Annotated in this window: 56 protein-coding genes and 1 tRNA gene (2 of these 57 cut by a window edge); 23 read left to right on the forward strand and 34 right to left on the reverse strand. The window is 69.0% G+C overall.

The window, feature by feature from the left end; all coding sequences use genetic code 11:
- The 6 genes from addB to regB form a co-directional block, all read right to left on the reverse strand.
- Positions 1-702 carry the 5' end (the start) of a double-strand break repair protein AddB gene (gene addB / locus T8T21_RS11405; protein WP_322335676.1) on the reverse strand. It extends 2,250 nt beyond the left edge of the window, so 702 of the gene's 2,952 nt are visible here — the first part of the coding sequence; its start codon is at positions 700-702; its stop codon lies beyond the left edge, outside the window.
- Positions 692-1,390, reverse strand: a complete 699-nt coding sequence (locus T8T21_RS11410) for a nucleotidyltransferase family protein (protein WP_322335677.1) — start codon at positions 1,388-1,390, stop codon at positions 692-694. Before T8T21_RS11410 ends, addB begins: the two co-directional genes overlap by 11 nt.
- The gene (locus T8T21_RS11415; protein WP_322335678.1) at positions 1,387-2,334 is read right to left on the reverse strand and encodes an aminoglycoside phosphotransferase family protein; all 948 of its coding nucleotides are present in this window, start codon (positions 2,332-2,334) and stop codon (positions 1,387-1,389) included. The genes T8T21_RS11410 and T8T21_RS11415 overlap by 4 nt, the downstream gene beginning before the upstream one ends.
- On the reverse strand, positions 2,327-2,794 hold the full coding sequence (gene tsaE / locus T8T21_RS11420) for a tRNA (adenosine(37)-N6)-threonylcarbamoyltransferase complex ATPase subunit type 1 TsaE (protein ID WP_322335679.1): 468 nt from the start codon (positions 2,792-2,794) through the stop codon (positions 2,327-2,329). The genes T8T21_RS11415 and tsaE overlap by 8 nt, the downstream gene beginning before the upstream one ends.
- A gap of 47 nt (positions 2,795-2,841) precedes the next feature.
- The gene (locus T8T21_RS11425; protein ID WP_322335680.1) at positions 2,842-4,491 is read right to left on the reverse strand and encodes a PAS-domain containing protein; all 1,650 of its coding nucleotides are present in this window, start codon (positions 4,489-4,491) and stop codon (positions 2,842-2,844) included.
- A gap of 76 nt (positions 4,492-4,567) precedes the next feature.
- Complete coding sequence (gene regB / locus T8T21_RS11430; protein ID WP_322335681.1) at positions 4,568-5,941, reverse strand: sensor histidine kinase RegB; 1,374 nt, start codon at positions 5,939-5,941, stop codon at positions 4,568-4,570.
- A 91-nt stretch (positions 5,942-6,032) separates the two neighbouring features.
- On the opposite strand from regB, the gene T8T21_RS11435 reads away from it, so the two are divergent.
- Both T8T21_RS11435 and T8T21_RS11440 read left to right on the forward strand, forming a co-directional pair.
- Positions 6,033-6,659 carry an SCO family protein gene (locus T8T21_RS11435; RefSeq protein WP_322335682.1) on the forward strand — a complete coding sequence of 209 codons (627 nt, stop codon included), beginning with the start codon at positions 6,033-6,035 and terminating at the stop codon, positions 6,657-6,659.
- 52 nt (positions 6,660-6,711) lie between these two features.
- Positions 6,712-7,263, forward strand: coding sequence for an ActR/PrrA/RegA family redox response regulator transcription factor (locus T8T21_RS11440; RefSeq protein ID WP_183470213.1), 552 nt, complete (start codon positions 6,712-6,714; stop codon positions 7,261-7,263).
- Positions 7,264-7,374: 111 nt separating this feature from the next.
- On the opposite strand, the gene T8T21_RS11445 is transcribed toward T8T21_RS11440, so the two are convergent.
- Positions 7,375-8,271 carry a DUF6692 family protein gene (locus T8T21_RS11445; RefSeq protein ID WP_322335683.1) on the reverse strand — a complete coding sequence of 299 codons (897 nt, stop codon included), beginning with the start codon at positions 8,269-8,271 and terminating at the stop codon, positions 7,375-7,377.
- A gap of 208 nt (positions 8,272-8,479) precedes the next feature.
- On the opposite strand from T8T21_RS11445, the gene T8T21_RS11450 reads away from it, so the two are divergent.
- Both T8T21_RS11450 and T8T21_RS11455 read left to right on the forward strand, forming a co-directional pair.
- A complete protein-coding gene (locus T8T21_RS11450; RefSeq protein WP_322335684.1) occupies positions 8,480-8,758 on the forward strand; it encodes a metal-sensitive transcriptional regulator in 279 nt (92 codons plus the stop codon).
- A gap of 47 nt (positions 8,759-8,805) precedes the next feature.
- Positions 8,806-9,420 (forward strand): L,D-transpeptidase, encoded by a 615-nt coding sequence (locus T8T21_RS11455; RefSeq protein ID WP_322335685.1) that lies wholly within the window; start codon positions 8,806-8,808, stop codon positions 9,418-9,420.
- 54 nt (positions 9,421-9,474) lie between these two features.
- Here the strand turns inward: T8T21_RS11455 and T8T21_RS11460 are convergent, their stop codons facing one another.
- The 4 genes from T8T21_RS11460 to T8T21_RS11475 form a co-directional block, all read right to left on the reverse strand.
- Positions 9,475-9,906, reverse strand: coding sequence for a DUF411 domain-containing protein (locus T8T21_RS11460; protein ID WP_322335686.1), 432 nt, complete (start codon positions 9,904-9,906; stop codon positions 9,475-9,477).
- A 177-nt stretch (positions 9,907-10,083) separates the two neighbouring features.
- Positions 10,084-10,404, reverse strand: coding sequence for a hypothetical protein (locus tag T8T21_RS11465; RefSeq protein WP_322335687.1), 321 nt, complete (start codon positions 10,402-10,404; stop codon positions 10,084-10,086).
- A gap of 117 nt (positions 10,405-10,521) precedes the next feature.
- Entirely contained in the window at positions 10,522-13,650 is a 3,129-nt protein-coding gene (locus tag T8T21_RS11470) for an efflux RND transporter permease subunit (RefSeq protein ID WP_322335688.1), read from the reverse strand.
- A complete protein-coding gene (locus T8T21_RS11475) occupies positions 13,647-14,840 on the reverse strand; it encodes an efflux RND transporter periplasmic adaptor subunit (protein WP_322335689.1) in 1,194 nt (397 codons plus the stop codon). The genes T8T21_RS11470 and T8T21_RS11475 overlap by 4 nt, the downstream gene beginning before the upstream one ends.
- A 190-nt stretch (positions 14,841-15,030) precedes the next feature.
- Here T8T21_RS11475 and T8T21_RS11480 point away from each other — a divergent pair, with 190 nt between their 5' ends.
- The 4 genes from T8T21_RS11480 to T8T21_RS11495 all read left to right on the forward strand — a co-directional run bounded on the left by T8T21_RS11480 (position 15,031) and on the right by T8T21_RS11495 (position 17,756).
- A complete protein-coding gene (locus T8T21_RS11480; protein ID WP_322335690.1) occupies positions 15,031-15,528 on the forward strand; it encodes a GbsR/MarR family transcriptional regulator in 498 nt (165 codons plus the stop codon).
- Between the two features lie 117 nt (positions 15,529-15,645).
- Positions 15,646-16,722: a PAS domain-containing protein gene (locus T8T21_RS11485; protein ID WP_322335691.1), complete on the forward strand. Its 1,077-nt coding sequence runs from the start codon at positions 15,646-15,648 to the stop codon at positions 16,720-16,722.
- A gap of 8 nt (positions 16,723-16,730) precedes the next feature.
- A complete protein-coding gene (locus T8T21_RS11490; protein WP_322335692.1) occupies positions 16,731-17,153 on the forward strand; it encodes a response regulator in 423 nt (140 codons plus the stop codon).
- A gap of 333 nt (positions 17,154-17,486) precedes the next feature.
- Complete coding sequence (locus T8T21_RS11495) at positions 17,487-17,756, forward strand: hypothetical protein (RefSeq protein WP_183470195.1); 270 nt, start codon at positions 17,487-17,489, stop codon at positions 17,754-17,756.
- Positions 17,757-17,894: 138 nt separating this feature from the next.
- On the opposite strand, the gene T8T21_RS11500 is transcribed toward T8T21_RS11495, so the two are convergent.
- The 8 genes from T8T21_RS11500 to leuC form a co-directional block, all read right to left on the reverse strand.
- Positions 17,895-18,917: an aspartate-semialdehyde dehydrogenase gene (locus T8T21_RS11500; RefSeq protein ID WP_085895142.1), complete on the reverse strand. Its 1,023-nt coding sequence runs from the start codon at positions 18,915-18,917 to the stop codon at positions 17,895-17,897.
- 98 nt (positions 18,918-19,015) lie between these two features.
- Positions 19,016-19,092: transfer RNA gene (locus T8T21_RS11505), tRNA-Pro, on the reverse strand.
- 53 nt (positions 19,093-19,145) lie between these two features.
- On the reverse strand, positions 19,146-20,111 hold the full coding sequence (locus tag T8T21_RS11510) for a DMT family transporter (RefSeq protein ID WP_183470193.1): 966 nt from the start codon (positions 20,109-20,111) through the stop codon (positions 19,146-19,148).
- Positions 20,112-20,225: 114 nt separating this feature from the next.
- A complete protein-coding gene (gene leuB / locus T8T21_RS11515) occupies positions 20,226-21,332 on the reverse strand; it encodes a 3-isopropylmalate dehydrogenase (RefSeq protein WP_322335693.1) in 1,107 nt (368 codons plus the stop codon).
- 87 nt (positions 21,333-21,419) lie between these two features.
- Positions 21,420-22,505 carry an endonuclease/exonuclease/phosphatase family protein gene (locus T8T21_RS11520; RefSeq protein ID WP_322335694.1) on the reverse strand — a complete coding sequence of 362 codons (1,086 nt, stop codon included), beginning with the start codon at positions 22,503-22,505 and terminating at the stop codon, positions 21,420-21,422.
- Entirely contained in the window at positions 22,505-23,338 is an 834-nt protein-coding gene (locus T8T21_RS11525; RefSeq protein WP_322335695.1) for a hypothetical protein, read from the reverse strand. The genes T8T21_RS11520 and T8T21_RS11525 overlap by 1 nt, the downstream gene beginning before the upstream one ends.
- Positions 23,339-23,741: 403 nt before the next feature.
- On the reverse strand, positions 23,742-24,347 hold the full coding sequence (gene leuD, locus T8T21_RS11530) for a 3-isopropylmalate dehydratase small subunit (RefSeq protein WP_322335696.1): 606 nt from the start codon (positions 24,345-24,347) through the stop codon (positions 23,742-23,744).
- Entirely contained in the window at positions 24,347-25,750 is a 1,404-nt protein-coding gene (leuC, locus tag T8T21_RS11535; RefSeq protein WP_322335697.1) for a 3-isopropylmalate dehydratase large subunit, read from the reverse strand. The genes leuD and leuC overlap by 1 nt, the downstream gene beginning before the upstream one ends.
- A gap of 279 nt (positions 25,751-26,029) precedes the next feature.
- On the opposite strand from leuC, the gene T8T21_RS11540 reads away from it, so the two are divergent.
- The 9 genes from T8T21_RS11540 (at position 26,030) to T8T21_RS11580 (ending at position 34,073) form a co-directional block, all read left to right on the forward strand.
- Positions 26,030-27,454, forward strand: a complete 1,425-nt coding sequence (locus T8T21_RS11540; protein ID WP_322335698.1) for a mechanosensitive ion channel family protein — start codon at positions 26,030-26,032, stop codon at positions 27,452-27,454.
- Between the two features lie 86 nt (positions 27,455-27,540).
- Positions 27,541-27,978, forward strand: coding sequence for a ribosome silencing factor (gene rsfS, locus T8T21_RS11545; RefSeq protein ID WP_407660050.1), 438 nt, complete (start codon positions 27,541-27,543; stop codon positions 27,976-27,978).
- On the forward strand, positions 27,978-28,448 hold the full coding sequence (gene rlmH / locus T8T21_RS11550; protein WP_322335699.1) for a 23S rRNA (pseudouridine(1915)-N(3))-methyltransferase RlmH: 471 nt from the start codon (positions 27,978-27,980) through the stop codon (positions 28,446-28,448). The genes rsfS and rlmH overlap by 1 nt, the downstream gene beginning before the upstream one ends.
- A gap of 72 nt (positions 28,449-28,520) precedes the next feature.
- A complete protein-coding gene (gene gpmI / locus T8T21_RS11555; protein ID WP_322335700.1) occupies positions 28,521-30,035 on the forward strand; it encodes a 2,3-bisphosphoglycerate-independent phosphoglycerate mutase in 1,515 nt (504 codons plus the stop codon).
- Entirely contained in the window at positions 30,032-31,150 is a 1,119-nt protein-coding gene (locus tag T8T21_RS11560) for a murein hydrolase activator EnvC family protein (protein ID WP_322335701.1), read from the forward strand. Before gpmI ends, T8T21_RS11560 begins: the two co-directional genes overlap by 4 nt.
- Before the next feature lie 58 nt (positions 31,151-31,208).
- Positions 31,209-32,600 (forward strand): S41 family peptidase, encoded by a 1,392-nt coding sequence (locus T8T21_RS11565; RefSeq protein ID WP_183470173.1) that lies wholly within the window; start codon positions 31,209-31,211, stop codon positions 32,598-32,600.
- Positions 32,597-33,079 (forward strand): RNA pyrophosphohydrolase, encoded by a 483-nt coding sequence (locus T8T21_RS11570; RefSeq protein WP_322335702.1) that lies wholly within the window; start codon positions 32,597-32,599, stop codon positions 33,077-33,079. The genes T8T21_RS11565 and T8T21_RS11570 overlap by 4 nt, the downstream gene beginning before the upstream one ends.
- 17 nt (positions 33,080-33,096) lie before the next feature.
- Positions 33,097-33,546 carry a hypothetical protein gene (locus tag T8T21_RS11575; protein WP_322335703.1) on the forward strand — a complete coding sequence of 150 codons (450 nt, stop codon included), beginning with the start codon at positions 33,097-33,099 and terminating at the stop codon, positions 33,544-33,546.
- Entirely contained in the window at positions 33,543-34,073 is a 531-nt protein-coding gene (locus tag T8T21_RS11580) for a GNAT family N-acetyltransferase (protein ID WP_322335704.1), read from the forward strand. The genes T8T21_RS11575 and T8T21_RS11580 overlap by 4 nt, the downstream gene beginning before the upstream one ends.
- A gap of 16 nt (positions 34,074-34,089) precedes the next feature.
- Here T8T21_RS11580 and T8T21_RS11585 read toward each other — a convergent pair whose 3' ends face one another.
- From T8T21_RS11585 to dapD, 9 genes are all read right to left on the reverse strand, one after another.
- On the reverse strand, positions 34,090-35,346 hold the full coding sequence (locus T8T21_RS11585) for a lytic murein transglycosylase (protein WP_407660134.1): 1,257 nt from the start codon (positions 35,344-35,346) through the stop codon (positions 34,090-34,092).
- Between the two features lie 94 nt (positions 35,347-35,440).
- Positions 35,441-36,955 (reverse strand): FAD-dependent oxidoreductase, encoded by a 1,515-nt coding sequence (locus T8T21_RS11590; RefSeq protein ID WP_322335705.1) that lies wholly within the window; start codon positions 36,953-36,955, stop codon positions 35,441-35,443.
- A 55-nt stretch (positions 36,956-37,010) separates the two neighbouring features.
- The gene (rnr, locus tag T8T21_RS11595) at positions 37,011-39,275 is read right to left on the reverse strand and encodes a ribonuclease R (RefSeq protein WP_322335706.1); all 2,265 of its coding nucleotides are present in this window, start codon (positions 39,273-39,275) and stop codon (positions 37,011-37,013) included.
- Positions 39,276-39,329: 54 nt separating this feature from the next.
- The gene (locus T8T21_RS11600) at positions 39,330-39,758 is read right to left on the reverse strand and encodes a GNAT family N-acetyltransferase (protein WP_183470160.1); all 429 of its coding nucleotides are present in this window, start codon (positions 39,756-39,758) and stop codon (positions 39,330-39,332) included.
- Complete coding sequence (dapE, locus tag T8T21_RS11605; protein WP_322335707.1) at positions 39,755-40,903, reverse strand: succinyl-diaminopimelate desuccinylase; 1,149 nt, start codon at positions 40,901-40,903, stop codon at positions 39,755-39,757. Before dapE ends, T8T21_RS11600 begins: the two co-directional genes overlap by 4 nt.
- A gap of 73 nt (positions 40,904-40,976) precedes the next feature.
- A complete protein-coding gene (locus T8T21_RS11610; protein WP_183470156.1) occupies positions 40,977-41,342 on the reverse strand; it encodes a hypothetical protein in 366 nt (121 codons plus the stop codon).
- Between the two features lie 104 nt (positions 41,343-41,446).
- A complete protein-coding gene (locus T8T21_RS11615) occupies positions 41,447-41,704 on the reverse strand; it encodes a GlsB/YeaQ/YmgE family stress response membrane protein (protein ID WP_322337488.1) in 258 nt (85 codons plus the stop codon).
- A gap of 79 nt (positions 41,705-41,783) precedes the next feature.
- Positions 41,784-42,815 (reverse strand): sodium:calcium antiporter, encoded by a 1,032-nt coding sequence (locus tag T8T21_RS11620; RefSeq protein ID WP_322335708.1) that lies wholly within the window; start codon positions 42,813-42,815, stop codon positions 41,784-41,786.
- A 126-nt stretch (positions 42,816-42,941) separates the two neighbouring features.
- Entirely contained in the window at positions 42,942-43,775 is an 834-nt protein-coding gene (dapD, locus tag T8T21_RS11625; RefSeq protein WP_322335709.1) for a 2,3,4,5-tetrahydropyridine-2,6-dicarboxylate N-succinyltransferase, read from the reverse strand.
- A gap of 90 nt (positions 43,776-43,865) precedes the next feature.
- Between dapD and T8T21_RS11630 the strand changes: the two genes are divergently transcribed.
- Positions 43,866-44,717, forward strand: coding sequence for an LOG family protein (locus tag T8T21_RS11630; RefSeq protein WP_322335710.1), 852 nt, complete (start codon positions 43,866-43,868; stop codon positions 44,715-44,717).
- Between the two features lie 106 nt (positions 44,718-44,823).
- Here T8T21_RS11630 and T8T21_RS11635 read toward each other — a convergent pair whose 3' ends face one another.
- From T8T21_RS11635 to serB, 6 genes are all read right to left on the reverse strand, one after another.
- On the reverse strand, positions 44,824-45,036 hold the full coding sequence (locus tag T8T21_RS11635; RefSeq protein ID WP_322335711.1) for a hypervirulence associated TUDOR domain-containing protein: 213 nt from the start codon (positions 45,034-45,036) through the stop codon (positions 44,824-44,826).
- A gap of 56 nt (positions 45,037-45,092) precedes the next feature.
- Positions 45,093-45,890 (reverse strand): hypothetical protein, encoded by a 798-nt coding sequence (locus tag T8T21_RS11640; protein ID WP_322335712.1) that lies wholly within the window; start codon positions 45,888-45,890, stop codon positions 45,093-45,095.
- A gap of 39 nt (positions 45,891-45,929) precedes the next feature.
- Positions 45,930-47,117 carry a 23S rRNA (adenine(2503)-C(2))-methyltransferase RlmN gene (rlmN, locus tag T8T21_RS11645; protein ID WP_183470145.1) on the reverse strand — a complete coding sequence of 396 codons (1,188 nt, stop codon included), beginning with the start codon at positions 47,115-47,117 and terminating at the stop codon, positions 45,930-45,932.
- A 112-nt stretch (positions 47,118-47,229) separates the two neighbouring features.
- Positions 47,230-47,769, reverse strand: a complete 540-nt coding sequence (locus tag T8T21_RS11650; RefSeq protein ID WP_322335713.1) for an invasion associated locus B family protein — start codon at positions 47,767-47,769, stop codon at positions 47,230-47,232.
- 213 nt (positions 47,770-47,982) lie between these two features.
- Entirely contained in the window at positions 47,983-48,306 is a 324-nt protein-coding gene (locus T8T21_RS11655) for a YciI family protein (RefSeq protein WP_322335714.1), read from the reverse strand.
- A gap of 73 nt (positions 48,307-48,379) precedes the next feature.
- Positions 48,380-49,252, reverse strand: coding sequence for a phosphoserine phosphatase SerB (gene serB, locus T8T21_RS11660; RefSeq protein ID WP_322335715.1), 873 nt, complete (start codon positions 49,250-49,252; stop codon positions 48,380-48,382).
- Positions 49,253-49,411: 159 nt separating this feature from the next.
- Here serB and T8T21_RS11665 point away from each other — a divergent pair, with 159 nt between their 5' ends.
- The 5 genes from T8T21_RS11665 to pncB all read left to right on the forward strand — a co-directional run.
- Positions 49,412-50,566 (forward strand): phosphoserine transaminase, encoded by a 1,155-nt coding sequence (locus T8T21_RS11665; RefSeq protein ID WP_322335716.1) that lies wholly within the window; start codon positions 49,412-49,414, stop codon positions 50,564-50,566.
- Positions 50,567-50,651: 85 nt separating this feature from the next.
- Positions 50,652-52,247 (forward strand): phosphoglycerate dehydrogenase, encoded by a 1,596-nt coding sequence (gene serA / locus T8T21_RS11670; RefSeq protein ID WP_183470135.1) that lies wholly within the window; start codon positions 50,652-50,654, stop codon positions 52,245-52,247.
- Positions 52,248-52,453: 206 nt separating this feature from the next.
- Positions 52,454-53,506 (forward strand): tRNA 2-selenouridine(34) synthase MnmH, encoded by a 1,053-nt coding sequence (mnmH, locus tag T8T21_RS11675; RefSeq protein WP_183470134.1) that lies wholly within the window; start codon positions 52,454-52,456, stop codon positions 53,504-53,506.
- A gap of 51 nt (positions 53,507-53,557) precedes the next feature.
- Positions 53,558-54,160, forward strand: a complete 603-nt coding sequence (gene pncA / locus T8T21_RS11680) for a bifunctional nicotinamidase/pyrazinamidase (protein WP_322335717.1) — start codon at positions 53,558-53,560, stop codon at positions 54,158-54,160.
- Positions 54,157-55,099, forward strand: partial view of a nicotinate phosphoribosyltransferase gene (gene pncB, locus T8T21_RS11685; RefSeq protein WP_322337489.1) — the 5' portion only. 347 nt of this gene lie beyond the right edge of the window; 943 of the gene's 1,290 nt are visible here — the first part of the coding sequence; it begins with the start codon at positions 54,157-54,159; its stop codon lies off the right edge, out of view. The genes pncA and pncB overlap by 4 nt, the downstream gene beginning before the upstream one ends.

Here is a 55,099-nt window from a genome sequence, read left to right on the forward strand (position 1 = left end):
GGGCAGCACCACCGCCCCCTTGTCCTGACGCGCCACCGCCTGCAGCAGGAGCGCCGTCGCGCCGCGCGACCCGGTGGATCCGGCGACGATCACCGGGTCGGTCGGGGGAGTGGCCTCCCAGCCCTCGATCAGCCGCTCCACCGAGATCCGCTGGCGGGCCTCGCGGTCGGGGGCGGCATCCGGCCCGAACCAATGGGTGACGATGTGCAGGAATTGCAACGATCGGGCCCAGTGGCCAGAGAGGTCGCTGACGTCGAGGGCCGACAGATCGTCGGGGGTCACGCCCTCGCCCTGCATCTCGTCCATCAGCCCGGCGAGGCTGTCGGCGAGATCGTAGACCGCCGCGCGCGGGGCAAGGTCGGGCTGCGCTTCGACCAGCCTCGAGACCAGCTGCGTCAACTCCAGCCGGCGGCGAAGTGGCGCCACGGGCAGCGGCAGGTCAGGCCCGAGCGGGTCGAGCGCCAGCTCGGTGATCAGCCGCAGCCGGGGCAGCAGCGTGGCGGGACCGGTGTCGAACACCTCGCGCACCCTGCGCCGCATCCGGTTGGTGCCCAGATAGACCGTCACCCGGGCCATCGCCTCGGGTCCCTGCGCCCCGAACCGGGCCCGCAGACCGGCGACAAGCCCTTCGGCAAAATCGACGCCGCAGGGCAGGGCGTAGAGATGCGCCGCCCCCGCGTCGGGGAAGGTCTCAGACGGCATGGGCGTCCTGCAGCATGGATTCGGCGATCTCGATGCAGTCGGGGCGACCGACATCGCACCAGCGCCCGTCATGCACCACGCCGTAGAGCCGGCCCCGGGCCGCGATCTCGTTCCACAGCAGGTTGAGCGAGAAGGCCTCCTCGGGGATCGCGTCGAGCCCGTCCGGCACGATGATCTGCGCCCCGGAATAGACATGGCCGGGCCCGCGCGAGAGCCGCCCCTCGGCATCGATCAGGAAATCGCCGGCGCCGGAATGGGCCATCGCGTTCTCGCGCGGGAGCAGCAGCAGCAGCGCCTCCATCCGGGACGGATCCCAGGCCTTGCGCAGCGCCAGAAGCGGGTTCGGCCCGGCCCAGATCGCGTCGGAATTGAGCGTGTAGACCGGGCCGGGGCCGAGCAGCGGCCGCGCCTTGCGGAGACCGCCGCCGGTCTCGAGGAGCTTCTCCGTCTCGTCCGAGAGGATCACGTCGCGATCCGCGAGATGCTCGCGCAGCACCTCGCCCCGGTGATGCAGGTTGACGACCCGCCGAAGCGGCATCAGCGGCGCGGTGAGTTCGAGCGCGTGGTCGATCAGCGGCCGGCCCGCCACCTCGACCATCGGCTTGGGGCGCTGGGCCGTGAGCGGGCCCATGCGACGGCCGAGACCGGCGGCGAAGATCATGATGGCGCCGGGCGCTTGGGTGGTCATGCGGCGGTCTCCTCGGGGGCGGGGATGGCGGCGGCGAGAGGGGCGAGCCCGGCCAGCGCCGGATGGTCGAGATCGGCGCGGATCTGGCGCCAGACGCGCGGCATCAGCGCCAGATAGCGGGTCTTGCCGTCGCGCCGCGCGAGCCGGGCAAAGATGCCGAGGATGCGCAAATTGCGCTGCACGCCCAGCGCGGCGCAGGCGGCGGCCACCGCCTCCGGGTCGCGCCCGGTCGCAGCGGCGAAGCGCTGCATCATGGCATGGCGCAGATCCTCGGAGACGTCGCGCCGCGCATCGCGCAGCAGCGAGACCAGATCGTATTCGGGCGGGGCCAGCAGCGCGTCCTGGAAATCCAGCAGACCGATCCGGTCGGTCCCGCTACGTTCGGGCCGCCAGATCAGGTTCTCGGCATGGTAGTCCCTGAGCGCCAGCACCGAGGCGGATGGCGCGTACCGCTCAAGCGTGTCATGCAGTGCCGATTGCAGCGCCCCGAGGTCGAGGCCGGGCGCGTACCATTCGCCCAAGGGGGCGATCATCTCCGCCCCCACCGACGGGGTCAGCGCGGCAAGCCCGGGAGGCGGGGCCGCCGCCTGCAGCCGGGCCAGCGCGTCGATCGCGGTCGCGTAGGGGGTGATGTCACGGGGATGCGCCTCGGCCCAGCCCGCCACCTGGATCTCGCCCAGATCCTCGATAACCGCGAGACCGGCCTCGCGGTCGAGCGCGTGCAGGCGCGGCGCGCAAAGGCCGATCCCCGTCAGGTGCACGGCGATGGCCACGAAGGCGTCGAGCGCGGCGCGGCCTTCCGGCGGACAGATCATCAGGATCAGGCTGTCGCCACCGGGCACGGCCAGCCGCTCGTAGCGGCGCGCCGAGGCGTCACCGGCCAACGGCAGGCGGGCATGGCTGCCGGAGCCGTGCCGGGCGAGGAAGGCGTCGATGTCAGCCAAGGAGCGGCTCCAGTCGCTCTCGCCAGGGAGCGGGCCCCGAAACGGTCAGCAGATGCCCCTCGGGGCGCGCCTCGAAGGCCAGCGACAGCGCGTCTGCCGGGGCCATGTCGCCCATTCGGTCGGGCCATTCGATCAGGCAGATGGCCCGGCCCATCGCCTCTTCGAGGCCAAGCTCGACAAGCTCGAACGGGTCGGAGAGGCGGTAGAGGTCGCAATGCCAGATTTCGGCCCCGGGGGCCTCGTAGCTTTGCACCAGCGTGAAGGTGGGCGAGGGCACTTCCTCGTCGGGGTTGCCGGTGCGGGCACGGATCAGCGCGCGCGCGAAGAAGCTCTTGCCGGCGCCGATCTGGCCGGAGAGCAGCAGCGTGTCGCCCGGACGCAGCAATGGCGCCAGCCGCGCGGCGAGGGCGTGGCTGTGCGATTCGTCGGGCAGGGGGATCGGACCGGCCTGGAACGTCATGGCCGCAACCTAGGCGCTGGGCCGTGTGCTGCAAGCCGAAACGGCCCTCAGCGGCCCCTTGCGCGGACCGGCGCTTCCGGATCGTGCTGGCCGGGCGCCCCGGTCTCGGCGGTGGCAATGCGGGGGCCTTCGGCGGCATCCTCGGCAAAGCCGATCAGCATGGCGCCGCCCGGCAGCGGCAGGTGACGACAGGTGAGCCCGCGCCCATCGGCCCGGCGCAGCCGTTCCGTTCCGGCGCTGCGCTCGCCAAAGCCGCCGACGAGGTCGCGCAGACGGCCCGGCGCCGGGCTCGGCGCGAGGCCCTGCTGCCAGCGTGCGACTTCCTCGGTGATGCCGGTCTCGGCCAGACCGGGGTCGGGCGCGCCCCAAAGGGCCTCGTATGCCTCGTTGTGCAGCAGCCGGGTGCCGCCCGCCGAGAAGACCGCGATCGCCTCCGGCAGTGTGTCGAGCACGGCGCGGGCGGTGTCGATCTCGGCCCGGAAGTGCCGGGTCAGGGAAATCTCGGCGCTGATGTCCTCGAACAGGAAGGCGACGGCGCCGTCGGGATGCGGCCTGCCGGTGACGCGGTAGGTCTGGCCGCCGGGCAGGGACCACGTCTCGCAATAGGTGCCGCGCGTGGCCTGCGCCTCGAGCGCTGCGACCTGCTCGCGCCAGCTGGCGTAATCCTTGGGCTCGGGCAGCATGCTGCGGTCGCGCAGCCGGTCGAGCACGGTCTGCACCTGCGGGCGCGAGCTGAGAAAGGCGATCGGCAGACCGGTCAGGTCGTGGAAGGCGGGGTTGAACATCACCAGCTTGCGGTCGCGGTCGAAGATGGCGAGGCCGATGGCGAGCTGCGCGAAGGTCTTGGTCAGGGTCTGCACGAACTTGCGGCGGGCCTGCTCGGCCTCGACGACCTTGGTCACGTCGAGCGCGAAATGCACCGTTTCGGTGCCGCGATGCAGCCGGGTGACCTCGAACCAGCGGCGGGCGGGCCGTCCGGGCTGCGACAGGCTGACCCGGCAGCTCTCGCCCTCGGCCCCGGCAGGCTTGAACTCGCCCAATTCGAAGAGCCGGTCGGGTGGCCAGCCGCACCCGTGCTCGGCCCTCTCAATAGGTGCCTGTCCCGCGTCCCCAGCGGCCCGCATCGCTTCGGCCTGCGCCTCGGCGAGCCGCAGATAGGCGCGGTTGGCCCAGCTCAGCCGACCCTCGCCGTCGATCTTCCAGATCAGCTGGGGCGCGTCCTCGCCGATGCAGCGCAGGGTCTCCAGCTCGTCCTGGAGCGCTGCGAAGGCGATCGCGTCGATCGGGGTCTGATCGGGGGCGGAGGGCCCGCCCGGGCAGAGGCTGAGCCGCAGCAACCCGTCCCAATGCTCCAGCTCGAGCCAGCCGATGCCGCCGCGCGCCTCGATCCGCCGCCGCCCGTCCCCCTCGAGCGTCGCGAGCCGCCGCGCGAGACCGGGAAAGCGGTGATCGAGCAACGATACCAGCAGGTCGCGCTCGGTGCCCGGCCCCTCGAGCCGGTCGAGCAGCCGCCGCGCCGGGGCGGTGGCGTCGATCAGGCAGTCGCCGTCGAACAGAAAGACCGACCGCAGCTCCGCCGGGGCGGGGCGGGACCGGCCGCCGGGGGCCAGCCGCGCCAGCAGCGTCACGATCGCCGCCGCCGCGAGGGTCGAGACGCAGATAACGATCAGCAGGGGCAGGAGCGGGGTCAAGGTCATGGAGCATGCAACCAGAGCGAAATCGCGCCTAGATTGTGTGCGAAGTCTTAACCGTGTGTTAACCAGCCGCGCCGGCTCAGGGCAGGAAATGCGGGTTCGGCGCGGTCCCGGCGTCGGTCGCCTCGATGATCTCGCGCGGCCAAGCGATCATCACGATGGCGCCCCCCGCCGCGTCGCCGCTGGCGCGCAGCCGGTCGCCGCCATTGGCGAAGCTGAGCCGGGCACCCGACCTTTCGAGCAATGTCTTGGCGATGAACAGCCCCAGCCCCATCCCTTCATAGCCGGGCCTGCGGCGCGAGCGCATGAAGGGGTCTCCGATCCGGCCGATCAGCCCCGGCGGGAAGCCCGGCCCGTCATCCTCGATCGTCACCATCACCGCCTCGGGGGTCCAGGACAGGTCGATCTCGACCCGGCCGCGGGCGAAATCGACCGCGTTCTGGATCAGGTTGCGCAGCCCGTGGACGATCTCGGGGCGGCGGTGGATCAGCGGCTGCAGCTCGGCCTCGGCGCCGCTGCCGGGCTCGGCGCCGACCGCGAAGACGACGTCCCGGCCGCGCGCCAGATGCGGCTCCGCTGCCTCGCGCACCACCGCTTCGAGCGGCGCCTGCCGCAGGTGGGTGTCCTCCTTGCCGGCCCGGCCCATGGAGCGCAGGATGTCGCGGCAGCGGATCGCCTGCGCCCGGATCAGCGCCGCGTCCTCGGCCGCATCGGGTCGATCGGCCAGATCGTCGACCAGCTCGCTGGCGGTGAGGGTGATGGTGGCCAATGGCGTGCCCAGCTCATGCGCCGCCGCCGCCACCACGCCGCCCAGATCGGTGAGCTTCTGCTCGCGCGCGAGCGCCAGCTGGGTCGCGGCCAGCGCGTCGCCCATCGCCTGCATCTCGAGCGTCACCCGTCGCACGTAGAGGGCGATGAACAGGATGCCGATCGCCAGCGCCAGCCAGAAGCCGAAGCGCAGGAGCTCGGGCAGCGACAGCGCCACCATCTGCGGCGACAGTACCGGTCGGCTCCACAGCCACAGCACCGTCACCGATACCAACGCCAGCCCGCTGACCAGCAGCACGCCGGGCAGCCGCAGCATGGTGGCGGAGATCGTGACAGGCGCCAGCATCAGCAGCGCGAAGGGATTGTCGAGCCCGCCGGTGAGCCACAGGAGCACCGAGAGCTGCGCTACGTCGAAGACCAGCATCGCCGCCGCCTCGCCCTCGCTCAGCCGGCGCGTCGCCGGCAGCAGGAAGGCGGCGAGCAGGTTGGCCAGCACCGCCGCGCCGATGGTGATCGCCACGAGCCCGCTGGGAAAAACGAGGCCATAGACCGTCGCCGCCACCAGCGCCGCCGCGGTCTGCCCGGCGACCGCGATCCAGCGCAGCAGGATCTGTGTCTTGAGCCGGACGCGGTTGCGGCGGCCCAGATCGCGCAGCATCGCGAGCTCGGTATCGGCTGGGGGCAAGGCGCGGCTCCGGCTCGTGCGTCAATCTCGCCCATTGATAGGGCGGGGGCGGACAGGCATCAATGCGGCGCCCCGTCCCACAGGAGATACGATGCAACGCCCTGTCGCCCTCGCCGCCGCCGGCATTCTCGTCACCCTCGCCGGGGGGGCGCTGATCGCCACGACGATACTCGCCCCGGCGGACCGGATGGCGGCCTGCCGGGCCAGCAACGTGGCGGGTGGGTTCGACCGGTTGGGCGGGCCGTTCACACTGCTCGACGGGGCCGGGCGCGAGGTCACCGACGCGGATGTCATTACCGAGCCGAGCCTGATCTATTTCGGCTACACCTCCTGCCCGGATGTCTGCCCGGTCGACAACGCCCGCAACGCCGCCGCGGTCGACATCCTCGCCGAGGATCACGGCATCGACGCGCAGCCGGTCTTCATCACGGTCGATCCGGCCCGCGACACGCCCGAGGTGATGGCCGACTATGCCGCCAACATGCATCCCGAGATGGTCGGACTGTCGGGCAGCGAGTCGCAGATCGCCGCGGCGGCCAAGGCCTATTCCACCTATTACGCCAAGGCGGACGAGGACCCGGACTATTACCTGATGAACCACCAGACCATGACTTATCTGGCGCTGCCGGGGCTGGGCACGGTCGAGTTCTTCAACCGCGATGACGGGCCAGAGGAAGTGGCGGAGCGCACGGCCTGCCTCGTCGAGGCCGCGGATTGACCGGGCCGCGCCTGCGCCTAGTTTCGCAACACGATACCAAGGAGATCCGGCCATGAACGCGGAGGCGATCGATCTCGGCCCCGATCCGAGCCTGCTCCTCGTCGATGACGACGAGGCTTTTCTCAAGCGGCTCGGCAAGGCGATGGAGAAGCGCGGCTTCGCGGTGACCATGGCCGGCACGGTCGAGGAAGGGCGGCGCATCGCCACCCAGCAGCCCCCGGCCTACGCGGTGGTCGACCTGCGGCTCGAGGATGGCAACGGGCTCGACGTGGTCGAGGCACTGCGGGAGGCGCGGCCCGAGGCGCGGATCGTGGTGCTCACCGGTTACGGCGCCATCGCCACCGCCGTGGCCGCCGTGAAGATCGGCGCGACCGACTACCTGTCGAAGCCCGCCGATGCGACCGAGGTGACCAACGCGCTCTTGGCGCGGGGCGACGCGCTGCCGCCGCCGCCCGAGAACCCGATGAGCGCCGACCGCGTGCGCTGGGAGCATATCCAGCGGGTCTACGAGCTGTGCGACCGCAATGTCAGCGAGACCGCCCGCCGTCTGGGCATGCATCGCCGGACGCTGCAGCGCATCCTCGCCAAGCGCAGCCCGCGATAGGCCCGGCATCGGAACGGGACCTGCGGAACCGGGCCGAAACCGCGTATTCGGCACCGAAACGACGACGGCCGCCCCGGTGGGGCGGCCGTTTGCATGTTAAGTGTCCGGGGATCAGGCGGCGCAGTCGAGGAAGCCGCGATAGCCGACGGTCAGGCCCTTCTCGAGATGGAACACCATGTCGGCCTCGGCGCGGCGCAGGCTGTCGTCGGTGTCGGTCCAATCGGCCTCGGGGTCGGGCATGATCGTGATCTCGGTCCCCGGCGCGGTGAGCCGCGCGCCATCCTCCAGCGTCTCGACCGCGACGGGGGCGTCGGCGGCGAGCTGGATCAGCGTGCCCGACAGCTTGATCGCACCGCTCTCACCTGCCATCGCCAGCACCGGCTCGCCGGCATTGGTGCGGCGGAACTCGCAGGCGGCCCCGGACGACAGAACGGTCTCGATCTCCTCGGGCTTGAGACCGGCGGGATCGATCCCTGCCAGCTCGGCCGCGCCCAGCGCCTCATCGACGCTGCCTTCCTCGGCGGGGGCTTCCGGTTCGCCCAGGGCCGGGTCGGTGGCGATGCCGTTCTGCTCGATATCCTCGATCAGGTAGCGCATCTCGCCGATCTCCTTGCGCTGGGCGGCGATGATCTCGTCGGCGAGCTTGCGCACGCGCGGGTCCTCGATCTGCGCCCGTTCGGAGGTCATGATGGCGATCGAATGGTGCGGGATCATCGCCGCCATGTAGCTGGTATCGTCCACCGTCTCCTGGCTGCGGATCAGCCAGAGCGTCACGCCGAAGACCACGACCGCGCCGGCATAGATCGCGATGTTGATCGCCTTGTTCGCATACATCGACAGCATGAAGCTGAGCATGATCACCGCCATCACCGCGCCCATCAGGAGCGCCATGTAGGTCCGGGTTTCGCTGAAGAAGACATGCTCGAAGGCGTAGGTGTTGATGTACATCAGCCCGAACATCACCACCGTCGAGGTCGCGATCATCGCGGCGAAACGCCAGTAGGACATGGGAACTCCTTTCGACTGCGGGGATCGTCCCCGGAAAACTCGTGACCGCCCTGCCGTCTCGGAACGGCCTTGGCCCGGAGAGAGACGACCGCCTGGCGCCTCGGATGGCTCCGGTCTCGCCACCATGGGCAGCCTTTGTGCATACCCTCGCCGGGTATAGCGGGAACCCTTCGCCTCCCCTATGGTTCCATCAACGGAGGCACCGGGAATGCAGGAAAAAAAGAACAAGGCCGCCATTCTGAAACGACTGGCTCGGCTCGAAGGGCAGCTTCGCGGCATCACCAAGATGGTGGAGACGGATCGCTACTGCGTCGATGTGCTGATGCAGACGGCGGCGGTGCGTTCCGCGCTCCGGGCAGTGGAGCGGCTGATCATCGCGGATCACGCCGATCACTGCATGGAGAAGGCCATCCTATCGGGCGATCCGGACGAGCAGCGCGCCAAGTTCGGTGAGCTGGTCGCGCTTCTGGAACGGGCCCGCGATTGAGGCCGACCCTGCTACGACCGGACAGCCATGCAAGCGAAAGGACCATCATGGACAGACGGCATATCCTCAAAGGCGCGATCGGGCTGGGCGCGCTCGCCTTGCCGGGGCTGCTACGGGCACACGGGGCCGAGGCGCTGCCCGAGCGCTTCTTGCCGCGCGAGGTGGATGTCGCCGCCGGGCTGACTCCGGGCGAGATCCACGTCATGCCCGACGAGTTCGCGCTGTACTGGACCCTGCCAGGAAGCCGGGCGATCCGCTACAGCGTGGGCATCGGCCGCAACGATCTCTACCATGCCGGCAGCTATGTCGTCGGCGCCAAGAAGGAATGGCCGAGCTGGAAGCCGACGCCCGCGATGATCAAGCGTGAGCCCGAGAAATACGAGAAATACGCCGAAGAAGGCATGCCCGGCGGCATCGACAACCCGCTCGGCGCGCGAGCACTCTACCTGTTCGTCAACGGCCGCGACACCTATCTGCGGATCCACGGCACCAACGCGCCCTCGACCATCGGTCGGGCGGTCTCGAACGGCTGTGCGCGCCTGATCAACGAGCACATGATCGAGCTCTACGAGAAGGTGCCGGTGGGCACCAAGGTGTTCCTCTACCCCAAGGCGGGCAATCCCTACCGCCCCGACGCACATGGCATGGACCACCACGGCTGAGTGCAAGCCGACAGGGCGGGGCCCGGCGTATGAGGGCGCCGGGCCCCGTTTTCGTTAATCGGCCGGCCAAGGCGTGACGGTGCCGTCGGTGCCGATCATCACGACGTCGAGCTCGGCCTCGGGGTCGTCGCCCATGCCGGGCGCCCCCATCGGCATGCCGGGCAGGCTGAGGCCCACCGCTTCTGGCTTTTCCTCGAGAAAGCGCGACAGAATGTCGGCGGGGACGTGACCGCTCACCGCGTAGCCGTCGATCAGGGCGGTGTGGCAGCCCTGCTGGCCGAGCGGCACGCCCGCTTCCTTGTTGACGGTGACGAGGTCGTAGGTCTCGACGATCTCCACCTCGAAGCCGTTCTCACGCAGATACTCGGCATGGGCGGCGCAGCAGCCGCAATTGGGATCCTTGTAGAGGGTCATGGTCTCGGCCAGCACCGGCAGGGCGGTGAGGCTGAACAGGGTCGCGGTGGTGAGGGTCCTGAGGGTCTTCATCAGTGTCTCCTTGGAGGGATCAATTTGCGACGCGGGCCAGCGCCGCTCCACCCGGCGCCGAAGCGCCGGCGCGTAAGCCGCGTCGGGTGAAACCCGCTGGTGCATGTGGATGGTCCTTGGTCGCATAGGGGCCGCGCAGGGCGGCATTCGCCCGGGACCCTGCGGGTCCGGACGGCGTCAGGACGGGTGACGTGGCGGTCGCGGGATCGGGGCAGGGCGGAGGCCGGCCAAGGTCACGGCGTCCGAAAAGCGCGGCAGGGCGCGGGCACGCGGCGCAAAGGCTGTCTCGGGCCCGCGGGCCGTGGTGATTGCCGTAGGCGCAAGGCACATGCCCGCGGCGCCGCAGCCCATGCGGTCCAGCGGTGCGCCGGTCTCGCATTCGGCGCAGTCGGTCATGCCCATCTCGCCATGCCCGGCTTGTGCTGCCTCCGAGCCGGTCGGCGCGAGCGGCAACAGCAGGCCCAAAATCAGCAGGCAGATGGCGAGAATCCGTGTCACGCGGCGACTATGGCCGGGCCGCCCCCGGCTTCGCAAGGGGCGGCCGATCACGGCAGGGTGGGCGCGATGTCGCGGTCCTTCCCGGAGCGGTCCGGGGGCAGGATCGTTTGTGGCAGGTCAGGCCGAGGCGGGCTCGGGGGGTGCGGCGGCCGCGCGGATGGCCCGACCCTGTCCCAGCATCAGCATGGCGGGGGTCACCACCAGCGTCAGCACCGTCGCCACGATCAGCCCGCCGGCGATCGCGCTCGACAGCTCGGTCCACCACTGGGTCGAGGGCGCGCCGAGCACGATCTCGCGGGTGAAGAAGTTGAGGTTCGCGCCGATCACCATCGGCATCAGCCCCAGCGCCGTGGTCACCGAGGTAAGCAGCACCGGTCGCAGACGCTGCGCGCCGCTGCGCAGCGCCGCCTCGCGCGGGCTCATTCCGGACCGGCGCAGGTCGTTGAAGGTGTCGATCAGCACGATGTTGTTGTTCACCACGATGCCCGCCAGCGCGATCACCCCGATGCCGCCCATCACGACGCCAAAGGGGCGGCCGGTGACGATCAGGCCGAACAGGACCCCTGCGACCGAGAAGACGATCGCCGACATCACCACGAGGCTCTGCCAGACGCTGTTGAACTGGGTCAGCAGGATCGTGAACATCAGTAGGATCGCCGAGACGAAGGCGCCGAGGAGGAAGATCATCGCCTCGGCCTGGTCCTGCGCCTCGCCGCCGAAGGACCACTCCACGCTGTCGGGCAGTTCGGCCGAGGCCAGTGCTCCGCGCAGCGCGGTGATCCGCTCGTCGACCAGCTCTCCCGGCGCGACATTGGCCTCGATCGACAGCACCCGGCGCTGATCAATGCGGCGGATGATGCCGGTGCGCGGGCTGGGTTCGAAAGTCACGAAGTTCGAGATCGGCACCAGCCCGGCATTGGTCGGCACGCGCAGCGACTGCAGCTCCTCGAGCGTGCGCGCGTCGGAGGGAAAGCGCACGCGGATGTCGACCGAGCCCTCGGCATCGGCGGGGCGGTAGTCGGCCACGGTGATGCCCTGGGTCAGAAGCTGCACCGCCTGGCCGAGGAGCGAGACGTCGGCGCCGAAGCGGGCCGCTTCCGAGCGATTGACGCGGATGCTCCATTCGACGCCGGGCAGGGGGCGGGTGTCGGTGACATCGGTGAAGCCGCCGAGCCGCTCCATCTCCTCGCGGATCGTGGCCACCGCCGCGGTCTGCGCCTCCGGGTCGGAGCCGCGCAGTTCGAGCCGCACCGGCTTGCCGGCGGAGGGGCCGTTCGAGGCGGTCTGCACCTGCACCTCGATCCCGGCGATATCGGCCATCTCCTCGCGGATTTCGGCGCCGATCGTCTCGGCGGTGCGGCGGCTGTCCCATTCGGTCAGCTCGAGTTGGATCGTGCCGATCACCTCTTCGTCGCCCAGGCCCGAGGCCGAGCTCGAGCGGGCATAGACCGAGGCGATCTCGGGATCGTCGAGCAGCCGCTCCTCGACCCGGCGCACCAGCGCGTCGCGCTCGAAGACCGAGAAGTTGTCGCGGGCGCGCAGCTGCACCTGCATGAAATCCGGCTCGACCGAGGGGAAGAAGCTGACGCCGTTGCCCAGCTGGCCATAGGTGCCGAAGGCGGCGAGCAGGAAGGCCACGGCGAAGAGCAGGGTCGCGCCGGGGCGCAGGATCGCTCTCTCCAAGAGCCGCACATAGGCACCGGTGAAGCCCGGCAGGCGGCGCGGGTCGCCGCGCTCGGCGGCATGCAGCACCGCCTTGTCGATGGCCGATTGCGGCGGCCTGCGGCCGATCAGCCCGCCCAGCACCGGGATGAAGACCAGCGCCATGAACAGCGAGGCGGTCAGCGTCAGCAGCACGGTGATCGGCAGGAACTTCATGAACTCGCCGACCGTGCCGCTCCAGAACAGCAGCGGGAAGAACACCGACAGGGTGGTGGCGGTCGAGGCGATCACTGGCCAAGCCATGCGCTTGGCCGCGTCGGCATAGGCCTGCTTCGGGCTCGCCCCCTCCTGCAGCCGCCGGTCGGCCAGCTCGGTGGTGACGATGGCGCCGTCGACCAGCATGCCGACCACCAGGATCAGCGAGAACAGCACCACGAGGTTCATTGTGTAGCCCATCGCCCATAGCATCGCGACGCCGGCGAGGAAGGCGCCCGGGATCGACAGCCCGACCAGCAGCGCGGAGCGGATGCCGAGCGCCCAGACGATGACGATCATCACCAGGATGACGGCGGCGATGACGTTGGCCTCGAGATCCGAGAGCATGGTCTTCACCTGCTCGCTCTCGTCCTGCATGTAGTTGATGTCGACGCTGTCGGGCCAGTCGGCCTGGGCCTCGGCCACCACCGCCTTGACCGCCTCGACCGTGTCGATGACGTTGGCGCCGATCCGCTTCTTGATCTCGAGCGCCAGCGCCGGCTGGCCGTCGATGCGGGCGAAACCGGAGGGGTCGGCAAAGCTGCGGCGGATCGTGGCGACGTCGCCGAAGGTGACGACCGTGTCGCCGCGTACCTTGACCGGCAGCGCCATCACGTCCTCGACGTTCTCGATCAGCCCCGGCACCTTGAGCACGATGCGCCCGGCGCCGGTCTCGATCGCGCCGGCGGCGATCAGCCGATTGTTGCGGCTGATCTGGCCGATCAGCTCCTCGAAGGAGATGTTGTAGGTCTCAAAGACGGTGGGGTCGATCAGCACCTCGAGCAGCTCGTCGCGGGCGCCGGCGAGGTCGACCTCGAGCACGCCGCCCAGCCCCTCGATCCGGTCCTGCAGATCCTCGGCGAGGCCGTTGAGCGTGCGCTCGGGCACCGGGCCCGACAGGATCGCGGTCAGGATCGGAAACAGCGCGGTGTTGGTCTCGGTCACCACCGGCTCGGCCGCGTCCTCGGGCAGCTCGTTCGCGGCGCGATCGGCCGCCTCGCGCACCGAGTCGAGCGCCTGATCGGCGTCGAAGCCGGGCTCGAACTCCAGCATCACCGCGCCGTGGCCCTCGCGCGCCGTGCCTTCCATCTTGCGCAGCCCGGTGAGCGACGCAAATTCGGTCTCCATCGGCTCGACCAGCAGCCGTTCCGCGTCCTGCGGGGCGATGCCCTCGAGCGTGGTGAAGACATGGACCAGCGGGATCGGGATCTCGGGCGAGCTTTCCTTGGGGATCGCCATGTAGGAGACGGCGCCGACCCCGAGGATCGCGATCAGTGCCAGCATCACCGTCCGGGTGCGCCCGAAGGCGGCGTCGATCAGACGGTTCATCGGGCCGCCTCGACCAGCACGCGCGGCGCCGCGTCGTCCTGCGCGGCGGCGGCGCCCTCGGCCGAGTCCGTGTCGGCGGCCGGGTCGCGCGGGTCGACCAGCTCGCCGTCATTCACGAAGCCCTGGCCCACGGTGATGATCCGCGCCTCGTCGGGCAGCCCGGCAAGCCAGACGCCGTCGGTCTGGGCACGGATGATCTGGACGGGTTGGAACACCACCCGCGCCGCGTCGTCCACCGTCTTGACCCCGAGCGTGCCGTCGGTGTCGAGCGACAGGATCGCCGGCGAGACGAAATGCCCGGTCCGTTCGCCGGTGGCGATGCGGACCTGGGCGCTGACCCCGGCCGGAATCGCGCCCTCGGGGTTGGCGACCTCGATCTCGGCGGTGAAGGTGCGGGTCTGGGGATCGGCGCTGCGGCTGACGAAGCGGACCTCGCCGGGGGCGGTGTCGCCGGTGATGAAGACCACCTCCGCCTCCAGTCCGGAGGTGATCTGGGAAAGCTGCTGCTGCGGGACTTGGATCTCGATCCTGAGCGGGGTGGCGTCGACCACGCGGGCGATCGCGGCGCCGGCGGTGACGAATTCGCCCGCCTCGACCTCGAGATCCTCGATCCGGCCGTCGAAGGGCGCGCGCACCACGGTTTCGTCCATCGCCTCCTGCGCGGCGGCGAGGGCGGCCTCGGCGGCGGCCAGATCGGCGCGGGCCTCGGTGACGCGGTCCTGCGTGGCGCTGCCCCGCTCGAGCAGGGTGCGGGCATTCTCAAGCTCGCGCGCGGCGCGTGTGCGCTCTTCCTCCGCCCGGGTCAGATCGGCCGCGCTGCGGGTGGTCTCGAACCGGGCGATGACGTCGCCCGCCACAACGCTGTCGCCGCGTCGCACAGGCACCTCGGCGATCTGGCCACGGGTCTCGGCGAGCACTTGGGTGTCGCGCTCGGGCAGGGCCTGGCCTTCGGCGGCGAAGACCTGCGCCACGGCGCGGGCGCGGGAGGGCTGGACCTCGACCGCGACGCGGCGCGGGACGGGATCGGGGGCCGCTGCCTCGGGGGCGGGTTCCGACGGCAGCACGAGGCCGCTGCCCATCCAGCCGACCAGCGCCAGCACGAGCCCGCCCGCGACGTATTTCGCCCGCCCGCTGCCGGCATCGTCGTCGAAGCGCAGCGGCGCGGGGGCGGTCTCGGTCTCGATGGTCATGGAGGCTCTCCTGCAGCCGCGCCGAAGGGCGGCCCTTGCGCGCGTCGAGGCCGCATATAGGTAGCGGGCAGGTATCCGTCCAGTGATTTCAGTATTGACTGAACGATCTGTAAATACGATGTGCGGCACCCGGCGCTATATGGACCCTCGCGGGCCTTGCGACTAATTTCAAGGCCTAGGAGGGCCCGTGATGAGCGACACCGACACCGCGAAGACGGGCGACGATCTCGCGGCGATCCGCAGCGAGTTCATCGAGAAGGTCGGCCTGATCGCGCAGTCCAAGGGTCTGCCGCGCATCGCGGGGCGGGTCTTCGCGCTGCTGGTCTTCGACGGCGAAACCGTCTCCTTCGCCGATCTCGCCACCCGGCTCGGCGTCAGCCGCGGCAGCGTCAGCTCGGCCACCCGGCTGCTCGAGGATCGGGGCATGATCAAGCGGGTCGGCAAGCCCGGCCAGCGGCAGGACTTCTTTCGCCTCGCCGACGATCCCTATGAGAGCATGCTGGCGGCCGAGGCCGCGAGCCTCGAGCGGGCCCGGGCCGAGATCGGCGCGACCCTCGAACAGTTGCCCGATGGCTGCGCCGGGATATGGCAGCGGGTCGAGGGCTATGCGCGCTTCTACGAGCGGATGGTCGAGGCGCTGGGCGGCGCGGAACCGTCGGATCATTCGTCGCGACGTCAGCAGGGCTGACCCAGGGTCACGACGTAACGGCCGCGTGGGGGAGGCTGGACTGCCGCCAGCGTTGTCTTATCTTCTGCCCTCGTATGACGAGCCGGGCCGCGATCCGGCGAGACGCATGGGTTTGACATGAGCGACCAAGCACATCGCAGCACGCGGGACGAGCACGGCAAGGAATTCGACCGGGCGCGCAACCAGGCGCAGCGGATGCCGATCCACTCCGAGTCCGGGGTGCTGTTCGAGCAGGCGATGGCCCAGACCCGCATGGCGATCTGTCTCGCCGATCCGAACCTGCCCGACCAGCCGCTCGTCTTCGTCAATCGCGCCTTCCGCGACCTGACCGGCTATGAGGAAGAGGAGATCATCGGCCGGAACTGCCGCTTCCTGCAGGGGCCGGGGACCGATCCCGAGCAGGTGCGCAAGCTGCGCCAGGCGATCGCCAACGAAGACGTGGTGGTGGTCGAGCTGCTCAACTACCGCAAGGACGGCTCGGCCTTCTGGAACGCGCTGCATCTGGGGCCGATCTACAACGAGGACGGCTCGGTGCGGTATCTGTTCGGGTCGCAATGGGACGTGACCGACGTCCATGCCGCCCGTGCCGACGAGAAACATGCGCGGATGATGGAGCGCGAGATCAGCCACCGCATGAAGAACATGTTCGCGGTGATCTCGTCGGTCGTCACCATGACCGGCAAGCTCGACGACGCCGAGGAGCTGGCCGAGAAGATCAATGCCCGGATCCGGTCGCTGGGGCGCGCGCACGAGGCGATGCTGGAGGTGTCCTTCACCGAGGGCCCGACCGATCCCCACCCGCTGTTCCGCGACCTGCTGCTGCCCTATGCGCCGAGCGGCGAGGCGGGTTTGACGCTGGAGGGTGGGGCGGTCCCGCTCGACAGCAACATCGTCTCGGTGCTGGCGCTGACACTGCACGAGCTGGCGATCAACGCGGTCAAGCACGGCGCCTATTCGGTGCCGGAGGGCCATGTCCGGCTCGCCTGGGCGCGCGAGACCGATGCCGAGGGCGAGGAGCGATTGCGGCTCGACTGGCGCGAGAGCGGCGGGCCTGCACCCGAGGGGCCGCCCGAGCGCCGAGGGGTCGGCACCACCATCATCCGCCGCATGCTCGCCATGGGCGACGGCGAGATCAGCCATGACTGGCGCCCTGAAGGGTTGCGGGTCGAGATCAGTTTTCCGACCAGCCTGTGAGGGACGTCATGACCGAGATCAACAGGCCGGGGTCCGGCCACCGCCCGCTCGCAGGCCTGACCGTCCTGGTGGTCGAGGACGAGGTGCTGATCGCCATGGACATCAACGAGACGCTGGAGGAGGCGGGGGCCGAGGTGGTCTATGGCCGCAACCTGCGCCAGGGGATGCAGCGGCTGGAGCAGGATCTCGACGTGGCGCTGCTCGACGTGACCCTCGGCCGCTCGGAAACCTGCCTGCCGATCGTCGAGGCGCTGCGGGCGCGCGGCGTGCCCTTCGTCCTGCATTCGGGCGATCTGCAGCGGCTGGGCGAGACCATCTCCAATATCGGCGCGCCGGTGCTGGAGAAGCCCTGCGACATGGGGATGATCATCGAGGCGCTGCAGGAAGCGGTCGGCAGCGCGCAGCCGGGCGCGATTCGCAGCCGCGGGTAGATTAGTCTCTCCACCGCTGCATTCACCGGGTGAAAACTTCGCCCGGTGCGAGTGGTGCACACGTCGATCTTCGAACTCTGCGGGCGCGGGAAATGCCGTCCGATTGCATCGGCTTGCCCGTTGCACATCCCTGTCCCATCGGCGATCCGCACCGCCACCGGATCGTGGTGCGATTGCATCGAAGGGCCCGCACTGGCACGATGACGATGCGTGTTACCCTGCGTCACTTCTCTCGGGGGCGCGTCATCCGAAGTCCATGAACGGCGTCATGACGACCGTGCCCCATGCCGTGGTGCAGGGCCGGGGCGCTCTTGCTTGATGATTGGAAATTTTATGAGAATCGCAATTCTCGCGACGGGCCTCGGGCTCGCCGTGCTGGTGCAGCCATGGGCCGCGGCGGCGCAGGATGCGGCCGTGCCGGGCTATCTGGAGGGAGTCGCCTCGCAGTTGCAGGAGAACGGCTACCGCCATGTGCGGCTGGTCGACACCGACGCCCGCAGGATCGTCGCCTTCGACCGAAACGGCAGCGAGGTCGCCCTGACCATCCACCCACGCAACGGCAGCATTTCGTCGTTGGATTATGTCCGTTCCCACGATCGTTGAGATCGGAAGGGAAGGAGAACGCCTCCGCGACGTGGTTTCGCCTCTGACCGTTCAGTGCGTGTGATGGGCGGCCCCATGCGTCTGCATGGGGCCGTTCGGCGCTGACGAGGCTCCGGCGGAGCCTCATCGGGGCGCGCCTTACCCCTTCTTGAGGGCCTTCTGGCCGAGCACTTCGGCGATCTGCACCGCGTTGAGCGCCGCGCCCTTGCGCAGGTTGTCGGAGACGCACCACAGGTTCAGGCCGTTCTCGATGGTCGAGTCCTGGCGGATCCGGCTGATGAAGGTGGCGAAGTCGCCCACGCATTCGACCGGGGTCACGTAGCCACCGGGCTCGCGCTTGTCGATCACCATGACGCCCGGCGCCTCGCGCAGGATGTCGCGGGCCTCGTCCTCGTCGAGGAATTCCTCGAACTCGATGTTGATCGCCTCGGAGTGACCGACGAAGACCGGCACCCGCACGCAGGTCGCGGTGAGCTTGATCGACGGGTCGAGGATCTTCTTGGTCTCGACCATCATCTTCCACTCTTCCTTGGTCCCGCCGTCTTCCATGAAGACGTCGATATGCGGGATCACGTTGAAGGCGATCTGGCGCGGATAGACCGAAGGCGCGACCTCCTGGCCGGGCACGTACATGCCCTTGGTCTGGTTCCACAGCTCGTCGATCGCGTCCTTGCCGGTGCCGGAGACCGACTGGTAGGTCGAGACGACGACCCGCTTGATCTTCGCGCGGTCATGCAGCGGCTTGAGCGCCACCACCATCTGCGCGGTCGAGCAGTTCGGGTTCGCGATGATGTTCTTCTTGGTGTAGCCCAGCACGGCGTCGGCGTTGACCTCGGGCACCACCAGCGGGACGTCGGGGTCCATCCGGTAGAGCGAGGAGTTGTCGATCACCACGCAGCCCTGCGAGGCGGCCTTGGGGGCGTATTCCTTGGTGGCCTCGGAGCCCACGGCGAAGAGCGCGATGTCCCAGCCGGTGAAGTCGAAGGCGGCGAGGTCCTGGGTTTTCAAAGTTCGGTCGCCAAAGCTCACCTCGGTGCCGAGCGAGCGGCGGCTGGCGAGAACGGCGATTTCCTCGATCGGAAACGCGCGCTCGTCCAGGATGTTGAGCATTTCGCGACCCACGTTGCCCGTGGCGCCGACGACGACGACCTTGTAGCCCATGTTCTGGAGCCTCCTGAAAGTTCGAGCGGTCCCTACACGTTTCGCGACGGAAGGGAAAGCGCCCGGCTGCGCATCGAAGCTGTCATGTGGGGAAAAACTGGTCGGAGTGAGAGGATTCGAACCTCCGACCCCCTGCTCCCGAAGCAGGTGCGCTACCAGGCTGCGCTACACTCCGACCGTGGCGCCGACCTAACGCCTTGTTTGCCGCTTTGCAAGAGGGGCTGGCGATCATTCCTGGCGGAACCGTCCGGGCCGCAGGAACCGCTTGAGCACGCTGGCGCGCGGCGCGCTGCCGGTCTCCCAGCGCAGCCGGGTCTGCGAGACGGGGCGGTGCGCCGACCTGCCGCCGCGGCCCTCGCGCAGCACGATGTAGATGCCGGAGGCGATGATGATTCCGGTGCCGAGGATGGTCGCCCCGTCGGGCAGCTCGTCGAAGAACAGCGCGCCATAGGCGGTGGCCCAGATGATCTGGCTGTACTGCATCGGCGCGACCACGACCGCTTCGCCGGTGGAATAGGCCGCGACCATGATCCGCCCGCCGATCCAGCCCAACACGGCGATCAGCGCCATCAGCCCGAAATCCGAGATCGGCATCGGCTTGTAGACGAAGGCCAGCGCCGCGCCCATCAGCACGAAGTTTGCGATCATCGGGTAGAGCAGCAGCACGACGGGGCGCTCGTCATGGCCGATCTTGCGCACCACGATCGACGCGGTGGAGCCGCCGATCGCCACGCCGAGCGCCGCGAGATGGCCCAGCGACAGCTCGGTCTGGCCGGGCCTGAGCACCACCAGCACCCCCGCGAGACCCACCAGGACCGCCGCCCAGCGGTGGATGCCGACGGTTTCACCCAGCACGGGGATGGCCAGCACGGTGATCAGCAGCGGCGTCGCGAAGATCAGCGCGTAGACCTGCGCCAATGGCAGCTGCGAGAAGGCGTAGAAGGCGGATGTCGCGGTCAGGAAACCGGCGGCGGTCCGCAGCGCGACCCACCAGGGGTGGCGCGGACGCAGGGTGCCGGGTTCGGGATCGCCGATGATCATCACCAGCGCCAGAGGGAAGGCGAGCGTTACCGAGAAGAAGATCAGCTGCACCGGCGAGTAGCCGCTGCCCAGCACCTTGATGACCACGTCATGCGTGGCAAAGACGCCGAAGGAAGCAAGCGCCAGCAGCGCGCCTCTCGCATTGTCACCCATGCGCGTTCTCCCGGTCGAAATGGCGATGATAGCGCCACCATTGTCCGAGCCCCACGCGCGATGCAAGCCGGGGAGGGTGGATGCGGGCAGGTTTCCCCGCCCGCATGTCCAGTGTCAGATCGAGGCGTCGAGCGCGGCGATGATGGCGTCGCCCATCTCGGCCGTGGAGATCGGCGTGCCGCCCTCGGGGCCGAGCAGGTCGGCGGTGCGCTTGCCATCGGCCAGCACCTTCTCGACGGCCTGCTCGAGGCGGGTCGCCTCGTCGCCATTGTCGAAGCTGTAGCGCAGCGCCATGGCGAACGACAGGATGCAGGCGATCGGGTTGGCCTTGCCCTGACCCGCGATGTCGGGAGCCGAGCCGTGCACCGGCTCGTAGAGCGCCTTGGGGCGGCCATTGGCCATCGGCGCACCCAGGGACGCGGAGGGCAGCATGCCCAGGCTACCGGTCAGCATCGCCGCGGCGTCCGAGAGCAGGTCGCCGAACAGGTTGTCGGTGACGATCACGTCGAACTGCTTGGGCCAGCGGCAGAGCTGCATGGCGCCGGCATCGGCATACATGTGGCTCAGTTCCACATCCGGGTACTCGGCCTCGTGGATCTCGGTCACCACCTGGCGCCAGAGCACGCCCGATTCCATGACGTTGGCCTTCTCCATCGAGCAGACCTTGTTGTTCCGGCGGCGGGCCAGCTCGAAGGCGGAGCGCGCGACGCGGGCGATCTCGCTCTCGGTGTAGCGCTGGGTGTTGATGCCGACGCGCTCGTTGCCTTCCTTGTGGATGCCGCGCGGCTCGCCGAAATAGACGCCCGAGGTCAGCTCGCGCACGATCATGATGTCGAGGCCGGCAACCACGTCGCGCTTGAGCGAGGAGAAATCGGCCAGCGCATCGAAGCACTGCGCCGGGCGCAGGTTCGAGAACAGGTCCATTTCCTTGCGCAGGCGCAGCAGGCCGCGCTCGGGCTTCACGGAGAAGTCGAGCGTGTCGTATTTCGGGCCGCCCACGGCGCCGAGCAGCACGGCGTCGGCGTTCTGGGCACGCTCCATGGTGGCATCGGTGAGCGGGGTGCCATGCGCGTCATAGGCCGCGCCGCCGACGAGGTCCTCCTCGACGTCGAAGGCGAGATCGCGCTTCTCGCCGTACCAGCCGATGATCTTCTTCACCTCGTTCATGACTTCGGGACCGATGCCGTCGCCGGCGAGGATCAGAAGGGAAGGATTGGACACTTTGGCGCTCCGGGTTGAAACGAATGGAATGGCGATGCGGTAGCCCGTGGTCGCCCTCGGGTCAAGTTCGCGCCCGGCCGCACGCGCTCACTCCAGTTCGAGATCGACCCAGACCAGCCGATGCGCCGAGGCGCGCGCCGCGGCCTCGGCCAGCGGGCCGGTGGCGGGCCAGACCACGCCAGCATCGATGACGGCCAGCCCGTCGCGCGAGGGCAGGACGTAATCGACCCGCAGGTTGCCGGGGCCGTCCGGCGGGGCATCCCAGTCGGCCGTGTCGTGAGAGGGGTCGCCCGCATGGGCGGGATCGGCCGCCGCGCGGCCGCCCTCGCTTCCGGGGAGCGGGTCGACGAGACGCGGGTCGTCGAGCAGCGCGCGCATCGCCTCGCGGAGACCCGCCCCGTCGGCAGGGTCGAGATTGGCAAGGCCCAGGATGACGAAGGGCGGCGCGGGGGCGGGGCCGAGTTCCCCGTCCATGAGGCTCTGCCACAGCCGGATCTCGTCGCGGTTGCGCAGCCCGTTGAGATCCTCGGGCCCGTCGAAGACGGGCGGGGTCGCGGCGAAGGCCAGCAGCCGGAGCGGCCCGGACGGGGTCTCGGCCCGCACCACCCAGTGTCCCGCGCTCGACAGCCGCCGCGCTGCCTGCGCTTCGGCCGAGGGAAACGGTGTGCCCTCGATTGCGGGCTGCTCCGCGCCCGGCAGGTCGCGCCAGAGCAGCCCGGTCAGGTCGCGCTCCAGCCGCAGCGGGAAGCGCGACAGCAGCGCCATGGCCCCGTCGCCGGTGAAGCGGCCGTAGCCATGGGAATCGCGCGCCCCGTCGGTGCGGCCATCGCCGTCGAGGTCGAGCCCGGAGGCCAGCCCCGCATTGGAGGGCGGGGCGAGGCGATACGAGTACTCGGGAGCGCCTTCCGCCTGCAGCCGGGCCGCGAGCGCGTCGAGCGTCGCGCCCTGCGCGTCGCGGTCGACGCCCGTGAGCAGCAGGATGTCGGGGGCGGCATGGGCGATGATCCGGGCCATGGCGGCGATCTGCGGATCCTCGCCGCGTTGCAGGTCGCGCAGGAGCAGGCCGGGGCCGTCGCGGCTCAGCTCGGGGTCGTAGCTGGCGATCCGGATCGGTTCGGCCGTGAGCGGGAGGGCAAGCGTGGAGAGCAGGGCGCCGAGCCGCGCCCCGCGCATCAGGCCGGGATCAGACCGGCCTCGCGGGCCGAGGCGCGCTCGCGCTGGGCGCCGATCATGTCGGCGACGCGCTGCAGCGCAACGCCGCGCATCAGCAGGCTGGCGGGCAGGAAGGCCCAGCCGGTCAGCGCCCAGATCATCGTGTGCGGGTTGGACAGGTCGAGCTGGCCGAACATCGGCATGCCGAGGCTGAGCAGCGCCGGGATCACGAAGGGCAGCAGGAAGCCCAGCACCAGGTTCACCTGACCGTCGCGGCGCAGCCGCCAGATCACGTCCGGCCCCGAGGTCGGGTCGAAGGTCGGCAGGTTGATCCAGACGTTGAAATTGCCCGAGCGCATCGGCCAGCCGCGGAAGCGCAGCAGCCCGGCGAACAGCGCCATCGAGGCGAGCGAGAGCAGGTAGCTCAGCGCCGCGCCGGCCCGGATTTGGTCGGCGAGCGCGCCGGGCGTGCCGTCGGGCAGGGTCAGCATCAGCAGCCGCACCGGCGAATAGGGAATGTCGAGCAGGTGGCCCAGCGGCGCGGTCAGAGCGGCGACCAGCGCGGTGATCGTCGCGGGCTCGCTGGCGTCGCGTGCCAGCAGCGACAGCAGGAACACCGCCGCGCCGAGGGTGACGAAGCGGATGCGGTTGAAGGGCGGCGCGTCCCGGAACTCCACCAGGCTGGGCGAGACCGAGGTATATTCCACCGCTGTGAACAGGCCGGCGCCGAGCGCGACCAGCGCGACGATCTCGGGCGTGCCCGAGGCGCCGGTCTGCAACAGCATCGATGGTGTCGCGATCAGCAACATCATCAGCGCCGCGCGCAGGAGTCCTCCTGTCAGTCGCGTGACCATAGTCTGCCCATTCCTGTGCCGAGCGGCCACGATTGAAATCCGCGGCTCTTCATCGGCGATGTGCGGCCCATGCAGGCCGGCTTGCCTCAATCCTGCCACTATTTGGGCCCTTTCCGAGTTCAGGCGCAACGATCAAGACTCAGGAAGCGCTCGAACTGCGGCTCTTTTGCGACGCGGAGGCAGCCGAACTGGTCCGATAATGGGACGGGTGCGCCCAATTCTATGCCTTATTCGGGCCATATCTTGTGGGAGACGGTGGGGGGATGCCCTACCAGCGGTGGGTATATATGACTTTACGTCATATTCTTTTGGATTGGGCCCTACGAAAAATGGGGCGACCCCGGCGGGCCGCCCCATTCTTGTCCGAATCATCGCCGGCCCGCGCCGGCGCGTGCTGCCTTAATCAGACCCAGGGACGGGCCTGCGCGGCTTGGCTTTCAAAACTGTCGATCGCGGCGGCCTTCTCCATGGTCAGGCCGATATCGTCGAGCCCCTCGAGCAGGCAGTGCTTGCGGAAGGGGTCGACGTCGAAGTGGAAGCTCTCGCCCTCCGAGGTGGTCACGGTCTGGTTCTCGAGGTCGATGTCGAGCCGGGCATTGGCGCCCTTCTCGGCGTCGCGCATCAGCACCTCGACCTGCTCCTCGGGGAGGGTGATCGGCAGGATGCCGTTCTTGAAGCAGTTGTTGAAGAAGATGTCGGCGAAGCTGGTCGAGATCACGCATTTGATCCCGAAATCCTTAATCGCCCAAGGCGCGTGCTCGCGCGAGGAGCCGCAGCCGAAATTGTCGCCGGCAACGATGATCTCGGCGTTGCGGTAGGCCGGGTTGTTGAGCACGAAATCCGGGTTCTCGGAGCCGTCGTCGAGGTAGCGCATCTCGGCGAACAGGTTCACCCCGAGCCCCGACCGCTTGATGGTCTTGAGGAACTGCTTGGGGATGATCATGTCCGTGTCGATGTTGACCAACGGCATCGGCGCGGCGATGCCGCTGAAGCTTTCGAACTTGTCCATCACATCATCTCCCGCACGTCGGTCAGGTGTCCGGTGATCGCGGCGGCCGCCGCCATCGCCGGGCTCATCAGGTGGGTGCGCCCGCCCTTGCCCTGGCGCCCCTCGAAGTTGCGGTTCGAGGTCGCGGCGCAACGCTCGCCGGGGGCCAGCTGGTCGGGGTTCATCGCCAGGCACATCGAGCAGCCGGCAAGGCGCCATTCGAAGCCCGCCTCCTTGAAGATGTCGGCCAGGCCTTCTTCCTCGGCCTGGGCGCGCACGAGGCCCGAGCCGGGCACGACCATGGCGCGCATGCCGTCCTTAATCTTCTTGCCCTTGAGGATCGCGGCCGCGGCGCGCAGATCCTCGATCCGGCCGTTGGTGCAGGAGCCGATGAAGACCGTGTCGATCTTGATCTCCTTGAGCGGCGTGCCAGCCTTGAGGCCCATGTAGTCGAGCGCGCGCTTCGCGGCCTCGACCTTGCCACCCTTGAAGGCGGCCGGATCCGGCACGACGTCGGTGATCGGCAGCACGTCCTCGGGCGAGGTGCCCCAAGTGACGACCGGGGCGATATCCTCGCCGCGGATGGTGACGACCTTGTCCCAATGCGCGTCGTCATCGGAATAGAGCGTCTTCCACCACTCCATCGCCGCTTCCCACTGCGCGCCCTTCGGCGCATGGGGCCGGCCCTTGACGTATTCGAAGGTGGTCTCGTCGGGCGCGATCAGGCCGGCGCGGGCGCCGCCCTCGATCGCCATGTTACAGACCGTCATCCGACCTTCCATCGACAGCGCGCGGATCGCTTCGCCGCAATACTCGATGACATAGCCGGTGCCGCCGGCGGTACCGGTCTTGCCGATCACCGACAGGGTGATGTCCTTGGCGGTGACGCCCGGCGCGAGCTTGCCGGTGATCTCCACCTTCATGTTCTTGGACTTCGACTGGATCAGCGTCTGCGTGGCGAGCACGTGCTCGACCTCGGAGGTGCCGATGCCATGCGCCAGCGCGCCGAAGGCGCCATGCGTCGCGGTGTGGCTGTCGCCGCAGACCACGGTCATGCCGGGCAGGGTCCAGCCCTGTTCGGGGCCGACGATGTGGACGATGCCCTGACGGATATCGGAGACCGGGTAGTAGTTGATCCCGAACTCGCGCGCGTTCTTGTCGAGCGCCTCGACCTGGATCCTGCTGTCCTCGTTCTCGATGACCTTGTCGCGGCCCTCGGTGGTGGGGACGTTGTGGTCCGGCACGGCGATGGTCTTCTCGGGCGTGCGCACCTGGCGGCCAGCCATGCGCAGCCCCTCGAAGGCCTGCGGGCTGGTCACCTCGTGCACGAGGTGACGGTCGATATAGAGCAGGCCGGTGCCGTCGGCATCCTGCTGGACGAGGTGGGCGTCCCAGATCTTGTCGTAGAGTGTCTTGCCGGTCATGGAGTGGTCCTCTTGCGGCTGGATATGTGTGACGGGCGCGCTGGCGCCGGGGGTCGTGCGGGCGCGAAAGCGCCCCGCCGCGTCAGAGTCGCGCGAGGATCGTGCAGGTCGCGCCAAAGAACCGCCAGGGCAGCCGCGCGCGATCATCCATGTCGAAGACCCGTGTCATGGCGTCCAGATACTCCTTCGGACCCTGCGGCACAAGAGCCTGTGCAGCCGCTGGACCGGGGGGGCGGGGCGCTACATTCTGCGGACAGTCGAACGGGCAGGGGATGGGTGATGGAGCCGAAGACGGGCGTGGACGAGGTGGCCGGGACCGCGGCGCAGGAAGCCGAGGCGGCCGCCGTCGAGATGGCCCGTCAGGCCGAGGAGGCGCCCGAGGTGATCGCCCAGGCGGCGACCGATCTGGGCGACCGGCTGCTCGCGGATGCCGAGCGGGTGGCGCAGGGCGTGATGCAGCCCTGGAACGCCTGGCAGCTGGTGATCGTGCTCGGCGTCTTCGTGCTGGCGCATCTGGGCCGGGCCTGGCTCGGGCCGAAGCTGCATGACTGGATGCGGCACCGCACGGGCTGGCCGCGCTGGCGGATGCGCTACGCGGTGACGCTGCACCGGCGGCTGCGCGGGGTGCTGTTCGTGCTGCTGCTGTGGATCGCGCTGGCGGTGGTGCGGCAGATCGACCCCGGCGGCGGGGCCGGGGTGCTCAGGATCGTGGCCAACCTCGCCACCGGCTGGCTGATCGTGGCGCTGGTGGCGCGGATGATCGTCAACCCGATCCTGCGCGGCATCGTGCGCTACGGCGCCTGGAGCTGGATCACCCTGCGCATCCTCGACCTGACGGAGGAGACCTCGCGGCTGCTCGACAGCCTGTCGATCCAGACCGGCGATCTGCGGATCTCGGTGCTCCTGGTGCTCAAGGCGGCGCTGGTGCTGGGCGTCGCCTTCTTCCTGGCGCGGCTGCTGGCGCGGACCTCGGCGCACCGGATCGAGAGCAATGCCGAAATCAGCCCCTCTATGCAGGTGCTGGCGGTGAAGCTGTCGCAGCTGCTGTTCTACGGCATCGCGGTCTTTGTCGGGCTGCGCGCGGTGGGGGTGGACCTCACCGGTCTCGCGGTGCTGTCGGGCGCGATCGGCGTGGGTCTCGGCTTCGGCCTGCAGAAGGTGGTGTCGAACCTCGTCTCGGGCCTGATCATCCTGCTCGACAAGTCGATCAAGCCCGGCGACGTGATCTCGCTGGGCGAGACCTTCGGCTGGATCTCGACGCTGGGCGCGCGCTACGCCAGCGTCGTCACCCGCGACGGCAAGGAATACCTGATCCCGAACGAGGACCTGATCACCACGCAGGTGGTCAACTGGACCCATTCCGACAACTCGGTGCGGATCGACATCGCCTTCGGCGCCTCCTATGGCGACGATCCGCATCTCGTGCGGCGGGTGGCGGTGGCCGCGGCGGCGGGCTGCGGACGAGTTCTGGAAAAGCCCGCGCCGGTCTGCCATATCACCGCCTTCGGCGATTCGAGCGTGGATTACACGTTGCGCTTCTGGATCGACGACGCGACGGCGGGACTCACCAATATCCGCGGCGACGTGTTCCTCGCCTTGTGGGACGCGTTCAAGGCCGAGGGCATCTCGATTCCCTTTCCGCAGCGCGAGGTTCGGGTGCTCGATGGCTCCGCCTTGCAGGTCGCGCAACGCACTGCCGAGTGATCGGACGAGAGGGGCGGGATCGTTGAAAACGGCCACCCCCCTTGCTACATTGAAACCATGCCTGGCGCCGGGGCAAAGTCGGCGGCGTGAAACCGGAGGATGATGACCTGTCCCTTTCCACCCATGCGGCGCAAGCCGCTTCCCGGGGCGCGGGCCTGATGGCCGGGGCGCCCTCCGCGACGAGTGAAACGCTGCTCGCAGCAATCCTCGCTTCCCTCGATGACGACAAGGCCGAAGAGATCGTGCAGATCGATCTGCGCGGACGCTCGGAGATGGGCGATTACATGGTGATCGCATCGGGCCGCTCGACCCGCCAGGTCGCGGCCATTGCCGAGCATCTCACCGACAAGCTCAAGCAGGAGTTCGGCGTGCTCTCGAAGACCGAGGGCAAGGAGACCGGCGACTGGGTGCTGATCGATACCGGCGACGTGATCGTTCACGTGTTCCGGCCCGAGGTGCGCGAGTTCTACCAGCTGGAGAAGATGTGGGCGCCCCAGGGGGCGGCCGCCGACGCCTTCCGCTGATGCGCGTGAGGATCTGCGCGGTGGGCCGGATGAAAGCCGGCCCCGAACGCGCTCTGGTTGATGACTATACTGCCCGGTTCGACCGGACCGGGCGGGCGCTGGGCCTCGGTCCGCTCGCCGTCTCCGAGGTCGACGACCGCAAGGGCGGCGGCATGGCCGCCGAGGCGGCGCTGCTGGAGCGCGCGATCCCGCAAGGCGCGGTGATCTGCGCCATGGACGAGCGCGGCCGCCAGATGACCTCCCCCGATTTTGCCGAGATGCTGGCCGGTTGGCGCGACCAGGGTCGTTCCGAGGTCGCCTTCGTGATCGGCGGCGCCGACGGGATCGACCCGGCGCTCAGGTCGCGCGCCGACGCCATGCTCTCCTTCGGGCCGATGGTCTGGCCGCACATGCTGGTTCGGGCGATGCTGACCGAGCAGCTCTACCGCGCCGCCTCGATCCTCGCGGGCGCGCCCTATCACCGGGTCTGAGCCGGGGCCCTCGGTGGACAAACGGGGCGCTTTGGCTCAGGACTTGCCCGACCCATTGCAGGAGGCCCCCCGATGACGACACCCAAACCCGTGGTCCTGTGCATCCTCGACGGCTGGGGCCTGCGCGCGGCGCGCGAGGGCAACGCGCCCGCATTGGCCCGGACCCCCGCCTTCGACCGGATCATGCAAGGTCCGAACGCCACGTTGGTGACGCATGGGCCGGATGTCGGGCTGCCTTCCGGGCAGATGGGCAACTCCGAGGTCGGTCACACCAATATCGGCGCCGGGCGGGTGGTCGCCATGGATCTCGGCCAGATCGACCTCGCGGTCGAGGATGGCTCCTTCCACGACGCCGAGGCGATCGTCGATTTCGCCAATACCCTGCAGGATTCGGGCGGCACCGCGCATCTGTTCGGTGTCGTCTCGGATGGCGGCGTGCACGGCCATCTCGATCATATCGTGGCGTCGGCCAAGGCGCTGCGCGACCGTGATGTCGCGGTGACGATCCACGCCATCACCGACGGGCGCGACGTCGCGCCCTCCTCGGCCGACGCCTATGTCGAGGACCTGCTGCAGAAGCTGCCCGAGGGCACGCGGATCGCCACCGTGATCGGCCGCTACTTCGCGATGGATCGCGACAACCGCTGGGACCGGGTGAAGACCGCCTACGAGGCCATCGTGACTGGCAAAGGCAACCGCGCCGAGGATCCGCTCGCGGCGGTGAAGGCGGCCTGGGATGCCGGCAAGACCGACGAGTTCATCCCCGCCACGGTGATCGGCGACTATGCCGGCATGCAGCCGCAGGACGGGCTGTTCTGCCTCAACTTCCGGGCCGACCGGGCGCGCGAGATCCTCGCCGCCATCGCCGATCCGGAGTTCGATGGCTGGGATCGCGGCGAGGCCCCGGCGCTGGCCGCGCGGCTCGGCATGGTCGAATACTCCGACAAGCATGTCGCCTGGTACGAGACCGTGTTTCCCAAGCGCGACATCGCCAACACTCTGGGCGCTTGGGTCGCGTCCAAGGGGCTGCGGCAGTTCCGTCTCGCCGAGACCGAGAAGTACCCGCATGTCACCTTCTTCCTCAACGGCGGCAAGGAAGAGGCCGAGCCGGGCGAAGACCGCTTCATGCCGAAATCGCCCAACGTCGCCACCTATGACATGCAACCCGAGATGTCGGCCGGCGAAGTGACCGAGAAGTTCGTCGAGGCGATCGGCCAGGGCTACGACCTGATCGTCACCAACTTCGCCAACCCCGACATGGTCGGCCATACCGGCGATCTCGACGCCGCGATCCGCGCCTGCGAGGCAGTGGATCAGGGTCTTGCGCGGGTCTGCGAGGCGCTGGAGCAGGCGGGCGGCGCGATGATCGTCACCGCCGATCACGGTAATTGCGAGATGATGATCGACCCCGAGACCGGCGGGCCGCACACCTCGCACACGCTGAACCCGGTGCCGGTGGCGCTGTTCGGCGGGCCCGAGGGTGCGCGGCTGCGCGACGGGCGGCTGGCCGATCTGGCGCCGACGCTGCTGGACCTGATGGGCCTCGACCTGCCGCCCGAGATGACCGGGCGCAGCCTCATCGAATGAGGTCGGCGCTCGCCCTCGCGCTGGCGCTGCTCGCCACGCCGGCCGCCGCGCAGGACACCGCCACCGCGGCGCGCGAGGCCGCCGCACGTCTCGCCGCGGCCTCCGAGCAGCTCGACGCGGCGCAGGCGGCGCGCGACCGGGTGGCCGCGCTGACCGAGACGGTGCGCGCCTACGAGATCGGTCTCGAGGCGCTGCGCGACGGGCTGCGGCGCGCAGCGATCCGCGAGCGGGCCATCGCGGTGGAACTCGACGCGCGGCGCGAGGAGATCGCGGCGCTTTTGGGCGCGCTGCAGGCGATGTCGCGCGCCCCGGCGCCGGCCTTGCTGCTGCACCCGGCGGGGCCGCTGGGCACCGCGCGGGCCGGTCTGATCGCCGCCGAGGTCACCCCGGCATTGCAGGCCGAGGCCGAGAAGCTGCGCCTCGACCTGCAGGAGGCGGCCGATCTCGCGGCCCTGCAGCAAAGCGCGATCGTCACGCTGGAAGAGGGGCTTGCCGGGGCCCAGGCCGCGCGCAGCGCGCTCTCCGAGGCGATCTCTGAGCGCACCGACCTGCCGCGCCGTTTCACCGAGGACCCGGTCGCCACGGCGCTGCTGATCGCCTCGACCGACACGCTCGACGCCTTTGCCTCCGGGCTGGCGCAGACGGTGGATGCCGAACTATCGGCCAACGCGCCGGATGCCAGCGATCGCAAGGGATCGATTCCGCTGCCGGTGCAGGGACAGGTGCTGCGTGGCTTCGGGCAGGCCGACGCCGCCGGGGTGACCCGGCCCGGCCTCGTGATCGCGACCGCGCCGCGCAGCCTCGTCACCACGCCGGTCGCGGCGACGCTGCGGTTCCGCGGTGAGCTGCTCGATTACGGCAATGTCGCGATCCTCGAGCCGGCGGCAGGGGTTCTGGTGATTCTGGCCGGGCTCGCGGAGGTCTATGGTACCCCGGGAGAGATCCTGCCCGAGGGCGCGGCGGTGGGTCTGATGGGCGGAGAGCTGCCAGCCCCGCACGAAATCTTGACCGAAACGGCGCAGGGCGGTGGCGCGCCGCGCCCGGAAACGCTTTATCTGGAAGTGCGGGAGGGCGACGCGCCGGTCGACCCCGCCACGTGGTTCGTGTCCGGCTGATCTGCCGGGGGCACGACGGAAACGGCCGCAGCGCCGGAAACGAGAGGGAAGGTCGCGCATGAGGAAACTGCTACTGGCCGCGCTGGGCGGAACCGCGCTCGGGCTGGTCGTCACGACGCAGGTGGCCGGGCCGCTCGTCGCGCAGGAGGCCGAGCGCAACGCCAGCGTCTACGAACAACTCGACCTGTTCGGAGACATCTTCGAACGGATCCGCGCCGAATATGTCGAGGAAGTCGAGGAGAGCGAGCTGATCGAGGCCGCGATCAACGGCATGCTGACATCGCTCGACCCGCATTCCTCCTACCTGTCGCCCGAGGACGCCGCCGACATGCGCACCCAGACGCGCGGCGAGTTCGGCGGCCTCGGGATCGAGGTCACGCAGGAGGAGGGGATCGTCAAGGTCGTCTCGCCGATGGACGGCACTCCCGCCGACGCCGCCGGCATCCTCGCCGGTGACTTCATCACCGCCGTCGATGGCGAAAGCGTGCTCGGTCTGACCCTCGACGAGGCGGTCGACCTGATGCGCGGGCCGGTCGGCTCCGAGATCATCATCACCGTGGTGCGCGAGGGCGAGGAAGAGCCCTTCGACGTCTCGATCATCCGCGACACGATCAAGCTCAACGCCGTGCGCGCCCGGACCGAGGGCGACACCATCGTGGTCCGCGTCACCACCTTCAACGACCAGACCTATCCCGACCTGAAGAAGGGTCTGGCCGAGGAGATCGAGAAGGCGGGCGGGCTCGACAATGTCAACGGCGTGGTGCTCGACCTGCGCAACAACCCCGGCGGCCTGCTGAACCAGGCGATCTACGTCTCCGACGCCTTCCTCGAGGCGGGCGAGATCGTCTCGACTCGTGGCCGCGACGTAATCCAGTCCGAGCGCAACAATGCCACCCCGGGCGACCTGATCGACGGCAAGCCGATGGTGGTGCTGGTCAATGGCGGCTCCGCCTCGGCCTCCGAGATCGTCGCCGGCGCGCTGCAGGACCACCGCCGCGCCATCGTCGTCGGCACCCAGAGCTTCGGCAAGGGCTCGGTCCAGACGGTGATGCCGCTGCGGGGCGAGGGCGCGATGCGGCTGACCACGGCGCGCTACTACACGCCGTCGGGTCGCTCGATCCAGGCGCTGGGCATCTCGCCCGACATCATCGTCGAGCAGCCCCGGCCCAAGCCCGTCGCGGAGACCGAGGAGGAGAACACGACGCCGCGTCCGCTGCGTTCGGAGGCCGATCTGCGCGGCAGCCTCGACAATGACAGCCTGACCGAGGACGAGATCAAGCAGCTCGAGGCCGACCGCGAGCGGGCCGAGAAGGCGGCGGAACTGCGCGAGCAGGACTACCAGCTCGCCTACGCGATCGACATCCTCAAGGGCCTCTCCGCCCTCGGTCCCCGTTCGCTGCCCGATCCCGAGAAGCGGGCCGAGGCCGCGGAGGAGGAGGAGGCGCAGTGAGGCCATCCAGCATCGCCGCGCTGCCGTTCCGCCCCTGCGTGGGCGTCATGCTGGTCAATGCCGAGGGCAAGGTCTTCGTCGGCCAGCGGATCGATCGCGACCAGAATGCCTGGCAGATGCCGCAGGGCGGCATCGACCCGGGCGAGGACGTGACCGGGGCGGCGCTGCGCGAGCTGCGCGAGGAGACCGGCGTGACGCCCGACAAGGTGATCATGGTAGCCCAGACCGAGGAGCCGCTGCGTTATGATCTGCCCGCCGACGTGGTGCCGCATATTTGGGGTGGCCGCTATCGCGGCCAGGCCCAGACATGGGTGCTGATGCGCTTCACGGGGCGGGATTCCGACATCGACATCTCCACCGAGCACCCGGAGTTCAGCGCATGGAAATGGATCGACCCCGCCGAGCTGGTCTCGGCCATCGTGCCCTTCAAGCGGCGCGTCTACGAACAGGTTCTGGAGCAGCTCGGGCCGCTGGTCTGAGCCTTGTTCTGGCGGCGGTGGCGCAACCCGCCACCGCCCTGTCCTGCCTCGTGCCCGACCCGATCCGCAGCTTCGCGGAGATCCACGCCGCGCCCGAAAGCTACCGCGCCTATGTCGGCAGCTTCGCCTTCGACGCGGACAAGCTGCCGCCGATGCAGGATCTGTCGCAGCCGGTGACCGCGACCCCGAATCCGGTGCCGGCCGAATTCGCCGGTCGCCAGCTCGGGCCGACCGGCTTCGACACGCCGGTGGAGGCGCCGATGATCCTGCAACCGTCCTGCGCCGGGCCTTGGTGTGGCAGCCTGTCCCCCGGCGACGAGGTGCTGGTCTTCGCGCGCGAGGAGGACGGGCAGCTGATCGTCGATCTCGAACCCTGCCCGGGCAAGGTGCAGGGCGCGCCGGATGCCGCCATGCGCGAGAGGCTGGCCGCATGCATGCGCGGCGAGGATTGCCTGCCGGACCCATGAGCGAGATGCCCGTCCGGATCGAGCCGATCTCCCCGAAAGATGTCGAGGATTTCCGCGCGGCGCTCGATTCCGTGGCGCGGGAGAGGCTCTACCTCGCGGCCTTCGAGGCGCCGCCGATCGAACAGGTGCGCGCCTTCGTCGAAACCAATCTGCGCGAGGGCAACCCGCATGTCGTGGCCCGCGGTGGTGATCGTCTCGTGGGCTGGTGCGACATTACCCGCCATCGCTCGCCGCTGCGGACGCATTGCGGCGTGCTCGGCATGGGGGTCGTGGCCGGGCATCGTAGCGCCGGGATCGGGCGGGCGCTTCTGGGCGCCGCACTGAGCGCGGCGCGGGCGGCAGGCATGCTGCGGGTCGAGTTGGAGGTGCGCGGCTCCAACACCCCGGCCATCGCGCTCTACGAGCGGATGGGCTTTCGCCATGAGGGACGAAAGATCGCCGCCTGCCGCTTCGACGGGACGACCGACGACATGCTGATCATGGGGCTGGTCTGGCCGGAGCCGGGGCCTGCGAGGGTGGCGGGCTGAACCGCCACCCCGGCGTTCAGCGCAGCCGCTTGAGCAGCGACTCCGAGGCGAAGCCGTCGACCGGCAGGCCGTTGACCTGCTGGTAGCGGCGGATCGCGGCGGTAGTGTTCGGGCCGATGATGCCGTCGGCGCCGCCGGTGTCGAAGCCCAGCGCTGTCAGGCGGCGCTGCACCTCGGAACGCTCGGCCCGGTTCAGCGCCCGACCGGTGGCCATCGGCGTGCGGAACGGCCCGGCTCCGGCGATCCGGTCGCCCAGATGACCGACGCCGATCGCATAGGCGTCGGCGGCGTTGTAGCGCTTGATGACGTCGAAGTTCTTGAAGGTCATGAAGGCCGCGCCCTGCGCGCCCTCGGGCACCAGGATTTCGGCCGCGCCGAAATCGCCGATCCGCCCGCCGGTCGCCGCCTGCACGCCCAGCGCCTGCCATTCGGCGGCGCTCTTCTTGGTGCCGCCGGCAAGGCCGTAGTTGAAGCCCGCGGGCAGCACCACCTCGACGCCCCAGGGCTGGCCCCGGCGCCAGCCGAAGCTGGAGAGGTATTTCGCGGTCGAGGCGAGACCGTCGGTCGGGTCGTCCGACCAGATGTCGCGCCGTCCGTCGCCGCGGAAATCGGCGGCATAGGCCTCGTAGGAGGTGGGGATGAACTGGGTGTGGCCCATCGCCCCGGCCCAGCTGCCCTTCATGTTCTCGGGGCTGACATCGCCGTTCTGCAGGATCTTGAGCGCCGAGGTGAGCTGCTGCTCGAAGAAGCGGCCCCTGCGGCCCTCATAGGCGAGGGTCGCGAGCGCCGAGACCACGGGCACGTCGCCACGCCGCTTGCCGAAATTGCTTTCCATGCCCCAGACCGCGAGCACGGTCTGCCGGTCGACGCCGTAGCGGGCCTCGATCTCTGAGAGCAGGCTCGAATATTGCGACAGCATCGCCCGGCCGGTCTCGACACGAGTATCGGAGGCGGCGGTGGAGAGGTACTCGCCCAGAGTCTTGGTGAACTCGGCCTGGTTGCGGTCCTTCTCGATCACGCCGGGGATGTAGCCGGCGGAGGCGAAGGCGCGGTCGAAGGTGGCGCCGGAGACGCCGGCCGACAGCGCGCGCGGGCGGTAGCCTGCGACCCAGTTCGAAAAACCGGCATTGGGGCGGGGGCGCATGTTCTCGTCCATCTTTTCCGCGCGGGCGGGGGGGCGGAGCGAGCTGTCGAGGGGTCCGGAGACCGCCCCGCACGAGGCCAGCGCCGCGAGTGCGAGACCCAGAAGGCCCGCCCGTCCAAATGTCGTCAAGTTCCGCACCGACTGCTCCTTTTCGTTTGTGGCAGCACTACCGCGATGCAGGTGAGTCGCCACAGGGGCGCGGCGCCGGGCGGCGGGAAATCGCCTAGAGCGGTAGCGGCCCACCGACGCGCGCCATCTCGGCATGGGCGCGGGCGATCTCGGCGTCGCGGCCCGCCCCGAGCAGCGCCATGACCCGGCCGTCCCGGATGAAGCGCGCGACGAAATCGCCGGATGCCTCGCCGTCGATGCGGATCTCGTCCCAATCCTCGGCATGGCCGAGATAGCGGTATTGCCGGCCCAGCGCGGTCCAAAAGAAGGGGATGTCCGGCGCGCCGGTGTCGTGTCCCAGCATGGCCCGCGCCGCGCGCGCGCCGTGCTGGCGCGCGAGCCGCCAATGCTCGATCCGGGTGCGGCCCCATGGGGTTGGCAGGCGGGCGACGTCGCCCGCGGCCCAGACCCCCTCCAGCCCCTCGACGGCGAGGTCAGGGCCGGTGGCCAGCCCGCCATCATCCTCGGGCGACAGCCCCTTGATATCGGTGGCGGGCCGCACCCCGATGGCGAGCAGAACCAGATCGGCGTCGAGCCGGGTCCCGTCCTCCAGCCGCACCGACGCGACCCGGCCGTCGCCCTCGAACCCCGCAACTTTCGCGCCGGTGACGAAGCGCACGCCCTTGGCCTCGTGCTCGGCCATGATCGCCCGGCCCACCGCTTCGCCGACGACTCGGGCCAGCGGCACCGCTTCGCGCAGCGCGACGGTGACCTCGAGCCCGCGCTTGGCAAGGCTCAGCGCCGCCTCCATGCCGGTGAAGCCGCCGCCGACCACGACCGCCCGGCGCGCCGTTCCGGCGTCGCGGGCCAGCATCTCGCCCTCCTGGCGGGAACGCAGGTGGTGCAGCCCGCCCAGATCGCTGCCGGGCAGGTCGAGGCGGTTGGCAGTGCCGCCGGTGGCGATCAACAGCGAATCGTAGCCATGGACCGCGCCGGTTTCGGTACGGATCTCGTGCCGGGCCGCGTCGATCGCCGCGACCCGGCCCTCGATCAGGTCGATGTCGCGCGCGGCCAGCGCCTCCGGCGGCGTCAGGGTGAGATGACGCGGCAGGTCGCCCGTGGCCAGCACCGCCTTGCTGAGCAAGGTGCGGTCATAGGGCGGTTGTCCCTCGGGCGAGATCATCGCGATGCTGCCCTCGAAGCCCTCCTCGCGCAGGGTCAGCGCGCAGGCATCGGCGGCGGCGCCGGTGCCCGCGATGACGACGCGCCGGCTGTCCGCGCCGCGCCGCACATGCGCCGGGGCGGGATGCGGATCGGTGTCTTCGGGGATCTCCACCGTCACCCGCCCATCCGCGATGGCGACCGCGTAGCGGGCCAGGTCGCCATGGCCCGGCGGTTGGGTCTGCCGGCCGGTCGAGACGTCGAAGCAGGCATGGTGGAACGGGCAGATCAGCCGGTCGCCCTCCAGATGCCCCTTGGAGAGGGGCAGCCCGAAATGCGGGCAGGCATGGGCCAGCGCCGTCACCTCCGACCCGCGCCGGATCACCAGGATGGCGGTCTCGCCCGCCATCCCCTTGATCGGGCGGTCCTCCTCGAAATCCTCGAGCGTGCCGATATCGTGCCGTGCCATGTCGCCCTCCGCCGGTAGCTCTGGGCGAACCGGCGGAAGGACGGGTGGTTCCGGCTCAGCGCTTGCGCGTGACCTTGCGCTTTTCCTTCTTGGCCTTGGCCGCCGCCTTCTTCTTGGCGGCGCCGAGCTTGCGCTTGGCCGGTTTGCCGGAGCGGCGGGAAGGGCCGCGCGGCATGGTCGCGCCGTCGATCTCCACCAGCTCCGCGATCAGCCCGCCGGAGATCGGCGCGGCCTCCACGAGGCGCGCGGTGACGCGCTGTCCCAGCGCGATCACCCGGCCGCTGTCCGAGCCCATCAGGGTCTGGTCCTCGGCGTCGAAGTGGAAGAACTCGTTGCCCAGCGAGCGGATCGGCACCAGCGCGTCGGCGCCGGTCTCGTCGAGCTTCACGAAGACACCGAAGCGGGCGATGCCGCTGATCCTTCCGGGAAGCTCCGCGCCGATCCGGTCGGACATGAAGGCGGCGAGGTAGCGGTCGGTGGTGTCGCGCTCGGCCAGCATCGAGCGGCGCTCGGTGTCCGAGATCTGCTTGGCGGTGGCGTCGAGCTGTTCGATGTCGACCGGCGAGAGCCCATCCTTGCCCCAGCCATGGGCCGAGATCAGGCCGCGATGCACGATCAGGTCGGAGTAGCGCCGGATCGGCGAGGTGAAATGCGCGTAATTGGCGAGCGCCAAGCCGAAATGCCCGAAATTCTCGGGGTTGTAATAGGCTTGGGTCATCGAGCGCAGCGTGGCGAGGTTGATCAGCTCGTCGGTCTCGGTGCCCTCGGCCTGGGCCAGCAGCCGGTTGAGATGCGCGGTCTTGAGCACTTGCCCCTTGGCCAGCACCAGCCCCGCCCCCTTGGCCACCTCGCGCAGCGCGTCGAGCTTGTCGGGATTGGGCTCTTCGTGGACGCGGAACAGCAGCGGCGTGCGCTTGGCGATCAGCGTCTCGGCGGCGCAGACATTGGCCAGCACCATGAATTCCTCGATCAGCCGGTGCGCGTCGAGCCGGTCCTTGAAGGAGATCGAGGTCACCTGGCCCATCTCGTTCAGCTCGATCCGCCGCTCGGGCAGGTCGAGCTCCAGCGGCTGGCGCCGGTCGCGGGCCTTCACCAACGCCGCATAGGCGGCCCAGAGTGGGCGCAGCACCGTGTTGAGCAGGGTGGCGGCGCGGTCGCTGGGCTGGCCGTCGATGGCCTCCTGCGCCTCCTCGTAGGAGAGCGAGGCGGCCGAGCGCATCAGCGCCCGTTCGAAGCGGTGGTCGAGCTTATGGCCCTCGGCGTCGATGCGGATGCGCAGCGCGATCACCGCGCGCGGCACGCCCTCGTGCAGCGAGCAGAGATCCCCCGAGAGCCGGTCGGGCAGCATCGGCACCACCCGGTCCGGGAAATAGGTGGAGTTGCCGCGCTTGCGCGCCTCGCGGTCGAGCTCGGATCCCGGCGTGACGTAGTGGGCGACGTCGGCAATGGCGACCCAGAGGACGTGGCCGCCCTCGTTGTCGGGCGCGTCGTCGGGCTGGGCCAGCACCGCGTCGTCATGATCGCGCGCATCCGACGGGTCGATGGTGACGAGCGGCAGTTCGCGCAGATCCACGCGGCCCTTGAGTCCGGCGGGCTTCATCTTGTCGGTCTCGGCCAGCACCGCGTCGGGGAAATGGTCGGGGATGCCGTGCTGGTGGATCGCGATCAGCGAGACGGCGCGCGGGGCGGAGGGATCGCCGAGCCGCGAGGTCACGCGCGCCTTGGGCAGGCCGAGCCGGCCCTTGGGGCCCGACTGCTCGGCCTCCACGAGCTCGCCGTCCTTGGCGCCGTGCTCGGCCCCGGCGGGGACGATCCACTGTTTGTCGACGCCCTTGTCGATCGGCATGATGTGCCCGCCCTCGGAGCTCTTCTTGAAGATGCCGAGGATGCGCAGCGGGTTGGTGCCGATCTTGCGGATCAGCCGCGCGGTGTAGTCCTGATCCTCGCCCGGGGTGGCGGTGAGCTTGGCGAGGATGCGGTCGCCCGCGCCCAGGCTCGCATCGCTCTCGCGGAGCAGGATCAGGACGGTCGGTTCGGCGCCCTCGCCATGCCACTCCAGCGGCCGCGCCCAGAGATCGCCATCCGGATCGGGCGGCAGCACCGAGAGCACCGAGACGGGCGGCAGCCGGTCCGGGTCGCGATAGGTCCGGCGTTTCTTCTGGAGATGCCCCTCATCCTCGAGATCGCGCAGCAGGCGCTTGAGGTCGATCCGCGCCGCGCCCTTGATGCCGAAGGCACGGGCGATGTCGCGTTTGGCGGTCTGGGTCGGGTTGTCGGAGATCCACTGCAGGATCTCCTCGCGGGAGGGCAATCTGTTCATGCGCAGCAGGTAGCACGCACATGGGGGGTCGTCACGCGATCACGTGGCGAAGCCTCAGTGGTCGAGCCGCTTCTCCATGTCGCGATGCGGGATGCCGGCATCGTCGTATTCGGGGCCATAGGCGGTGTAGCCGAGCTTCTCGTAGAAGGGCAGGGCCTGGGTCTGGGCCGAGAGGTAGAGCCGGGTGACGCCGGGCCGCGAGCGCAGCGCCTCCTCGGCCTGGCGCATGATCGCGGCGCCAAGCCCGGTGCCGCGATGCTCGCGCAGCACCGCGACGCGGCCGATCTTGCCGGTTTCGCCCCGGATCAGCAGCCGCGCGGTGCCGGCGGGCTTGCCGTCGCAGGTGGCGATCAGGTGAATCGCCTCGGCGTCGAGCCCGTCCATCTCGTCGGCTTCGGAGACGTTCTGCTCCTCGATGAAGACGGTGCGGCGCAGCGCGTGGCAATGGGTGAGGTCGGTGGTCTCGGTGATCTCGTGTTTCACGTGAAGTAGTCCTTGAGGATACGGGCATAGACCGATTTCAACCGCTGGATCTGGGCGATCTCCACCCGCTCGTCGACCTGATGCATGGTCTGGCCGACGAGGCCGAACTCGACCACCGGGCAATGGGCCTTCACGAAGCGCGCATCCGACGTGCCGCCGGTGGTCGACAGCGCCGGGCGCAGCCCGGTCTCGGCCTCGACCGCGCCCGCCACCAGTTCCGACAGCCGGCCCGGCGGGGTCAGGAAGGCTTCGCCGGAGACCTTCACCTCGAGCCCTATCTCCACGCCGAACTCCTCGGCCACCCAATCGGCCTCGGCGCGCAGCCATTCGGTCAGCTTGGTGCCGCTGTGCAGGTCGTTGAAGCGGATGTTGAGCGTGGCGCGGCACTGGCGCGGAATCACGTTGGTGGCCGGGTTGCCGGTGTCGATGGTCACCACGGCCAGCGTCGAGGCGTCGAAATGCTCGGTGCCCTGGTCGAGCGCGTGGCTCGACAGGTGGTCGACCAGCCGCGCCATCGCCGGGATCGGGTTGTTGGCGCGGTGCGGATAGGCGGAATGGCCCTGCACTCCGGTGACGGTAAGAAAGGCGTTGAGCGAGCCACGCCGGCCGATCTTGATCATCTCGCCGAAGGTCTCGGGGCAGGTCGGCTCGCCCACGAGGCAGACATCCATCCGCTCGCCCGCATCGTCCATCCAGTCGAGCAGCGCGGTCGTGCCGTCGCGGGCCTCGCCCTCCTCGTCGCCGGTAATGGCGAGGATCACCGCGCCCTCGGGGGGCGTCTCGCGGACGAAGTCGATGGCGGCAGCGACGAAGGCCGCGACGCCCGATTTCATGTCGCAGGCGCCACGGCCATAGAGCTGGCCATCCTTTTCCTCGGCACCGAAGGGATCGACCGACCAGTCGTCGCGATTGCCCACCGGGACGACGTCGGTGTGACCGTTGAATCCGAAGGTCTTGGTTGCACCCTTCTCACCCCAGCGGGCGAAGAGGTTGACGACATCGCCGCGATCGACGCGGGTGCAGTCGAACCCGGCCGCCTCCAGCTCCTGCTGCAGCAACACCAGAGCGCCGCCCTCCTCGGGCGTGACCGAGGGGCAGCGGATCAGCCGCGCGGTCAGGTCGGCGGGGTCGATGGTCTGGGGCATCCGGTCACTCCTTCGATTGGCGAAGGGGTAGCGCGGGGCGGGCATGGTTTCAATCTCGCCCGCTCGGACGCGATCAGTGCACCGTGTCGGAGCCGCCCTTGGCGTCCTCGTAGAAAGGGGTCATCTGCGCCACGATCACCGAGTTCTCCTCGAGGGCGCGGCCCATCAGCGCGCGCTCCTCCTCGTCGATGTCGTGGCCCTCGGCGAGGCGCTCGTCGAGCGTGCCGTAGCCGGTGACGTCGAGCGGCGCGAGATCGGCCTGCTTGAGGATGGCCACGGTCTCGCGCACCGCCTCGGCCTCGTCCACGCCCGAGGCGTAGCACATCAGCGCGGCGCCGGTCGCGCCCTCGGGCAGCCCGTCACCGTTCTTGCGGCCGACCTCGACCAGCAGCGTGTAGACCTGCTGCTCGCGCTTCGGCTTGTCCTTCTTCTCGGCCATGGCGCCCTCCATCTGCTGGGCCTGCAGGTGGCACCCAAGCGCCCCGGACGCAAGACCCCGCGCCGTTGCCGGCGCGGGGTCCGAAGCCGTCATCGTTCAAAGCGTCAGGCGCGTTTGCCGCGCACCAGCCGCGCCAGGAAGATCAGGATGCAGGCGCCGATGAAGCCCGCGATCAGTGATCCCCAGAAGCCAGAGAGTCCATCGCCCATAACTAGGGCCAGCAGCCAGTTGAATAGCAACGCACCGAGAATGCCGAGAATGATGTTCATTAACAGGCCCATATCGGCCTTCATGAACTTCTCGGCCAGCCAGCCGGCGATCGCGCCGATGATGATGGCCGTGAACCAACCCACACCGCTCATGTCGTGCACTCCAGTAATCCGACCGGTCCCCCCGGTCCTTCATGTTCTGAACACGCGAAGGTGAGGTTGCGTTCCGAACCTATCCGTTCAGCACTTCGATCGTGGCCGCGATCCCATAAACCGCGAGCATCGCGACGCTTTCGAAGCCGATCCGGGCCGGGCCCTCGCGCTGCCGGGCGATCAGGCCGGCCAGCAGGATGCCAGTCATCAGCAGGCCGGTGCCCAGCCAGTAGAGGTCGGTGGTGCCGACCGCGTGGTAGAGGGAGCCCTCGCGCAGGCTGACGTCAGAGATCACCAGGAACAGCGTGTCAAAGGTGTTGCCGCCGATGATGCCGCCCACGGCGAGCTGCAGCGCGCCGCGCCGCACCGCGACGATGGTGGTGACGAATTCGGGCAGCGAGGTGACGACGGCGGTGATCAGCGAGCCGACGAGGCTCGAACGCAGGCCGAAGCGTTCGATGAAGGTGCTGCCGACCTGCGCGATCACGAAGCCGCCCAACCCCATCACCGCGACCAGAGCCGCGAAGCGCAGCGCCGGACCGGTGACGGAGCGGCCCGCCTCGTCGTCATCCTCGGGCTCGTCGGTGCGGGTCTCGGAGGTCATCACCGGCCGCCACATCGGCTTCTCCGAAACCCGGGCCGAGACGCGCACGCCGTAGAGATAAGTGAGAAACAGCGCCACCGAGACGGGGTGCACGCCGAAATAGGCGACCTCGGGCCCGGCGATGGCGCAGAGCGGCAGGCTGAGCAGGATCATCAGCATCACCGCCTGGAACAGGTTGGCCGGTTCGGCCGCGGCATGTTCGAGATTGGCGCGCCGGTAGATCAGGTCGGCGATGGCGAGAAACAGGGTCTGCGCCGCGATTCCGCCCACCGCGTTCGAGAAGGCGAAGGAGGCGTCGCCGTTCAGCGCGGCGTTGACCGAGACCACCACACCGGCCAGCGAGGTCGCGCCGCCGAGGATGATCCCGCCCGCCATCGCCTCACCCATCCGGGTCCGGTCGGCGATGATGTCGGCCAGCCGCGTGGCCCGGATCGAGGAGAAGATGACGGCCGCTGCAGCAAGGGCGAAGGCGACCAGAAGAAGCGGAAGGGGCAGGTTCTGGATCATGGCGGCCCAAGCGCATGGGCGGGAACGGGGTTCCGCCCATCGGGCCGGTTTCGCGAATCCGGTGCCATTGATACCAAAAAGGGGCGCCGTGGCGCCCCTTCTCTTCGATGGTTGTTGCGCCGCGGCTCAGTCGCGCAGCAGCTCGTTGATGCCGGTCTTGGAGCGGGTCTGGGCATCGACCTTCTTGACGATCACGGCGCAGTAGAGGTTCACGCCGCCCTTGGAGGGCAGCGAGCCCGAGACCACGACCGAGTAGGGCGGGATCTCGCCATAGGTGACTTCGCCGGTCTCGCGGTCGAAGATCTTGGTCGACTTGCCGATATAGACACCCATGCCGAGCACCGAGCCCTCGCGCACGATGCAGCCCTCGACCACCTCGGAACGGGCGCCGATGAAGCAGTTGTCCTCGATGATGGTCGGGTCGGCCTGCAGCGGCTCGAGCACGCCGCCGATGCCGACGCCGCCCGACAGGTGCACGTTCTTCCCGATCTGGGCGCAGGAGCCGACCGTGGCCCAGGTGTCGACCATCGTGCCCGAATCGACATAGGCGCCGAGATTGACGAAGGACGGCATCAGCACCACGCCGGGCGCGATATAGGCCGATTTGCGGACCACGGCGTTGGGCACCGCGCGGAAGCCCGCGGCGCGCCAGCGGTTCTCGCCCCAGCCGGCGAACTTGCTGTCGACCTTGTCCCACCAGCCGCCGCCCTGCGGGCCACCGGCCTGCATCTCCATGTCCTTGATGCGGAAGCCCAGCAGCACCGCCTTCTTGGCCCATTGGTTCACGTGCCAGTCGTTGCCGCGCTTTTCGGCGACGCGCAGCGCGCCGCTGTCGAGCGCGTTCAGCGTGTCGAGGATCGCCTCGCGGGTTTCGCCACCCGTGGCGGGGGTAATCGTGTCGCGCGCCTCCCAGGCGGCCTCGATCGCGGTTTCGAGCTGGGCGGTGTCGGTATCGGCCATGGGATGGGCTCCGGTTTGTGATGCGGCTCGGGGGCGGCTATAGACCGGATGCGGTAATCGGCGCAACGCGCCCTAGGGTAAGGGACCGGCATGACCAAGGACAGACGACACCTGATGCGCGACAGCCAGGAGGACCAGCGCACCGCAGGGCAGGTCCCGCAGACGCCGCAGACCACCTCTCCCTCCTACCGGCTGGCCTTCACCGACGAGGATTTCCTGCTGCGCGACGACCTGCGTCCGGTCCGCTGGCAGCTCGAACTGCTCAAGCCCGAGCTGCTGATGAACGAGGCCGGGGTGCATTCGACCGTGGTGCTGTTCGGCGGCGCGCGTATTCCCGAGCCCGCCAAGAAGCACACGGCGCGCACGCAGACGCTGGCCGACCTCTCGGCGTTCTACGAGGAGGCGCGGCTCTTCGCGCGGCGCGTCACCGAATGGTCGCTGGAGACCGGCGGCAGCGAGAACGTCATCGTGACGGGCGGCGGCCCGGGCGTGATGGAGGCGGGCAACCGCGGCGCGGAGGAGGCGGGCGGCCGCTCGGTCGGGCTCAACATCGTGCTGCCGCACGAGCAGGCGCCCAACCCCTATGTCACGCCGGAGCTGGCGTTCAACTTCCACTACTTCGCGATCCGCAAGATGCATTTCCTGATGCGCGCCAAGGCGGTCTGCGTGTTCCCCGGCGGCTTCGGCACGCTCGACGAGCTGTTCGAGACGCTGACGCTGATCCAGACCGGGCGGATGAAGCGCGTGCCCTTCCTGCTCTTCGGCCGCGCTTTCTGGGAGAAGATCGTGAACTGGGAGGCGCTGGCCGAGGCCGGCACCATCGCCGAGGAGGATCTGCAGCTGTTCAAGTTCGTGGAAACCGCCGACGAGGCCTTTGAGGCGATGCGCAGCTGGACCCATGCGGGCGAGCGGCGCGAGCATATCCCCGGCCGGGCGGAATAACGCTCTACCGCGAAGGGGCGCCTTCGCGGCAGGGTGAGGGCGGGGCACGCCGCTCCACCTCACCCTTCCGAGCTTGCGCGCCCGGCTGGTTTGACCCGTCGCGCCCTCAGGCCTTGGACAGTTCGGAGCCGCTCTTGAGCACCTCGTCGCCATCCTCCTGCTCGATCAGGTAGGCGGGCTCGTCCTCGCTGGCGTTGCGGGTGATCTCGGAGCCCTTGATCGTGCGGGTGATCTTGCGCGTGTAGACCTTGGTGATCTTGCCGCTACCGGTGCCGTTGGCCCAGTTCCACGTCACCCTGTCACCTGTCGAATAGCTCATGGCCGTGCCTCCGCTGCGGGGATGCACGGCCAACTGGCCAGACGGGCGGCGGTTCCTCAGGCGGTGGCGCGGGGCTTGGCGCCGGTCTGACCCTGGCGCGCCTGGTTCGCGGCCTGGGCCAGCATTCGCAGCTCGGCCTGGTTGCGCCCGATCCGCATGCGCAGCGCTTCCGGCAGCTCCTCGACGGATTTGCCCTTGGCCTGCTCCGCGAGGTCGCGGGTCTGCGCCATCAGTGCGGTGGCGCGCATCTCGCGGTTGGCCTTGGTGCGCGCGGGCACCAGGAAGAGCGGCGTCAGCGTCTTCAGCTCGGGCTTCTCGGCGATCAGGGCGTCGTAGCCTGCCTGGTCGTGGATCGCCGTGATCTCGTGGTGAAAGCCGATCTGTCCGGGCACCAGAAGATAGGCCTGCAGGTTCCGGCTGGCGTTGCGAAGCCGCAGCACCGAGTGCTCGACATGCATCCTCACCGTGAAGGAGGCCACCGGGCGGAGCGGGTCGAACTCCTTGGGCAGGATCTTCTGCGGCATGCCCAGAAGCCGCGCCATCGCCTTGAGCACGTCGATGGTCGACTTCACGTTCAGCGCCTTGAGGAACCGCTCACCGGAGGTGCGCGAGGCGCTCTCGTTCTTCTCGGCGCCCTCGCCCTTGGGCACGAAGAAGGAGAGGCCGTTGGCCAGCGGGATCGCGCCGTTCTGGGTCACGGGGCCGGTGTTCTTGCCCTCCTGCGCGGCCGCGTCCCAGGCATAGACGTCGCGCCAGACCGCCTTGGCGATCACCGGATCGCCGAGGATCGCCTCCCGCAGGGCGGGCTCCACCGCCGTGACCTCGAACTCGATCCCGTTGAGCTTGATCTTCACCGCTCTCTCCCCCTGATGGCGCCCGGTTGGTCCGGCACCTTATCCCTGTACTTCGGCCGCGATCTCGGCGCGGCTCTTGCGGGCGCGCTCGGTCGCGGATTTGAGCTGGCCGCAGGCGGCCATGATGTCCTCGCCGCGCGGCGTGCGGATCGGGCTTGCATAGCCCGCCTTGTAGATGATGTCGGCGAAGGCGTGGATGCGATTGTTCGACGAGCGCTGGTAGGGCGAGCCGGGCCATTCGTTGAAGGGGATCAGGTTGATCTTGGCCGGGATGCCCTCGATCAGCTTGACCAGGCGGCGCGCATCCTCGTCGCTGTCGTTCACGTCCTTGAGCATCACGTATTCGAAGGTGATGCGCTCGGAGTTCGACAGCTTGGGATAGGATTTCAGCGCCTCGAGCAGCTTCTCGATGTTCCACTTCTTGTTGATCGGCACCAGCTTGTCGCGCACCTCGTCGGTGGTGGCGTGGAAGCTGACGGCGAGCATGCAGCCGATCTCTTCGGCGGTGCGCGCGATCTCGGGCACGACGCCGCTGGTCGACAGCGTGATGCGACGGCGCGACAGGGCGATGCCCTCGCCATCCATGGCGATCTTCATCGCGTCGCGCACGCCCTCGAAATTGTAGAGCGGCTCGCCCATGCCCATCAGCACGATGTTCGACAGAAGCCGGGTCTCGTCCTTGGGCGCGCCCGGCTGCGGCCACTCGCCGAGGTCGTCGCGCGCCAGCATCACCTGGCCCACGATCTCGGCCGGGGTCAGGTTGCGGACCAGCTTCTGGGTGCCGGTATGGCAGAACGAGCAGGTCAGCGTGCAGCCCACCTGGCTGGAGATGCACAGCGTGCCGCGATCCTCTTCGGGGATGTAGACCGTCTCGACCTCGTGGCCGCCGGCGATCCGGACCAGATACTTGCGGGTGCCGTCGGAGGAAACCTGCTTGGAGACGATCTCGGGCAAGGAGATGACGAAGTTGCGCGCCAGCAGCTCGCGATACGGCTTTGCGAGATTGGTCATCGCGTCGAAATCGCGCACGCCCCAGTGGTAGATCCACTGCCAGATCTGGTTCACCCGCATCTTCGCCTGCTTCTCGGGCGTGCCGGCCGCGATCAGCGCATCGCGCATCGCCTCGCGGCGCAGGCCGACGAGGTTGGTCGGACCTTCCGGCGCCTTGCGCGGGATGGTGTGGACGTCCTGGGTGATGGGGGCGGTCGGTGTGACGGGGGCGGTCATCGGGGGTACCTCGGGGCCGGGGCTGCCCGGCTCATATGGGAAAGCGGGCCCGGTCATCAAGGAAAACCGGACCCGCTCTCATGTCATGGGGCCGCCCCGGAAGGGCGGTGGATCAGCTGGTGCAGCGCTTGGCGGCCTCGTCCACGGCCGCGGTGAAGCCCAGCAGCGAGAAGGTGTCCTTGGTCTGGGTGCCGCGGCCGGACACGCCGGTGAGCACGGCTTCGGCGCCGCGCTTCATCGCCGCGACGATGGCCGCGTCGTCCTGCGGCGTCGCGGGCCAGGCCCAATCGCCTTCGGTGAAGAGCTGGAAGTCCTGCCCGCCGACTTCAAGCGTCACGGTCGAGCCGGACGCGAAGGGGTAGCCGCCGGTGAAGGTCACCTGGCCGTTCACGCCCTGCGCCGGGCGATAGAACACGAAGAGCAGCGTCTCGCCGCGGTTCACGGTGACGGGCTGGCCGTCCTTGGTGTTGAGCTGGCTCTTGGGGGCCGAGACGCCAAAGCATTCGACCGGATCGGTTTCCTGAAACACGCTCCAGTCGGTCTCTGCGGCGACGCGGTTCGACGCCTCCTGCGCGACGGCGCTCGTGGCGGCGGCGGCGATGAGCGCACCTGCCGTCAGGGACCCGAACGCGCGGAAAAGTCGTGACATCATGTAGCAGCCTCCAGCTGTCTGGCCTCTTGGATGCCCCCGGCGCCTTTTCGACTGGAAGGGGCGGGTTCAACTCGATGGCCAGAGGCTTACCAAGATTCCCCGGCTTTGTGAAAGCCCCGCGCGCTCACGTCTTTGCGCGGATATCCGCGCAAAGCGCCCGGCGAAAACCGCCGGGCGGAACCGTGGCGTCAGCGCAACGCCACGGTGGCCGATTTACATCTGGATCGCTTCGCAGACCTCGACGCTGCCGCCATCGGCGACCATCGGGCAGTCCTTGGCCATGGCGATCGCCGCGTCGATGTCGGGCGCGGTGACGAGCGTGTAGCCATAGACGGGGTTGGCACCGCCGTCATGGGTCACGCCGCTCTGGCTCACGGTGTGCGATTTTCCGGCGGGGGCACCCTCGTCGACGATGTTGTCGCGGATGCCGTCCATCCAGCCCTGCCAGCGGGCCATCGCCTCGCGGCCCGCCTCTTCGCTCTCGGGCGGGCCCATCCCGTTGCCGTGGTAGATATACATGAAACGCTTGTCGGTCATGTCGTCCTCCCAGGTGACGCGGGGCGGGTCTGCCCCTGCGTCAGTGTCGGGCCACGAACCGAGTCGCGCAAGATCAAATGGCGAACATTTCCCGGCGATAGCCTTGGATGTAGAGCAGCGCCGTCAGGTCGCCGTGATTCACGCGGACCTCGCATTGCTCGGCCACCACCGGCTTGGCGTGCAGCGCCACCCCGGTCCCGGCGAGGCCGAGCATGCCGAGATCATTGGCGCCGTCGCCCACCGCGATGACGTCATCCGGGGTGATTCCCAGCCGCGCGGTGATCTCGTGCAGCGCCTGCACCTTGGCCTCCCGGCCGAGAATCGGGCGGGCCACCTCGCCGGTGAGTTTGCCGCCCGCGGCCAGCAGCGTGTTGGCGCGATGCTCGTGAAAGCCCAGCGCCTCGGCCACGTTCTCGGTGAAGGCGGTGAAACCGCCCGAAACCAGCGCCGCGTGGCCGCCATTGGCCTTCATCGTGGCGATGAGCTCGCGACCACCCGGCATGTGGGTGATCCGCTCCGACAGCACGCGGGCGATCACCGCCTCGTCGAGATCCTTGAGCAGGCCCACGCGCTCGATCAGCGCGCCCTCGAAATCCAGCTCGCCATTCATCGCGCGCCGGGTGATCTCGGCCACGCGCTCGCCCACGCCCGCCTCGGCGGCCAGCTCGTCGATGCATTCCTGCTGGATCATCGTGCTGTCCATGTCGGCGAGCAGCATCTTCTTGCGGCGGCCTTCGGTCCGCTGGATCACCAGATCGACGCGCGCCTGCTGCAGATCGGCCCAGACGTCCCACCGATTGTCCGGCATCGACGGGAGGCCGAACTCCACCGCCTCGCCCGGCGACAGCCAGTCGAGCGCGCTGCCGCCCCAGGCACTGCGCAGGTTCTCGGCGAGAATCGGATCGAGCTGGGTACCGGGGGCGGAGAGAAGGAGCGCGGTGAACATGGGGGAAAGTTTCCGATAGTGGCGCGGGATGGCCCGCTTGCGACGTTTGGCGGTGCCTTAACGGCAATTTCCCCGTTGTGAAAGCGCGTCGGGGGGCGTATCTGCGGCGACGGGACACCTCTCCCCAACGAGAGGCGCTTATCTGCAAGGATACCAGCAATGGTCAGCACGACTCCGGACGTTCGTCCGTCGAATCCGCGATTCTCCTCCGGCCCCTGCGCCAAACCCCCCCATTGGAGCCTCGACAAGCTCTCCGACGCGCCGCTCGGCCGCTCGCACCGCGCCGCCATCGGCAAGTCTAAGCTCGCCGCCGCGATCGAAGAGACGCGCGAGCTCCTCGGCATCCCCGCCGATTACCGGATCGGCATCGTGCCCGCCTCGGACACCGGTGCCGTCGAGATGGCGATGTGGTCGATGCTCGGCGCCCGCAAGGCCACCATGGTCGCCTGGGAAAGCTTCGGCGCGGGCTGGGTCACGGATGTCGTGAAGCAGCTGAAGATCGACGCCGAGGTGAAGACCGCCGATTACGGCCAGATCGTCGACATGGCCTCGATCGACTACGACACCGACGTCGTCTTCACTTGGAACGGCACCACCTCCGGTGTGCGCGTGGCCTCAGGCGATGCGATCCCGGCCGATCGCGCGGGCCTGACCATCTGCGACGCCACCTCGGCCGCCTTCGCGCAGGAGCTGCCCTGGGACAAGCTCGACGTCACCACCTTCTCCTGGCAGAAGGTGATGGGCGGCGAGGCCGCGCATGGCATGCTGATCCTGAGCCCCCGCGCCGTCGAGCGGCTGGAGAGCTACACCCCCGCCTGGCCGCTGCCGAAGATCTTCCGCATGACCAAGGGCGGCAAGCTGATCGAGGGCATCTTCAAGGGCGAGACGATCAACACGCCGTCGATGCTCTGCGTCGAGGATTACCTCGTCGCGCTGGCCTGGGGCCGCGAGGTCGGCGGGCTGGAGGGGCTGAAGGCCCGCGCTGACGCCAATGCCAAGGTCATCTGGGATTTCTGCGACGCGCGTCCCTGGATCGCCAACCTCGCCGAGGACCCGGCCACCCGCTCGAACACCTCGGTCTGCCTGAAGTTCACCGATGAGCGCATCAAGGACGGGACCGCCTTTGCCAAGGCTGTGGCCAAGCGGCTCGAGAAGGAGGGCGTGGCCCTCGACATTGGCGCCTATCGCGACGCCCCGGCCGGCCTGCGCATCTGGTGCGGCGCCACGGTCGAGACCGCCGATCTCGAGGCGCTGATGCCTTGGCTCGACTGGGCCTTCGAGGCCGAGATCGCGGCGCAGGCCGAAGCCGCCTGATCCCCTTCGGGGCGCGCGCGCGACGGCGCGCCCCGCTCCCCCATATCCCCGGACGCCTCCCGTCCGACCGCCACAGGAGCATTCCATGCCCAAGGTTCTCATTTCCGACGCCCTCTCCGACGCCGCCGTGCAGATCTTCCGCGATCGCGGCATCGAGGTCGATTTCCAGCCGAAGCTCGGCAAGGACAAGGAAAAGCTCGCCGAGATCATCGGCAATTACGACGGTCTCGCGATCCGCTCGGCCACCAAGGCGACCGAGAAGCTGATCGAGAAGGCCACCAACCTCAAGGTCATCGGCCGCGCCGGCATCGGTGTCGACAACGTCGACATCCCGGCCGCGTCGAAGAAGGGCATCATCGTGATGAACACGCCCTTCGGCAACTCGATCACCACCGCCGAGCACGCGATCTCGATGCTGATGGCCGTGGCGCGCCAGATCCCCGAGGCGAACGCATCGACCCATGCGGGCAAGTGGGAGAAGTCGCGCTTCATGGGCGTCGAGGTCACCGGCAAGACGCTGGGCGTGATCGGCGCCGGCAACATCGGCTCGATCGTGATCGACCGCGCGCATGGCCTGAAGATGAAGGTCGTGGCTTATGATCCCTTCCTGTCGGAAGAGCGTGCCACCGAGATCGGCGTCGAGAAGCTGGAGCTGGACGAGCTGCTGAAGCGCGCAGACTTCATCACGCTGCACGTGCCGCTGACCGACCAGACCCGCAACATCCTCTCCAAGGAGAACATCGCCAAGCTCAAGCCGGGCGTGCGGATCGTCAACTGCGCCCGCGGCGGCCTCGTCGACGAGGCAGCGCTGGCCGAGGCGATCACCGAGGGCCGCGTCGCCGGTGCCGCCTTCGACGTCTTCGCCGAGGAGCCCGCGACCAACTCGCCGCTGTTCAACCTGCCCAACGTCGTGGTCACCCCGCATCTGGGCGCCGCCACCACCGAGGCGCAGGAAAACGTCGCCCTGCAGGTGGCCGAGCAGATGTCGGACTACCTGCTGACCGGCGCCGTCACCAACGCCATCAACATGCCTTCGATCACCGCCGAAGAGGCGAAGATCATGGGGCCGTGGATCGGCCTTTCGGGCCACCTCGGCAACTTCATCGGCCAGATGACCGACGAGCCGGTCAAGGCGATCAACATCCTCTATGACGGTGTGGTCTCGGAGATGAACCTCGCCGCGCTGAACTCGGCGCTGGTCGCGGGCATCATGCGCAAGGTGAACCCGGACGTGAACATGGTTTCCGCCCCGGTGATCGCCAAGGAGCGCGGCATCCAGATCTCGACCACCAAGCAGGACCAGTCCGGCACCTTCGAGGGCTACGTCAAGGTAACCGTGGTCACCGACAAGCGCGAGCGCTCGGTCGCGGGCACGGTGTTCTCGGACGGCAAGCCGCGCTTCATCCAGATCAAGGGCATCAACATCGACGCCGAGATCGGCCGCCACATGGTCTACACCACCAATCAGGACGTGCCGGGCATCATCGGCGTGCTGGGCACCATGATGGGCGAAAACGGCGTCAACATCGCCAACTTCACCCTGGGCCGCAACCAGCGCGCGGGCGAGGCGATCGCCATCCTCTATGCCGACGAAGCGGTCTCCGAAGAGGTGCTGCAGAAGCTGCGCGACACTGGCAAGTTCCAGCAGGTCAAGGCGCTGACCTTCGACGTCGAGGAATAATCCGCCCGCAAGGGACGGGGCAGGGGGCCGCGGCGAATGCCGCGGCCCCTTTGTCGTTCCGGACCCCGACGAACGCACCACATATCTGCGGACCGTCGAACGAGAAGCGCGCCCCCCTCTTCACCATTCTCCAAATACGCAGATCCCGCCCCATCGGCCGGGGACGCCGCTTCCCGGCCCGGCACCGGCCCTGTAGAGAGGCTCGCATGAGCACCCGCTTCGACACCATTCCCGCCTTTCTCGACCACGGCTTCGACGACGTGATCGACGTGCGCAGCCCTGCCGAATACGCCGAGGACCACGTCCCCGGCGCGATCAGCCTGCCGGTGCTGTCCAACGCCGAGCGCGCCGAGGTCGGTACGATCTACAAGCAGGTCTCGCCATTCGATGCGCGCAAGATCGGCGCGGCGCTGGTCGCCAAGAACGCCGCCGCGCATATCTCGGGGCCGCTGGCGGACCGGGAGTATCGCTGGAAGCCGCTGGTCTATTGCTGGCGCGGCGGGCAGCGGTCGAACTCCTTCGCCTCGATCCTGACCCAGATCGGCTGGCGCGCCGAGGTCGTCGAGGGCGGCTATCAGACCTGGCGCCGCCTAGTGCATGACGCGCTCTACGAAACGCCGCTGCCGCATCGTTTCGTGCTGCTCGACGGCTTTACCGGCACCGCCAAGACGGCGCTGCTGCCGCTGGTCGAGGCGCGCGGCGGGCAGGTGCTCGACCTCGAGGGGCTGGCCCATCATCGCGGCTCGCTGCTGGGCGGCGATCCCGACGAGCAGCCGGCGCAGAAGGGCTTCGAGAGCCGGCTCGCCGAAGGCCTCGCCCGGCTCGACCCCACCCGGCCGGTGCTGGTGGAGGCCGAAAGCTCCAAGATCGGCCGGATCACCCTGCCGCCCTCGCTCTGGGCGCTGATGACCCGTGCGCCGCGCATCGAGATCACCGCGCCAATCGAGGCGCGCGCCGCGTTCCTTGCGCGGCAATACGAGGATGTCAGCGCCGACCCTGCGCGGCTGTCGCATCTCCTTGACCAGCTGCGCGCGCATCGCGGTCACGAGGTGGTCGATGGCTGGCAGAAGCTGCTGGCCGAGGGCCGCATGGTCGAGCTTTCGGCCGCGCTGATGGTCGAGCATTACGACCCCGCCTATGCCCGCTCTCGCGCGGCGCACGCGCCGGTCTTCGCGGCGCGGGTCGAGGCCGAGACGCTCGACGCGGCCGGGCTCGAGCGGGCGGCCGATGCCATCGCAGCGGCCATGCGCGGCATTTGACGCAGGCAGGCGAGGGGCTTACCTCGGTGGCACAGAGCTGAGGAGAGAGCCATGCGCCCCGCCAACGAGGCATTGATCGTCATCGACATGCAGAACGACTTCTGCCCCGGCGGCGCGCTCGCGGTGCAGGGCGGCGACGAGATCGTTCCGGGCATCAACGCGCTGATGGACGAGTTTCGCGCCGTGGTGCTGACGCAGGACTGGCACCCGGCCGACCACCTCTCCTTCGCGAGCCAGCATGACGATGCGGCGCCGATGACGATGACCGAGATGCCCTATGGCCCGCAGGTGCTCTGGCCCGATCATTGCGTTCAGGGCTCGCAGGGTGCCGCCTTCCACCCGGACCTGCGCACGGATGCCGACCTGATCATCCGCAAGGGGTTCCGCCGCGAGATCGACAGCTACTCGGCCTTCTTCGAGAACGACCGCGCCACCCCGACCGGCCTGCATGGCTACCTCTCCGAGCGCGGCATCACCGCGATCACGCTGGTCGGTCTCGCCACCGATTTCTGCGTCAACTACTCGGCGCTCGACGGGGCGAAGCTCGGCTACGCGGTCACGGTGATCGAGAGCCTCTCGCGCGGGATCGACCTCGACGGCAGCCTCGGCGCGGCGCGGCAGGCGATGGGTGACGCCGGCGTGGTGCTGGGCTGATGGACATCGCGACCCGCGTCTGGAACCACAAGTGGAAGATCGACCCGATCGTCCGCTCGCTCATCGACACCGATTTCTACAAGCTGCTGATGTGCCAGTCGGTGTTTCGCAACCACCCGACGACGCAGGTCACCTTCAGCCTGATCAACCGCACCAAGTCGATCCGTCTCGCCGAGCTGATCGACGAGGGCGAGCTGCGCGAGCAACTTGACCATATCCGCTCGCTCTCGCTCACCCGGGGCGAAAGCACCTGGCTCAGGGGCAACACCTTCTACGGCAAGCGGCAGATGTTCCGCCCCGACTTCATGGAGTGGTTCGAGGGGCTGCGCCTGCCGCCCTACCATCTCGAGAAACGCGACGGGCAGTACGAGCTGACCTTCGAGGGCGCCTGGCCCGAGGTGATGCTGTGGGAGATCCCGGCGCTCGCGGTGCTGATGGAGCTGCGCTCGCGCGCGGTGCTCAACGACATGGGCCGGTTCGAGCTGCAGGTGCTCTATGCCCGCGCCATGACCCGCACCTGGGAAAAGGTCGAGCGGCTGCGCGGCACCCAAGGCCTCAGGATCGCCGATTTCGGCACCCGCCGCCGCCATTCCTTCCTGTGGCAGGACTGGTGCGTGCAGGCCATGCTCGAAGGCATGGGGTCGAGCTTTGCCGGTACCTCGAACTGCCTGATCGCCAAGAACCGCGATCTCGAGGCGATCGGCACCAACGCGCATGAGCTGCCGATGGTCTATGCCGCGCTTGCCGACAGCGACGCAGAGCTGGCCGAGGCGCCCTACAAGGTGCTGGCCGACTGGCATGACGAGCACGAGGGCAACCTGCGCATCATCCTGCCCGACACCTACGGCACCGAAGGTTTTCTCGAGCGCGCGCCCGACTGGCTCGCCGGCTGGACCGGCATCCGCATCGACAGCGGCGATCCCGCGACCGGGGCCGAGA

The organism is Limimaricola variabilis (genome assembly GCF_034371605.1).
Taxonomy (GTDB): domain Bacteria; phylum Pseudomonadota; class Alphaproteobacteria; order Rhodobacterales; family Rhodobacteraceae; genus Limimaricola; species Limimaricola variabilis.

Bases quoted from the DNA above. Each gene is read 5' to 3' on its own strand.
- gpmI (WP_322335700.1), top strand. From the start codon at position 28,521: ATGACGACACCCAAACCCGTGGTCCTGTGCATCCTCGACGGCTGGGGC.
- T8T21_RS11655 (WP_322335714.1), bottom strand. From the start codon at position 48,306: ATGACCGACAAGCGTTTCATGTATATCTACCACGGCAACGGGATGGGC.
- T8T21_RS11525 (WP_322335695.1), bottom strand. From the start codon at position 23,338: ATGGTCACGCGACTGACAGGAGGACTCCTGCGCGCGGCGCTGATGATG.
- T8T21_RS11635 (WP_322335711.1), bottom strand. From the start codon at position 45,036: ATGAGCTATTCGACAGGTGACAGGGTGACGTGGAACTGGGCCAACGGC.
- T8T21_RS11560 (WP_322335701.1), top strand. From the start codon at position 30,032: ATGAGGTCGGCGCTCGCCCTCGCGCTGGCGCTGCTCGCCACGCCGGCC.
- T8T21_RS11650 (WP_322335713.1), bottom strand. From the start codon at position 47,769: ATGATGTCACGACTTTTCCGCGCGTTCGGGTCCCTGACGGCAGGTGCG.
- T8T21_RS11450 (WP_322335684.1), top strand. From the start codon at position 8,480: ATGCAGGAAAAAAAGAACAAGGCCGCCATTCTGAAACGACTGGCTCGG.
- T8T21_RS11470 (WP_322335688.1), bottom strand. From the start codon at position 13,650: ATGAACCGTCTGATCGACGCCGCCTTCGGGCGCACCCGGACGGTGATG.
- serB (WP_322335715.1), bottom strand. From the start codon at position 49,252: ATGTTCACCGCGCTCCTTCTCTCCGCCCCCGGTACCCAGCTCGATCCG.
- tsaE (WP_322335679.1), bottom strand. From the start codon at position 2,794: ATGACGTTCCAGGCCGGTCCGATCCCCCTGCCCGACGAATCGCACAGC.
- T8T21_RS11455 (WP_322335685.1), top strand. From the start codon at position 8,806: ATGGACAGACGGCATATCCTCAAAGGCGCGATCGGGCTGGGCGCGCTC.
- T8T21_RS11445 (WP_322335683.1), bottom strand. From the start codon at position 8,271: ATGTCCTACTGGCGTTTCGCCGCGATGATCGCGACCTCGACGGTGGTG.
- T8T21_RS11590 (WP_322335705.1), bottom strand. From the start codon at position 36,955: ATGGCACGGCACGATATCGGCACGCTCGAGGATTTCGAGGAGGACCGC.
- T8T21_RS11460 (WP_322335686.1), bottom strand. From the start codon at position 9,906: ATGAAGACCCTCAGGACCCTCACCACCGCGACCCTGTTCAGCCTCACC.
- T8T21_RS11425 (WP_322335680.1), bottom strand. From the start codon at position 4,491: ATGACCTTGACCCCGCTCCTGCCCCTGCTGATCGTTATCTGCGTCTCG.
- T8T21_RS11565 (WP_183470173.1), top strand. From the start codon at position 31,209: ATGAGGAAACTGCTACTGGCCGCGCTGGGCGGAACCGCGCTCGGGCTG.
- T8T21_RS11580 (WP_322335704.1), top strand. From the start codon at position 33,543: ATGAGCGAGATGCCCGTCCGGATCGAGCCGATCTCCCCGAAAGATGTC.
- T8T21_RS11665 (WP_322335716.1), top strand. From the start codon at position 49,412: ATGGTCAGCACGACTCCGGACGTTCGTCCGTCGAATCCGCGATTCTCC.
- T8T21_RS11520 (WP_322335694.1), bottom strand. From the start codon at position 22,505: ATGCGCGGGGCGCGGCTCGGCGCCCTGCTCTCCACGCTTGCCCTCCCG.
- T8T21_RS11540 (WP_322335698.1), top strand. From the start codon at position 26,030: ATGGAGCCGAAGACGGGCGTGGACGAGGTGGCCGGGACCGCGGCGCAG.
- dapE (WP_322335707.1), bottom strand. From the start codon at position 40,903: ATGCCCCAGACCATCGACCCCGCCGACCTGACCGCGCGGCTGATCCGC.
- mnmH (WP_183470134.1), top strand. From the start codon at position 52,454: ATGAGCACCCGCTTCGACACCATTCCCGCCTTTCTCGACCACGGCTTC.
- leuC (WP_322335697.1), bottom strand. From the start codon at position 25,750: ATGACCGGCAAGACACTCTACGACAAGATCTGGGACGCCCACCTCGTC.
- T8T21_RS11620 (WP_322335708.1), bottom strand. From the start codon at position 42,815: ATGATCCAGAACCTGCCCCTTCCGCTTCTTCTGGTCGCCTTCGCCCTT.
- T8T21_RS11610 (WP_183470156.1), bottom strand. From the start codon at position 41,342: ATGGCCGAGAAGAAGGACAAGCCGAAGCGCGAGCAGCAGGTCTACACG.
- rlmN (WP_183470145.1), bottom strand. From the start codon at position 47,117: ATGACCGCCCCCGTCACACCGACCGCCCCCATCACCCAGGACGTCCAC.
- T8T21_RS11440 (WP_183470213.1), top strand. From the start codon at position 6,712: ATGAACGCGGAGGCGATCGATCTCGGCCCCGATCCGAGCCTGCTCCTC.
- T8T21_RS11615 (WP_322337488.1), bottom strand. From the start codon at position 41,704: ATGAGCGGTGTGGGTTGGTTCACGGCCATCATCATCGGCGCGATCGCC.
- dapD (WP_322335709.1), bottom strand. From the start codon at position 43,775: ATGGCCGATACCGACACCGCCCAGCTCGAAACCGCGATCGAGGCCGCC.
- T8T21_RS11510 (WP_183470193.1), bottom strand. From the start codon at position 20,111: ATGGGTGACAATGCGAGAGGCGCGCTGCTGGCGCTTGCTTCCTTCGGC.
- pncA (WP_322335717.1), top strand. From the start codon at position 53,558: ATGCGCCCCGCCAACGAGGCATTGATCGTCATCGACATGCAGAACGAC.
- leuD (WP_322335696.1), bottom strand. From the start codon at position 24,347: ATGGACAAGTTCGAAAGCTTCAGCGGCATCGCCGCGCCGATGCCGTTG.
- T8T21_RS11490 (WP_322335692.1), top strand. From the start codon at position 16,731: ATGACCGAGATCAACAGGCCGGGGTCCGGCCACCGCCCGCTCGCAGGC.
- serA (WP_183470135.1), top strand. From the start codon at position 50,652: ATGCCCAAGGTTCTCATTTCCGACGCCCTCTCCGACGCCGCCGTGCAG.
- T8T21_RS11410 (WP_322335677.1), bottom strand. From the start codon at position 1,390: ATGACCACCCAAGCGCCCGGCGCCATCATGATCTTCGCCGCCGGTCTC.
- rlmH (WP_322335699.1), top strand. From the start codon at position 27,978: ATGCGCGTGAGGATCTGCGCGGTGGGCCGGATGAAAGCCGGCCCCGAA.
- T8T21_RS11495 (WP_183470195.1), top strand. From the start codon at position 17,487: ATGAGAATCGCAATTCTCGCGACGGGCCTCGGGCTCGCCGTGCTGGTG.
- T8T21_RS11475 (WP_322335689.1), bottom strand. From the start codon at position 14,840: ATGACCATCGAGACCGAGACCGCCCCCGCGCCGCTGCGCTTCGACGAC.
- T8T21_RS11435 (WP_322335682.1), top strand. From the start codon at position 6,033: ATGCAACGCCCTGTCGCCCTCGCCGCCGCCGGCATTCTCGTCACCCTC.
- rnr (WP_322335706.1), bottom strand. From the start codon at position 39,275: ATGAACAGATTGCCCTCCCGCGAGGAGATCCTGCAGTGGATCTCCGAC.
- T8T21_RS11485 (WP_322335691.1), top strand. From the start codon at position 15,646: ATGAGCGACCAAGCACATCGCAGCACGCGGGACGAGCACGGCAAGGAA.
- T8T21_RS11630 (WP_322335710.1), top strand. From the start codon at position 43,866: ATGACCAAGGACAGACGACACCTGATGCGCGACAGCCAGGAGGACCAG.
- T8T21_RS11500 (WP_085895142.1), bottom strand. From the start codon at position 18,917: ATGGGCTACAAGGTCGTCGTCGTCGGCGCCACGGGCAACGTGGGTCGC.
- T8T21_RS11480 (WP_322335690.1), top strand. From the start codon at position 15,031: ATGAGCGACACCGACACCGCGAAGACGGGCGACGATCTCGCGGCGATC.